52 protein-coding genes are annotated in these 57,671 nt (G+C 34.5%); 34 read left to right on the forward strand and 18 right to left on the reverse strand.

Annotation, left to right across the window (positions count from 1 at the left end):
- The first annotated feature begins 72 nt into the window (after positions 1 to 72).
- Positions 73 to 609 (forward strand): hypothetical protein, encoded by a 537-nt coding sequence (locus tag JF259_RS14050; RefSeq protein ID WP_199116127.1) that lies wholly within the window; start codon positions 73 to 75, stop codon positions 607 to 609.
- Positions 610 to 779: 170 nt separating this feature from the next.
- Here the strand turns inward: JF259_RS14050 and JF259_RS14055 are convergent, their stop codons facing one another.
- Positions 780 to 1,799: a formimidoylglutamase gene (locus JF259_RS14055; RefSeq protein ID WP_199116129.1), complete on the reverse strand. Its 1,020-nt coding sequence runs from the start codon at positions 1,797 to 1,799 to the stop codon at positions 780 to 782.
- Between the two features lie 119 nt (positions 1,800 to 1,918).
- Here JF259_RS14055 and JF259_RS14060 point away from each other — a divergent pair, with 119 nt between their 5' ends.
- The gene (locus JF259_RS14060; protein WP_199116131.1) at positions 1,919 to 2,803 is read left to right on the forward strand and encodes a chromosome partitioning protein ParA; all 885 of its coding nucleotides are present in this window, start codon (positions 1,919 to 1,921) and stop codon (positions 2,801 to 2,803) included.
- A 227-nt stretch (positions 2,804 to 3,030) separates the two neighbouring features.
- Here the strand turns inward: JF259_RS14060 and fumC are convergent, their stop codons facing one another.
- Positions 3,031 to 4,428, reverse strand: coding sequence for a class II fumarate hydratase (gene fumC / locus JF259_RS14065; RefSeq protein WP_199116133.1), 1,398 nt, complete (start codon positions 4,426 to 4,428; stop codon positions 3,031 to 3,033).
- Between the two features lie 194 nt (positions 4,429 to 4,622).
- Here fumC and JF259_RS14070 point away from each other — a divergent pair, with 194 nt between their 5' ends.
- From JF259_RS14070 to JF259_RS14090, 5 genes are all read left to right on the forward strand, one after another.
- Positions 4,623 to 5,264 (forward strand): peroxiredoxin, encoded by a 642-nt coding sequence (locus JF259_RS14070; protein ID WP_199116135.1) that lies wholly within the window; start codon positions 4,623 to 4,625, stop codon positions 5,262 to 5,264.
- A gap of 90 nt (positions 5,265 to 5,354) precedes the next feature.
- Entirely contained in the window at positions 5,355 to 5,528 is a 174-nt protein-coding gene (locus JF259_RS14075) for a hypothetical protein (protein ID WP_199116137.1), read from the forward strand.
- A gap of 102 nt (positions 5,529 to 5,630) precedes the next feature.
- Complete coding sequence (locus tag JF259_RS14080; RefSeq protein ID WP_199116139.1) at positions 5,631 to 6,209, forward strand: hypothetical protein; 579 nt, start codon at positions 5,631 to 5,633, stop codon at positions 6,207 to 6,209.
- Complete coding sequence (locus JF259_RS14085; protein ID WP_199116141.1) at positions 6,206 to 6,790, forward strand: Crp/Fnr family transcriptional regulator; 585 nt, start codon at positions 6,206 to 6,208, stop codon at positions 6,788 to 6,790. Before JF259_RS14080 ends, JF259_RS14085 begins: the two co-directional genes overlap by 4 nt.
- Before the next feature lie 467 nt (positions 6,791 to 7,257).
- Positions 7,258 to 7,830 carry a YceI family protein gene (locus JF259_RS14090; RefSeq protein WP_199116143.1) on the forward strand — a complete coding sequence of 191 codons (573 nt, stop codon included), beginning with the start codon at positions 7,258 to 7,260 and terminating at the stop codon, positions 7,828 to 7,830.
- 227 nt (positions 7,831 to 8,057) lie between these two features.
- Here the strand turns inward: JF259_RS14090 and JF259_RS14095 are convergent, their stop codons facing one another.
- From JF259_RS14095 to JF259_RS14115, 5 genes are all read right to left on the reverse strand, one after another.
- Positions 8,058 to 8,912 carry a substrate-binding domain-containing protein gene (locus JF259_RS14095; protein WP_199116145.1) on the reverse strand — a complete coding sequence of 285 codons (855 nt, stop codon included), beginning with the start codon at positions 8,910 to 8,912 and terminating at the stop codon, positions 8,058 to 8,060.
- A 157-nt stretch (positions 8,913 to 9,069) separates the two neighbouring features.
- On the reverse strand, positions 9,070 to 9,933 hold the full coding sequence (locus JF259_RS14100; RefSeq protein WP_199116147.1) for a nucleoside phosphorylase: 864 nt from the start codon (positions 9,931 to 9,933) through the stop codon (positions 9,070 to 9,072).
- Positions 9,923 to 10,864 carry a DUF1835 domain-containing protein gene (locus JF259_RS14105; RefSeq protein WP_199116148.1) on the reverse strand — a complete coding sequence of 314 codons (942 nt, stop codon included), beginning with the start codon at positions 10,862 to 10,864 and terminating at the stop codon, positions 9,923 to 9,925. Before JF259_RS14105 ends, JF259_RS14100 begins: the two co-directional genes overlap by 11 nt.
- 3 nt (positions 10,865 to 10,867) lie before the next feature.
- The gene (locus JF259_RS14110) at positions 10,868 to 11,197 is read right to left on the reverse strand and encodes a translation initiation factor (protein ID WP_199116150.1); all 330 of its coding nucleotides are present in this window, start codon (positions 11,195 to 11,197) and stop codon (positions 10,868 to 10,870) included.
- Positions 11,198 to 11,201: 4 nt separating this feature from the next.
- Complete coding sequence (locus tag JF259_RS14115) at positions 11,202 to 12,152, reverse strand: isopenicillin N synthase family dioxygenase (RefSeq protein ID WP_199116231.1); 951 nt, start codon at positions 12,150 to 12,152, stop codon at positions 11,202 to 11,204.
- A 161-nt stretch (positions 12,153 to 12,313) separates the two neighbouring features.
- Between JF259_RS14115 and JF259_RS14120 the strand changes: the two genes are divergently transcribed.
- A complete protein-coding gene (locus JF259_RS14120) occupies positions 12,314 to 14,290 on the forward strand; it encodes an alpha-ketoacid dehydrogenase subunit alpha/beta (protein ID WP_233164305.1) in 1,977 nt (658 codons plus the stop codon).
- On the opposite strand, the gene JF259_RS14125 is transcribed toward JF259_RS14120, so the two are convergent.
- Positions 14,287 to 14,856 carry an ExbD/TolR family protein gene (locus tag JF259_RS14125; protein ID WP_199116154.1) on the reverse strand — a complete coding sequence of 190 codons (570 nt, stop codon included), beginning with the start codon at positions 14,854 to 14,856 and terminating at the stop codon, positions 14,287 to 14,289. The two genes, JF259_RS14120 and JF259_RS14125, sit on opposite strands and share 4 nt — an antisense overlap.
- Before the next feature lie 67 nt (positions 14,857 to 14,923).
- On the reverse strand, positions 14,924 to 15,058 hold the full coding sequence (locus JF259_RS17715; RefSeq protein WP_262894916.1) for a hypothetical protein: 135 nt from the start codon (positions 15,056 to 15,058) through the stop codon (positions 14,924 to 14,926).
- Between the two features lie 391 nt (positions 15,059 to 15,449).
- On the opposite strand from JF259_RS17715, the gene JF259_RS14130 reads away from it, so the two are divergent.
- Complete coding sequence (locus JF259_RS14130) at positions 15,450 to 16,136, forward strand: hypothetical protein (RefSeq protein WP_199116156.1); 687 nt, start codon at positions 15,450 to 15,452, stop codon at positions 16,134 to 16,136.
- A gap of 9 nt (positions 16,137 to 16,145) precedes the next feature.
- Here JF259_RS14130 and mgrA read toward each other — a convergent pair whose 3' ends face one another.
- On the reverse strand, positions 16,146 to 17,162 hold the full coding sequence (gene mgrA / locus JF259_RS14135; protein ID WP_199116158.1) for an L-glyceraldehyde 3-phosphate reductase: 1,017 nt from the start codon (positions 17,160 to 17,162) through the stop codon (positions 16,146 to 16,148).
- A gap of 266 nt (positions 17,163 to 17,428) precedes the next feature.
- Here mgrA and JF259_RS14140 point away from each other — a divergent pair, with 266 nt between their 5' ends.
- From JF259_RS14140 to JF259_RS14170, 7 genes are all read left to right on the forward strand, one after another.
- The gene (locus JF259_RS14140; RefSeq protein ID WP_199116160.1) at positions 17,429 to 17,815 is read left to right on the forward strand and encodes a hypothetical protein; all 387 of its coding nucleotides are present in this window, start codon (positions 17,429 to 17,431) and stop codon (positions 17,813 to 17,815) included.
- 148 nt (positions 17,816 to 17,963) lie between these two features.
- Positions 17,964 to 22,304 (forward strand): CusA/CzcA family heavy metal efflux RND transporter, encoded by a 4,341-nt coding sequence (locus JF259_RS14145; protein WP_199116162.1) that lies wholly within the window; start codon positions 17,964 to 17,966, stop codon positions 22,302 to 22,304.
- 25 nt (positions 22,305 to 22,329) lie between these two features.
- A complete protein-coding gene (locus JF259_RS14150; protein WP_199116164.1) occupies positions 22,330 to 23,565 on the forward strand; it encodes an efflux RND transporter periplasmic adaptor subunit in 1,236 nt (411 codons plus the stop codon).
- Positions 23,566 to 23,744: 179 nt separating this feature from the next.
- On the forward strand, positions 23,745 to 25,298 hold the full coding sequence (locus JF259_RS14155; RefSeq protein WP_199116166.1) for a DEAD/DEAH box helicase: 1,554 nt from the start codon (positions 23,745 to 23,747) through the stop codon (positions 25,296 to 25,298).
- Between the two features lie 410 nt (positions 25,299 to 25,708).
- Positions 25,709 to 26,164: a cold-shock protein gene (locus JF259_RS14160; RefSeq protein WP_199116168.1), complete on the forward strand. Its 456-nt coding sequence runs from the start codon at positions 25,709 to 25,711 to the stop codon at positions 26,162 to 26,164.
- Between the two features lie 57 nt (positions 26,165 to 26,221).
- On the forward strand, positions 26,222 to 27,136 hold the full coding sequence (locus JF259_RS14165) for an EamA family transporter (protein WP_199116177.1): 915 nt from the start codon (positions 26,222 to 26,224) through the stop codon (positions 27,134 to 27,136).
- Between the two features lie 16 nt (positions 27,137 to 27,152).
- Positions 27,153 to 27,971: a DMT family transporter gene (locus JF259_RS14170; RefSeq protein WP_199116233.1), complete on the forward strand. Its 819-nt coding sequence runs from the start codon at positions 27,153 to 27,155 to the stop codon at positions 27,969 to 27,971.
- On the opposite strand, the gene JF259_RS14175 is transcribed toward JF259_RS14170, so the two are convergent.
- The 6 genes from JF259_RS14175 to JF259_RS14200 form a co-directional block, all read right to left on the reverse strand.
- Entirely contained in the window at positions 27,968 to 28,699 is a 732-nt protein-coding gene (locus JF259_RS14175) for a GIN domain-containing protein (protein WP_199116179.1), read from the reverse strand. The genes JF259_RS14170 and JF259_RS14175 overlap by 4 nt on opposite strands.
- Before the next feature lie 28 nt (positions 28,700 to 28,727).
- Positions 28,728 to 28,883 (reverse strand): hypothetical protein, encoded by a 156-nt coding sequence (locus JF259_RS14180; protein ID WP_199116181.1) that lies wholly within the window; start codon positions 28,881 to 28,883, stop codon positions 28,728 to 28,730.
- Positions 28,884 to 29,442: 559 nt separating this feature from the next.
- On the reverse strand, positions 29,443 to 30,099 hold the full coding sequence (locus JF259_RS14185) for a hypothetical protein (RefSeq protein WP_199116183.1): 657 nt from the start codon (positions 30,097 to 30,099) through the stop codon (positions 29,443 to 29,445).
- Positions 30,100 to 30,211: 112 nt separating this feature from the next.
- Positions 30,212 to 31,303, reverse strand: a complete 1,092-nt coding sequence (locus JF259_RS14190; protein WP_199116185.1) for a translocation/assembly module TamB domain-containing protein — start codon at positions 31,301 to 31,303, stop codon at positions 30,212 to 30,214.
- Positions 31,281 to 31,826 (reverse strand): hypothetical protein, encoded by a 546-nt coding sequence (locus JF259_RS14195; protein WP_199116187.1) that lies wholly within the window; start codon positions 31,824 to 31,826, stop codon positions 31,281 to 31,283. The genes JF259_RS14190 and JF259_RS14195 overlap by 23 nt, the downstream gene beginning before the upstream one ends.
- A complete protein-coding gene (locus tag JF259_RS14200; protein WP_233164294.1) occupies positions 31,826 to 32,371 on the reverse strand; it encodes an RNA polymerase sigma factor in 546 nt (181 codons plus the stop codon). Before JF259_RS14200 ends, JF259_RS14195 begins: the two co-directional genes overlap by 1 nt.
- Positions 32,372 to 32,660: 289 nt before the next feature.
- Between JF259_RS14200 and JF259_RS14205 the strand changes: the two genes are divergently transcribed.
- Entirely contained in the window at positions 32,661 to 33,665 is a 1,005-nt protein-coding gene (locus JF259_RS14205; protein ID WP_233164295.1) for a glycosyltransferase family 9 protein, read from the forward strand.
- Here JF259_RS14205 and JF259_RS14210 read toward each other — a convergent pair.
- Positions 33,662 to 34,396, reverse strand: a complete 735-nt coding sequence (locus tag JF259_RS14210; protein ID WP_233164297.1) for a slipin family protein — start codon at positions 34,394 to 34,396, stop codon at positions 33,662 to 33,664. The genes JF259_RS14205 and JF259_RS14210 overlap by 4 nt on opposite strands.
- 256 nt (positions 34,397 to 34,652) lie before the next feature.
- Between JF259_RS14210 and JF259_RS14215 the strand changes: the two genes are divergently transcribed.
- The 14 genes from JF259_RS14215 (at position 34,653) to JF259_RS14280 (ending at position 51,096) form a co-directional block, all read left to right on the forward strand.
- Positions 34,653 to 35,465 carry an AraC family transcriptional regulator gene (locus tag JF259_RS14215; RefSeq protein WP_199116199.1) on the forward strand — a complete coding sequence of 271 codons (813 nt, stop codon included), beginning with the start codon at positions 34,653 to 34,655 and terminating at the stop codon, positions 35,463 to 35,465.
- Between the two features lie 206 nt (positions 35,466 to 35,671).
- The gene (locus JF259_RS14220) at positions 35,672 to 38,200 is read left to right on the forward strand and encodes an outer membrane beta-barrel protein (protein WP_233164299.1); all 2,529 of its coding nucleotides are present in this window, start codon (positions 35,672 to 35,674) and stop codon (positions 38,198 to 38,200) included.
- A gap of 170 nt (positions 38,201 to 38,370) precedes the next feature.
- Entirely contained in the window at positions 38,371 to 38,982 is a 612-nt protein-coding gene (locus tag JF259_RS14225) for a Crp/Fnr family transcriptional regulator (protein ID WP_199116201.1), read from the forward strand.
- A 615-nt stretch (positions 38,983 to 39,597) separates the two neighbouring features.
- Positions 39,598 to 40,152: a DUF4251 domain-containing protein gene (locus JF259_RS14230; RefSeq protein ID WP_199116202.1), complete on the forward strand. Its 555-nt coding sequence runs from the start codon at positions 39,598 to 39,600 to the stop codon at positions 40,150 to 40,152.
- A gap of 67 nt (positions 40,153 to 40,219) precedes the next feature.
- Entirely contained in the window at positions 40,220 to 40,816 is a 597-nt protein-coding gene (locus tag JF259_RS14235) for a 2'-5' RNA ligase family protein (RefSeq protein ID WP_199116203.1), read from the forward strand.
- 130 nt (positions 40,817 to 40,946) lie between these two features.
- Entirely contained in the window at positions 40,947 to 42,005 is a 1,059-nt protein-coding gene (locus tag JF259_RS14240) for an NAD(P)-dependent alcohol dehydrogenase (RefSeq protein ID WP_199116204.1), read from the forward strand.
- A gap of 55 nt (positions 42,006 to 42,060) precedes the next feature.
- Positions 42,061 to 42,723, forward strand: a complete 663-nt coding sequence (locus JF259_RS14245) for a sterol desaturase family protein (RefSeq protein WP_199116209.1) — start codon at positions 42,061 to 42,063, stop codon at positions 42,721 to 42,723.
- Between the two features lie 332 nt (positions 42,724 to 43,055).
- A complete protein-coding gene (locus JF259_RS14250; RefSeq protein ID WP_199116210.1) occupies positions 43,056 to 43,463 on the forward strand; it encodes a hypothetical protein in 408 nt (135 codons plus the stop codon).
- 79 nt (positions 43,464 to 43,542) lie between these two features.
- Positions 43,543 to 44,967: a phenylacetate--CoA ligase family protein gene (locus JF259_RS14255; protein WP_199116211.1), complete on the forward strand. Its 1,425-nt coding sequence runs from the start codon at positions 43,543 to 43,545 to the stop codon at positions 44,965 to 44,967.
- Between the two features lie 58 nt (positions 44,968 to 45,025).
- Entirely contained in the window at positions 45,026 to 45,748 is a 723-nt protein-coding gene (locus JF259_RS14260) for a phosphoribosylaminoimidazolesuccinocarboxamide synthase (protein WP_199116212.1), read from the forward strand.
- On the forward strand, positions 45,748 to 46,440 hold the full coding sequence (locus JF259_RS14265; protein WP_199116213.1) for an SDR family NAD(P)-dependent oxidoreductase: 693 nt from the start codon (positions 45,748 to 45,750) through the stop codon (positions 46,438 to 46,440). The genes JF259_RS14260 and JF259_RS14265 overlap by 1 nt, the downstream gene beginning before the upstream one ends.
- Positions 46,433 to 47,293 (forward strand): HAD-IIB family hydrolase, encoded by an 861-nt coding sequence (locus JF259_RS14270; RefSeq protein ID WP_199116214.1) that lies wholly within the window; start codon positions 46,433 to 46,435, stop codon positions 47,291 to 47,293. The genes JF259_RS14265 and JF259_RS14270 overlap by 8 nt, the downstream gene beginning before the upstream one ends.
- 14 nt (positions 47,294 to 47,307) lie before the next feature.
- On the forward strand, positions 47,308 to 48,303 hold the full coding sequence (locus JF259_RS14275) for a hypothetical protein (RefSeq protein WP_199116215.1): 996 nt from the start codon (positions 47,308 to 47,310) through the stop codon (positions 48,301 to 48,303).
- Positions 48,304 to 48,501: 198 nt separating this feature from the next.
- Positions 48,502 to 51,096, forward strand: coding sequence for a c-type cytochrome (locus JF259_RS14280; protein WP_199116216.1), 2,595 nt, complete (start codon positions 48,502 to 48,504; stop codon positions 51,094 to 51,096).
- Between the two features lie 4 nt (positions 51,097 to 51,100).
- Here JF259_RS14280 and JF259_RS14285 read toward each other — a convergent pair whose 3' ends face one another.
- Positions 51,101 to 53,479, reverse strand: coding sequence for an outer membrane beta-barrel family protein (locus JF259_RS14285; RefSeq protein WP_199116217.1), 2,379 nt, complete (start codon positions 53,477 to 53,479; stop codon positions 51,101 to 51,103).
- Positions 53,480 to 53,962: 483 nt separating this feature from the next.
- Here JF259_RS14285 and JF259_RS14290 point away from each other — a divergent pair, with 483 nt between their 5' ends.
- From JF259_RS14290 to JF259_RS14300, 3 genes are all read left to right on the forward strand, one after another.
- Positions 53,963 to 55,072 (forward strand): fatty acid desaturase family protein, encoded by a 1,110-nt coding sequence (locus JF259_RS14290; protein ID WP_199116218.1) that lies wholly within the window; start codon positions 53,963 to 53,965, stop codon positions 55,070 to 55,072.
- 31 nt (positions 55,073 to 55,103) lie between these two features.
- Positions 55,104 to 55,349, forward strand: a complete 246-nt coding sequence (locus tag JF259_RS14295) for a cold-shock protein (protein ID WP_317192093.1) — start codon at positions 55,104 to 55,106, stop codon at positions 55,347 to 55,349.
- Between the two features lie 878 nt (positions 55,350 to 56,227).
- Positions 56,228 to 57,664 (forward strand): circularly permuted type 2 ATP-grasp protein, encoded by a 1,437-nt coding sequence (locus JF259_RS14300; RefSeq protein ID WP_199116219.1) that lies wholly within the window; start codon positions 56,228 to 56,230, stop codon positions 57,662 to 57,664.
- Positions 57,665 to 57,671 lie beyond the last annotated feature (7 nt).

The raw sequence follows: 57,671 nt of genomic DNA on the forward strand, positions 1-57,671 counted from the left end.
GAAAAACGCTCTTGAAATTCGAATAAGGATAGGCTTTTGAATCTTTGCTCCATAAGTTTATGTATTTATCCCTTGAATTTACTCATATTATTAATATTTACAAAACGCCTAAGTCGATTAAATTATTATAATAACCTCTTATGTGATGCAAAAAAAAACAATTTTGGTCTCATTATCTATATTCCATTTTCAACTGCCAGTTTAGCTATAGAAAAAAGCATTAATTTATGGATTACTAATATTCCTATAGATTGGAAAGAATCATTTAATATAAAAGACAATGATTTATCCACCTTGATTTCTTTGTTAATTTGTAAAAATTGGAAAGGGACTATCGAGGTACAAATTCTGAATAATAATAACCAAATTAAGTTTTCTGAGACTGATATAGAAGATTTACTTACGATGGTTAGATTCCCAAAGAATACTTCAGTAACCGTAAAACATGGAGATTTGCTTGATAATGTAACTAGGGAAAGAAATACTGATGTAAATATCTTTAGCATTGAGGAAGGAATGTCTGTTGAAGATATGGTTAAAATTGTAAATCAATCTCGAATTTCAGCAATCTTTTGTGCAGATTCTGATTTCGAAAATGTTTTAGTGTAAGAAACATTGAAACATTGCCCATGTAATCAAGAGTTATCTTCATAACAAATTGATTTACATGAGTTATTAATTGAAACATTAAGCATCCTTTGCTTTAGAAATCTTGCGTATTGCGATAAAATAAATCATTACTTAAAAACCACACCATAAAAACATATTGTGTAAGCAGCTTAACGATTGTGCGCCCTAATAAAATCGCTAATAAGGTAAGTAATTAGTTTACCTACCATAGTAGCTGTCTTTTTGGTTGGAGCTGCCTCACAGATGTGCAAGTAACTGGCATTGGTATGTGTTGCAAAATATGAAACAAACGCTCTGGCCTGGTTAACCGTAAATCCACTTGGTGTCATAGCACTACTAGGAATGTTCTCAATGGCATCGCAGTCTATTTCAATGCCAAATGGTTCTTCTTCAATATGTACTAAAGCACGTTTTAAAGCATCTTTATAATGAACATCATGTCGTATTTTTAAGGCTTCAAACGTATTATAATCGATCGCCTTTAATTTATCGATGGTCTTAAAAAGTATATCGGAAGTATAATTTTCATGTAAGCCAAACACAAAATAATTTTTTAAAAAGCCTTCGGCGAAAGCATATGAAAAACCATTGCCACTGTGCCTGCCTTCTTCCGCTCTAAAATCGGAATGTGCATCAAGGTTAATCGCGTTAATGGGTTTGTTGAGAGCTAGACTCGTCCCCTTTATATTTCCGTAGGCATTATTATGCCCACCTCCAACAACAATAGGAACTTTTCCTGCCGAAACAATTTGGTGAATGCAATAGGTAACATGCGTGTCAATTATTTCAACCAATTTTCGGGCTTTCATTAAACTTTTTTTCTTGGATTGGTCCAAACTTGAAAGTTCCATTAGTTCATTTGAAAAATCCAAATGCCCTAAGATGAGTGCTTTTTTTGCCTTGGTTAAAGCATTACTTTGTATATTTAAAAGTACATTTAAAGTGGCGTTCCAAGCACTTCGAGCACCTGTTTTTCCTTGGTTGGCATAAACACCAATATCCTCCGGCACACCAATTATAACATAGGTAACATCCAAATTTATAAGTTGTTCGTATATATTTGAAATGCTGGTAAGCACTTGAACATGTTCACCAAATTTGGATTCACCAGAACGTTTGTTTAATAATTTATTTCGTGTAATATTGTTAAATAATACAAGTTTATCCATTGGTAAGTAAATAATTTTAGATTAAAAATACATCATTATTTATTTTAAGCATTATAAAAAGCAAAGTATTAAAGTTTATAAGAAAATTAATTTTTTAAGTACATTAAAAACAAGTAATTATGGAAAACAACAAGAGTAATATCGGATTAAAAGTAGCCTTAGGGATTGCGTTGGTTTTGTTTTTAGGGACAGGATTTTACACCATGAGCCTTTACAATAAAAGTAAAGAAGAAAAGAAAGAGCTGGTAGAGCAAAAACAATTGGTTATGAACGACCTAAGCGCTATGGCCAAGCAGTATGATGAAGCTATAAGCGAAAATGACATTGCTAATCAGAATTTAATTGAAGCTAGAGCAAGGATACAGGGTTTAATAGACTCTTTAAAAATATCGGAAACCAATGTTAAGAGCTTATGGCGATACAAGCAAAAATATGCATCACTGCAAAAAGAAATGGATGTTTTATTGGCTCAAAATGATTCCTTGAAAGTCGCTAACTCATACTTAGCAACATCGTTGGATAGCACGAGAGTACGTTTAGAAGAGCGTACTTTATTTACAGATTCCTTATTGGTACAAAACACAGCGTTGGCTGAAGTCGTTGAAAATGCAGCAGTTTTATCGACTGTTGGCTTAAAGGGCTTTGGTGTCATAGAAAGGACTTCAGGGAAATTAATTCCAACAGAAAGAGCGAGTCGTACCGATAAAATTAGAGTTTGTTTTACAGTTGCAAAAAATGCATTAGTACAAGCCGGTGATCAAGAGCTTTATGTGCAAGTAATTGACCCTAAAAACAATACTTTAGGATTAAATGAACAAGTACAATTTGACGAAAAAACACTGAATTACAGTATTATTAGCAAATTTAATTACGAAAACGCTAACCTTAATATTTGCGAATTCGTAGCCTCTAAAGGAAACAGTAAATTTGAAAAAGGAAGATACGTTGTTAATATTTTTAACGAAAAAGACCTTGTGTCAACATCCGAGTTTACCTTGAAGTAATATTTAAATATAAGCATATATAACGAAATGCTGCAAGTGGTTACTTGCAGCATTTTTTTATGACAAAAAAATAGATATTTTTATTGTTAATAAATCGTTAAATTGTATATTGCACAGGTTTCTTTGAAAAATGAAAAGAAATTACAACGATTAATAGCTAACCAACCAACTAAAAAAACAGGTAATAATTATTACCTGTTTTTTTTATATCTTGGGTTTTACTATTACTATTTAAGGCTTCCCACCATATCTTCGGGCTTTACCCAAGCATCATAATCTTCGGCACTAACATAACCTAAATTAATTGCTTCCTCCTTAAGGGTCGTACCATTTTTGTGCGCTGTGTTGGCAATTTCGGCTGCTTTATAATAACCAATTTTAGTATTTAAAGCCGTTACCAACATTAAGGAATTATTTAAAAGTTTCGTTATCACCTCTTGGTTAGGCTCAATACCTATAGCACAATTTACATCAAAACTAACACAAGCATCACCGATTAATTGTGCAGATTGCAAAACATTAGCAGCCATCACCGGTTTAAATACATTTAGCTCGTAATGCCCTTGCATACCACCAACACTTACAGCAACATCATTACCCATAACCTGTGCGCACACCATGGTTAAGGCCTCACATTGCGTTGGATTTACTTTTCCTGGCATGATTGAACTTCCTGGTTCATTAGCTGGAATAATAATTTCACCTATTCCGCTACGAGGACCAGAAGCCATTAAACGGATATCGTTGGCTATCTTATTTAATGAAACCGCTAGTTGTTTTAAAGCACCATGTGTTTCTACCAAGGCATCATGGGCAGCCAAAGCTTCAAACTTATTTGGAGCAGTCACAAAAGGGAGTGCCGTAAATTTCGCTATATATTCAGCTACACGTTTACTGTAGCCTTTAGGGGTATTTAGCCCTGTACCTACTGCAGTACCGCCTAACGCTAACTCACTTAAATGCGGTAAAGTATTCTCAAGGGCATTTAAACCATGATCTAATTGAGCAACATATCCAGAAAGTTCTTGACCCAAGGTTAGGGGGGTAGCATCCATTAAATGGGTACGTCCAATCTTAACAACCTTATTAAAAGCTTCCGATTTTTTCTTTAATGTGTTTCGTAATTGTTTGACACCTGGAATGGTAGTCTCTACAATCTTTTTATAAGCAGCAATATGCATACCTGTAGGGAAGGTATCGTTAGACGATTGCGATTTGTTTACATCATCATTTGGTTGGATGGTTTTTTCGCCTTCTCCAATAACTTTACCAGCCAATTGGTGGGCTCTGTTAGCAATAACTTCATTAACATTCATATTGCTTTGTGTTCCCGAACCAGTTTGCCAAATAACCAATGGAAATTGATCGTCGTGTTTACCTTCTAAAATTTCATCACACACCTGAGCAATTAAATCACGCTTTTCAATAGGAAGGACGCCAAGCTCGCAATTGGTATATGCGGCAGCTTTTTTTAAATACGCAAAGCCATAAACAATTTCTAAAGGCATTGAAGCTGCAGGGCCTATTTTAAAATTATTTCTTGAGCGCTCGGTTTGTGCTCCCCAAAGCTTATCGGCAGGTACTTTTACCTCGCCCATAGTATCTTTTTCTATTCTGAAATCCATGATAATTATGATTTATTTTAAGTCACAAAGTTAACTGTTTTGTGTGTTTTTTATGAGGATTAAATAGAGATTTTAAAAGAAATTTCAACATTTGTATAAGACCCGAAATTGGAGTAACTTTGATACTAGTTAGAATCAGAATACTCTGATATAATAGTTAAAACAAAGTATAAATATTTAAAACTTAAATAATCATGGCAGCAATTAGATTAGGAGATGAAGCCCCAAACTTTACAGCAATGTCCACAGAAGGAGAAATTAACTTTCACGATTGGCTAGGCGATGGCTGGGGGGTGTTGTTTTCTCATCCAGCCGATTACACTCCGGTTTGTACAACCGAATTGGGAACGGTAGCAAAATACAAAGCAGAGTTCGATAAGCGCAATGTAAAAGTTGTTGCTTTAAGTGTTGATGGTTTAGAATCGCATCATGGTTGGGTTAACGATATTAACGAGACACAGAATACAACCGTTAATTTTCCAATTATAGCTGATGAGGACAAAAAGGTATCAGAGCTTTACGATATGATCCACCCAAATGCAGATAGCAATGCAACCGTAAGATCGGTTTTTGTTATTGGTGATGATAAAAAAGTGAAGCTAACAATTACTTATCCAGCATCCACTGGTAGAAACTTTGATGAATTATTAAGGGTTATCGATTCCTTACAACTAACAGCATACCATAAAGTGGCGACGCCTGCTAATTGGAATAATGGAGACGATTGTGTTGTGGTGCCAGCAGTTACAAATGAAGAAATTCCTGCACTTTTCCCGAAGGGTTTTAAAGAAGTTAAGCCTTATTTACGTATGACACCACAACCCAATTTAAATTAGAAAAACTGTTAATAAATCTTAATATGGTATTGTAAAACAAAATGCTTTGCATTATCTTTGCACAAGATTTTTTAAAAGACACTTACAATTATGTTCGAATTTGACCAGTACTTAGGATTTTTAGCTTTCTTAACCATTCTTACCATTGGTTTTTGGTTAATGATTTTTTTGTTAACATTTGTAATTCCTTATTGGATTGGAGGTTCTTTAATTGAAAGAATTAAAGAAATAAGAGCTGAAAAAAAGGCGAAGAGAGAAGCATAAGAACAATTACTGTTTATAATATAAATGAAGGAAGCTAAATAGCTTCCTTTTTTTGTTGTATTTTTTCTGCTTATTTAGCAAATCAAACTAACATATAATATTGTGCAACTAAACAAGCAACATATTTATAAGTACGCAAACGGACGCAACGTGTTGGTTTTGTTTGTTGTAACAAATATTGTTTATGCAATAATGTTATTGCTAACAATACCTCGCGTCATGCAATTCTCCAACGGGATGAAATTATTGGATATGATGCCTGGAGGCTATTCGCAAGAATATGTGAGCACACTCTTTTTAACTTTAGGTTATGAGGGTAGAAGATTATACTTATGGAACCAAATTCCAATCGACATGGTTTATCCTTTTTTATTTGGTATTTGTTATTCTTTACTATTGGTATATTTTTTAAAAAAGATTAATAGGGTAAATTCTAAATTGCTATATCTAACCTTACTTCCCATTGTTGCTGGCTTAGCCGATTATGCTGAGAATTTAGGCATCATTACAATGCTTAATGCTGCTCCAGAAATAGCACTTACAACAGCGCAATTAACAAATGTGTTTACACTTATAAAAAGCATTGCTTCAACTATTTATTTTGTTGTGTTATTGGCAACGATCATTGCTTTTTTAGTTAGCAAAACAAAAAACAAGTCACGCAATACCATTAACCAATGAGCATACAGCCTCTTTTAGAATATATAAGAAAACATATTGACCTATCAAGTCAAGAAGAAAGTATATTGGCTTCTAAAGTTGTTTTAAGAAAGTATCTTAAAGGGCAGTATATTGTGCAACAAGGCGATGTATGCCAATACGAGTGCTTTGTTTTATCCGGCTGTACAAAAACTTTTTATGTAGACGAAGAAGGACAAGAGCACATTGTTATGTTTTCGATAGAAGATTGGTGGACATCCGATATGGGAAGCTTCATTACCCAAACACCTGCCGATTTTAACATACAATGTTTGGAAAATACCGAACTTGTTTTGTTTCCTTACAATGAAATAGAATCACTATATAAAGAAATCCCAAAGTTAGAACGCTTTTTTAGACAAATAATAGAGCGGGCTTTTGTTACTTCACAAAAACGATTAGTTAGAAGTTTTAGCCTTTCGGCTAAAGAGCAGTACCTTCACTTTAGAGAACAATATCCTCAAATAGAACAGCGTATTCCTCAATATATGGTTGCGTCTTACCTGGGTATTACCAAAGAGTTTTTAAGTAAAATTAAAAACCAGCTTATTTATAAGCACTAATAATGTTAACCTCTTATGTATTATGATGAAATTCCATCAATTCGAGTAAATTTTACGATTGAAAATGGGTACAGTTTGTATCGAGAATAAGAATTCCATCTAGGGGGGGCTGTTAACACTAATCCCAAAAGTGGCTTTTGCGCCCTTTTTCCGCATTTCTTCGTCTATTTTTGACAACGTAGCCCGCTATGTTTTACAAAAATAGCCTCGAAATCCGAAAAAATCATCAAAAAATCCATGCATTACGTTTAGTGTTAACAGACCCTAGTTAGAAGATCCACGATGTGATTTTTCGTTTCTCAAGATCACTCTAACTGAAGAATTATTACTATTTTGATTCAAAAGGTACAATGGACAATGTTAATATAGTTTAACATTATTTTATAATCTAGTTTATTTTCTTCTCAAGAATTGTTCATGATATTTGTAATATAATTTTTATCAAGGAAAAATATAAATACAAACACATGAAAAACACAATTAAGAAATTAGTTATGGCAACAGTTGTTGCTTTTGTTACCTTCTCTTTCACTGATGGAGAAAAAAAAGAAATTAAGATTGAAAACAGTAAAGTGGTATGGAAAGGTTACAAAGTTACCGGTTCTCACGAAGGCACTATTGCTATAAAATCTGGGTTTTTAACTTTTGATAACGAAGCCCTAACTGGTGGCGAATTCGTTATTGATATGACGTCAATTAATACTACAGATATGGAAGGAGAGTATAAAGGAAAATTAGACGGCCATTTAAAATCGGATGACTTCTTTAGTGTAGCAAAGCACCCAACATCAAAATTAGTATTTACTAAGGTAATTGCTTCGGGTAAGAATGCTTACAATGTAACGGGCGACTTAACCATTAAAGGAAAAACACACCCTGTAACATTTACTATGTCTATTTACGGAAATAAAGCAACTGCTTCGATAAAAGTTGACAGAACAAAATATGGTATTGAATACAAATCTGCTAGTTTTTTTGATAGTTTAAAAGATAAAGCTATTTATGACGAATTCGATTTGGTATCAGATTTACAGTTTTAACTGTAGCAATATAACATAAAGAAGTAGCCTGTGGACTTAATTTCTACAGGCTATTTTTTATCATTACGTGAGTCTTGTTTAAGAGCAAGTATATATCTTCGAGTAAAATTCTGGAAGAATTCAGTGTTAAGTAGTCTATGAACCTATAAATTTTCTTGTTTTCGATACACCAAATCACAGATTTGACACTCTAACTGACGAAAATTTGTTATCCAAGACTAAGGTTGTTATAATTCATGAACGAGTGTCGAATACGGAACTATTTCCGAAATAATGTTTAAATCAAATAATTGTTGCTGTGTTCTATTTACGGTGGTTTCATCTATTAATTCTTGAGACCATTCGGTTAGGTTTAACCACTCCCTCACATCTTCCAACTGCTGACCATAATGCTTGGCTATGGTTTTATCTATGTTTAGAATCTCCTTAAATTTGCTTGTAGCACTATTAATGACCTTTAGTATGGTCTTTAAATATGCCGCATTATTTTCAATAATATCATTGCTTGCAGCTATTACAAAACAAGGCCAAGGTGATGGACAATTCCCTATCCGTCTAAAAATACCCGTATCGACCAAAGGTTTTGTCATGAATTTTTCCCATAAAAAATAGTCTGCGTTCCCTTGGGTAAGTGCGGTGACGGCTCCGTCCAGATCATTTATAACCTTAAATTTAAGGTCTTTTTTTAAATCCCAATTATAGTTTTTAGCATTTATATAACTCATTAAATGTGATCCCGAACCGTTCCGACTAATAGCGGCCTTGGTGCCTTTTAAATCGGAAATTGTTCTATATGGTGATGTGTTTGAAACATGAATACCCCAGTTAAGAGGCGTTTTAACATAAGTTTGAACAATTTTTGCAGGGTTACCCTCAATGATCGCTTTAATAATGCCTTCGGTAAGTATAACAGCAATGTCAATCTCGTTTTCTTCTAAAGCTTTGCACATAGCGCCTGTGCCTCCAGGAAAATCATGCCAGCATAAATCAATACCTTCTTTCTTATAGAGACCATCATTTAATGTTAAATGCCAGGCCAAATTAAAATGTTCTGGTACGCCTCCGATATTAATCTGTTTCATTCGTTTAAATTTTAGTAATTATTTTGACTATATGTTAATTATAAAATTAAAAACGAATGTAAGCTCTTGCTGCACTCGTTCTCACATTAAAAATTTTAAACATCACTTTTTGTGAAGAAATTTTTAAAATTTGTTAATGTTCGTTTCATCTGTTTACTTATAGTCTGTCCAATGTGTATGAAATAAGGCTTTCAATTACTGCTTCGGGTTGTTCACTAAACGTACCGTTGGTGCGATTTGCCAAAATTGCATTTAGGGAGATAGCTTGATGCCCTAATAATTTGGCCAATCCATAAATAGCAGATGTTTCCATTTCTAAATTTGTGATTCGAAGGCCGTTCAAAGTAAAAGTCTCAAATTTAGTGTTCAATTCCGGGTCTTGGAGAGCTAAGCGTAATACGCGTCCCTGGGGCCCATAAAAACCGCCTGAAGTAACCGTTATTCCTTTATGAATATTAGAACTGTCAAATTTATCTTTTAAAGCGTCATTTGCCTTTATAAATAGAGGGGTAGCTTTATTGTTTTTCCAGTTGGTAAATTGAACAAAAGCCTTTCCTAATGCAGTGTCGCATTCCCGAATAATATTGTATGCGTGTAACATACCTGTTATATCTAAACCATAAGTGCTTAAAAGAAAAGAGTTAACAGGAATCTCTTTTTGAATAGCTCCAGAAGTACCAATTCTTATAACATCTAAGCGTGTTAAATTCTTTTTAACAGTTCTAGTAGCAAAATCAATATTTACCAATGCGTCAAGCTCGTTTAAAACAATATCTATATTGTCCGCCCCAATTCCAGTAGAAATCACAGAAATTCGCTTGCCACGGTAAGTGCCCGTTTGCGTTTTAAACTCTCGTTTTTGAATTGTACACTCAATCTTATCAAAATGGTTTGTTATTTTTTCTACACGGTTTTGATCCCCTACAAGTAAAACAGTTGTAGCTAAATGCTCTGGTTTTAAATTTAAGTGGTATATGCTTCCATCAGAATTTAAAATGAGCTCGGACTCCTTAATTGGCATGGTAGGGCTGTTTTACAAGTTTATTAAGTGGTTTGCTAAACTGAAAATCTCTTTTCCTTACACCACCATACATCATATTATCTGCTATGTTCTCATAAAAATTAAGATGTCCAAGCAAGGCTTCATGTCCGGCTCTATTTAAACTTAACTGGTCATTGGTTTTTGTAAAGAAAAAACTTAAATTATCAATAATTCTAGCTAACTGAAGATCTCCAAAACCGTAATAGCCTTGATAGTTAATAGCATATCCTAATAAGTGGTGCTTAGATTTTATTGGATGGTCACGTACTAGTTTTAATATATTCTCTTCTATAGTAGTCAAACCACTTTTAGTATCTGGAAACCGTTTTAGGTGGGCCTTTAAACAGCTGCTTAAATATTTAAAAGATGATGTTTTAACAATATAAGGTTTAAGCAGGTTATGGTCTTTGCCGCAATAAATTCTCCAAATCGTTTTTGCCAGATCAATATCCTCTTTTTTAAGCTTTGTGCGTTCTTTATAATGAGTTGTTAATTGTTTAGGAGTAAGCTCGGACAAGCCTTTTAAATTCTTGCTTCCTTCAATTCTACCACTGCATATCAAATATATGGGATGATCTATCTTTTTTTCGTTTAGGAGATTTATAACAGCGATCATATTTATATGGCAAAACAAATCGTATTCAAACCAAAGGTTAATTTCGGTAAACATTTCTGGATGATTTAGCTTATCTATTTCCCGTATAATTTTTTTGTAATCCAGATCGATCTCGTAAAAGTCCTTAAAAAAAGAAGATCTTAGGGATAAAAAGCCTTTAGAATATATCGATTCCAATGTAGGGCCTTCACATAACATTTCTTCCCAAGTAAGCTTTTCTCCAACAATACCTAAATCGTTCAGGTAATTGGTTAAAACTGTCCCATTGGTAATATGCAATGCATGTGTATCCATAATTTAACCTCCAACACGTTTAACTTTAAAGCCTTTGTCTTTTAATATTTGCATAATTTTGTCACGATAATCACCTTGGATTATAATTTTATCATCCTTAAAGCTACCTCCAACACTTAACCGTGTTTTGATATCTTTAGCCAAAGCCTTAAAATCTCCAGTCGTTCCAGTATAACCTTCTAGTATGGTAATAGGTTTTCCCTTTCGCTTTTCATATTTACAGATTATGGGGTCGTCCTGTATCCATAAATTATCGGTTTCTTGCTGTTCTTTTTCCGGTTCATTAGATACATGATCCGGAAATAAATGCTTAAGTTGATCTTGTAAATCCATAATATTATTTTTTTACGAGTCCTAACTCCACAAGGCGTTCATTTAAAAATTCTCCAGCGGTAATGTCTTCAAACTGTTTCGGGTTATCTTTATCAATGCATACCCTTAAAACATCTAATTTCATACCGCTAATGGGATGCATAAAGAATGGAATGGAATAGCGTGACATACCCCATAATTCTTTTGGAGGGTTTACAACACGGTGAACAGTTGATTTTAATTTATTATTTGTATGTCTTGAAAGCATATCACCAACATTAATCATGAGTTCATCGGACTCAGCAATGGCATCTATCCATTCGCCTTGATGATTTTGAACTTGTAGACCTTTCCCTTGCGCTCCCATTAACAAGGTTATTAAATTAATATCGCCATGGGCTGCAGCCCTTACAGCACCTTCTGGTTCCTTTGTAATAGGCGGGTAGTGGATGGGCCGTAATATGGAATTACCGTTGTGTATATAGGCATCAAAATAAGTTTCTTCCAAGCCTAAATGCAGTGCCAAAGCACGTAAAACGAACTTAGCCGTTTTTTCAAGCATTTTATAGGCTTGTTTTCCCGTACTATTAAAATTAGGAAGTTCTTTAACAATTACATTATCGGGATATTCGGTAGCAAGTACGAGATCATCTTCAACATATTGCCCAAAGTGCCAAAATTCTTTTAAATCACCTTCTTTCTTTCCTTTAGCACTTTCTTTTCCAAAAGAAACATAACCACGTTGTCCTCCTATACCCGGTATTTCATACTTCTGTTTTATTTCTAAGGGGAGATCAAAAAACTGTTTAACTTCTTTATATAGGTTATTAACTAAATCTTGGTCTAAAAAATGGCCTTTTAAGGCAACAAAACCTATGGTTTCGTAAGCGTTTCCTATAGCGTCTACAAAGTTTTGCTTTCTAGTTGCATCATTAGAAATAAAATCATTTAAATCAACACTTGGTATGGTATGCATCGGGATAATTTTATGAAATAGTTGTATTACAAAGGTACGAAACATTGCATAGTTTAAGTGTGTCTATTTTGGGTAAATTTTATAGGCTTATAAGCTTTTTATGGTATATTTGGTTGAGACAAACATTAAAGTTTATGAGTCAGATATCCTCTTCAATTCACATGCAATATGATATTAAAAATATAGAACCTGCGACTTTGCTTAAGCTCTATAGGAACATGATCAAGTCTAGGCTAATAGAAGAAAAAATGCTAATTCTATTGCGTCAGGGAAAAATAAGCAAGTGGTTTTCCGGTATTGGGCAAGAGGCCATTGCCATTGGTGTAACAATGGCTTTAAACAAAGAAGAGTATATCTTACCGATGCATCGCAATTTAGGCGTTTTTACCAGCAGGGAGATCCCACTACATAAACTGTTTGCCCAATGGCAAGGAAAGGCATCGGGTTTTACTAAAGGTAGAGATCGCTCCTTTCATTTTGGAACGCAAGATTATAATATTATAGGTATGATTTCGCATTTAGGTCCTCAATTAGGAGTTGCAGATGGTATTGCATTGGCATCGAAGTTAAAAACGGAACAAAAAGTCACAGCTGTTTTCACGGGTGAAGGCGGCACAAGTGAAGGTGATTTTCATGAAGCACTTAATGTTGCTTCCGTATGGCGATTGCCTGTTCTTTTTTGTGTCGAGAATAATGGGTATGGGCTTTCAACACCAACAAACGAACAATATAATTGTAAGAACATAGCTGATCGCGGATTGGGATATGGAATGGAATCATATATTGTTGACGGCAATAACATAATGGAAGTATATAGCAAGGTTAAAGAATTAGCCGAAAGCATAAGGAAAGACCCAAGACCTGTATTGTTCGAATTTAAAACATTTAGAATGCGAGGACATGAGGAAGCAAGCGGCACTAAATACGTACCAAAGGATTTAATGGACTTATGGGCAAAGAAAGATCCTGTTGTTAATTTCGAGTTATTTTTAAAGGAAAGGGGTTTTTTAACCGATGAAGAGGAAAGCGGGATCAAACAAAATATTACAAACGAAATTAATACACATTTAACACTAGCCTTTGAAGAAGAAGATATCACACCTGATGAAATCATAGAGTTAAATGATGTTTATAAACATTTTGAATATGAATCAATTACATCTTTAAAAGAATCTAAAAACATTCGTTTTATAGATGCTATTTCTGAAGGTTTAAAGCAGAGTATGGAGCGTCATGCCGCCTTAGTAATTATGGGGCAAGATATTGCCGAATATGGTGGTGTGTTCAAGATAACGGAGGGTTTTGTTGAGCAATTTGGAAAAGAGCGTATACGCAACACTCCAATATGCGAATCAGCCATAGTAGAAGTAGGTATGGGATTGGCAATAGCAGGGATAAAAAGTGTTGTAGAAATGCAATTTGCCGATTTTGTAAGTTCTGGTTTTAACCCAGTAGTCAATTATTTGGCAAAATCACACTACAGGTGGGGGCAATCTGCTGATGTTGTTTTAAGGATGCCTTGTGGAGGCGGTGTAGCGGCAGGGCCGTTTCATTCGCAAACTAATGAAGCTTGGTTTACCAAAACCCCTGGCCTAAAAGTGGTCTATCCGGCATTCCCTTACGATGCTAAAGGGTTACTCGCTACAGCTATTAACGACCCCAATCCAGTACTTTTCTTTGAGCATAAAGGATTGTACAGAAGTATTCGACAAGAAGTACCTAGCGATTATTACACATTGCCCTTTGGTAAAGCATCGCTTATAAAAACAGGAGCAGAAGTGACAATTATAAGTTATGGTGCGGGAGTGCATTGGGCTATGGAAGTTTTAGAAAAAAACACATCCATTCAAGCCGACCTTATCGATTTGAGAACGCTACAGCCATTAGATACACAAACCATCTATGATTCCGTAAAAAAGACGGGGAAAGCCATTATTTTACAAGAGGATTCTCTTTTTGGGGGTATAGCAAGTGATATTTCGGCTTTGATTGTGGAACATTGTTTTGAGCATTTAGATGCCCCTGTTAAACGTGTAGCAAGTATGGAAACTCCCATTCCATTTGCAAAACAATTAGAAGCTCAATACTTGGCTAAAGATAGATTTGAAGCAGCTTTATTGGCTCTTATTGCATACTAATTATGTGGGTTATTTATTTCAGCTTCAGATAAAATAAAGGGGTAAGCAGCTTTAACTTTTTCTAATTCCAATTTTGATAGTTTATCAGGAGATTTTTTAAGTACATCTTTACAGAATGTATTTCTGAGTTCTAAATAAGCTTTTGTTAATTCGTCTTGTACAGCAATAAATTTTTGATAAGTGCTCTGCCTGCTACTTTGTAAAGAAATCACTGCCTTTCTAGGATTAGATGAGTTTTCTGGATATCTTTCCCCATTACAGTATTCACAACTTCCATCACCATTATTATCTACGAATATTTTTGTGATTTCTTTTAATTCCGAAATGTTAACCAGCTTATCTTCGACCATAATATCATCGTTGTCATTAATTAGGATACGTAAAATATCACGTTCCTTTATTGGCGTTTCGCAAACTGTACCAGGCGGACACTCCTTTGGCAGTTTTCTGTTAATACCTGCATCTTTAGAAATGGTAGCAGTTACCAGAAAGAAAATAAGTAATAAAAATGCAATATCGGCCATTGAGCCTGTATTTACTTCGGGCATTAATTTTGTACGCTTCATTTGTGATGTGTTTATACGTTAATGTAGTCTATCTATCACAAAAACAATACCATGTCTCTTTTATAAATCAATGCGCATACCGCTTACTGCCTTTCCAAACAACATCACTCATAGACTTAAAAGATATGGTACGTCTGTTAAATAAATCGTTTCCTTGTGTAATATTATCTAAATGCTTGTATATTCTGTTAATTGTTTTCATCTCTTGGGTAATTTATATTCCTTAATTAGAGAAGACGCTATATTATCTATAGCGTCGTTTGTTGTTCCAATTGTAACTCTTAGTGTTACTTAAAGTGCTTGTAATTTGATTGTTGTCTAATGTTCTCATGACTTTAATATTTAATTTGTTATATCTAATTGACGACGAGGGAGTCATTTTGTTACAGTACTATGCATTGCATAGTAATAAATTAACATATTTTAACTATTTTTAAGGAGCGGAGGGAGTAATTCAACTGAATTTTTGACTAGATTGAATGTTAGGAATAGTTTTTGTAATAGACCAATTGAGTTAGATAAAACTATATTTGTATTTTAATTACCCCTCAGTTAGAATGAGTATAGTACAACGTGAACACAATTAAAATGAAATGAAACTGACAAAATTTTATTTTCTATTTATTTGTTTCTTGATTTTTTCATTGTCAGCTTTTTCACAAATTGATAATCAAAAAAAATCAATAAGTATTCCTGCAGTAAAAAGCAAGAAAGATTCTGCCAATATTACAGCACTAAGACCAATAACTCCATTAGATAATAAAAGTCAAGCTAACGGGCTGAATACACCTAGATTATCTACAAACCTAGAAGTGCCCAACAAGGAGTTTTCCATGTTTGGAGAGAAATTTGGTAATCCAGGAGAGCTATATGTAAAACAAGTAAATAAAAACCTGGCAAACGTAAAGTTGTCCCCGGAAGAGGTAGAACAATTGAATGGTAGCAAAACAGACCAATATTTTGGTGATTTTAAAAGTAACGCAAAATATGTAAAAGTAGTTTATCGAGACCACGGTTATGTAGACGGTGATATTATACAGGTGTTAGTGAACGATGATGTTATTCATGCGCGTGTTTTTCTGTCCGGTGGGTTTAAAGGCTTTAAACTTGATTTACAACCTGGTTTTAATAAAATTGACTTCCTCGCTTTAAACCAAGGAGAATCTGGCCCCAATACTGCTGAATTTAGAGTGGTTGACGATACTGGCTACGTTGTTTCCTCAAACCGATGGAACTTGGCTACTGGTGTTAAAGCGACTATAATTATTGTAAAGGAGTAGTTCTTTACGCTAATTCAGCACAATTTCATCTATTAATTTTAAGGTTGCTTCAGAAAAGTTTAAATTATTTAAGGCCTCTACATTTTCTTTTAACTGCTTGGTTGAACTCGCTCCAATAAGCACTGATGCAACTTGTGGTTGTCTTAAAATCCAGGCAATGGCCATTTGTGATAATTTTTGTCCGCGTTCCTGAGCTATTGCTGCTAAAAGTTGTACCTTTTCAATATTACTTTTTACAGTTTCAATATTTAAATGTGTTAAATCCTTGGCCGCTCTCGAATTTTCGGGGATCCCTTTTAAATATTTGTCGGTAAGCATGCCTTGTGCTAAAGGAGAGAAAGCAATACATCCTGTACCTGATTTTTTTAAGGTTTCCAACAATCCGTTCTCTACCCACCGATCAAACATAGAGTAGCGGGCCTGATGCAAAATAAAAGGCACTTTTAATTCCTTTAATAGCCTCGCCGCTATTTTGGTTTCTTCAGGTTGGTAATTGGATATCCCGACGTACAGCGCTTTTCCTTGCCTAACAATATCGGATAGTGCTACCATGGTTTCTTCCAGTGGTGTATTAGGGTCTGGTCTGTGATGGTAAAAAATATCAACATACTCCAAATTCATACGTTTTAAGCTTTGGTCAATACTTGCTGTCAAGTACTTTCTAGATCCCCAATTGCCATAAGGCCCTGGCCACATATCGTAACCTGCTTTACTGGCTATGAACAATTCATCCCTGTAAGGTTTGAAATCTTTATTAAATATGGTACCAAAATTTTCTTCAGCCGAACCGTACGGAGGGCCATAATTATTAGCCAGATCAAAATGTGTGATTCCTAAATCGAACGCACAACGCAATATGTCCCTACCATTTTGGATGCTATCAACAAAACCAAAGTTATGCCATAATCCCAAAGAAATTGCCGGTAAGAGTACCCCGCTATTGCCCGATCGGTTGTAGCGCATTTGCTGATAACGGTTTTCTGATGCCTGGTAATTTTTTATTTGAGATTTATCGTTAATATCCATAAATGTATACGTAAGTAAAATTGAAAGGTAAAAATATAAATTAGTTTTTAAACTAGTAGGCAAACCCATTAGAATATATGCTATTGACTCGATAATCGAGATTTTAATGCCCCGAGGTAATTTGTTATTTAGAACCTGATTTCTATTTTAATGTATTGAAAATAAGTTTGTACCCATATACCAACTCGACTACTGTAATGGGCTATTTGCTAAAATTAACTTAAACTATTTATGGTTTTTAAAATAATAGTTAAATTAGCTCTTGAATGACAAAGCTAACATCCATATTATGTTCCTGCTTAATACTCGTACAGAGTCTTAACATTAGTTTAGAAGACTTTTCCAAACTGGATGTACTATTGGAATTAGCGACATTTCATGCGGAAAATTATGGATGTACCTTTTTAGATTTTCTAGAAGAAAATTATGGTGATGAAAAATGCTCACATACAGACAATCACCATGAGCATGATGACTTACCCTTTAAGCATGACCATAAATCCTGTCATCATATAGCAATTAGTTTTACAATTAATTCTGCCAATTTTGATATTAGCTATGCGGAATTCGTAGAAATTCCCTGTAACTTTTTTTATAAAGATTCCTATTCGTTATTCGAACGCCCATCTATTTTTCAGCCTCCCCGGGTTTAATTCAATTTAAAGGAATTACTTTCTTTTCAGGTAAGTTAAGAGAGTAGTTATACACATTCTAAATTTTAGAATTAAGTAATTAGAGAAATTTAAATGTGTAATGGTATAAAAAAGACATCCATTTTAATTGAATTAAATACTTAAATTAATGATTAATAAACTTATCGAGTTTTCAATCAATAACAAGTTTGTTATTGCATTGTTCACTTTAGCACTGGTAATTGGTGGTATTTATAGTGTCAAACAAGTTCCTATTGACGCGGTACCCGACATAACCAATAATCAAGTGCAAATTATAACACAAGCTCCTAATTTAGGAACTGAAGATATTGAGCAATTTGTAACATACCCTATAGAGGTAGCCGTTGCAAATTTACCCGAAGTTACCGAAATCCGTTCTGTTTCACGTTTTGGACTTTCGGTTGTTACCATCGTTTTTAGCGATGAGTTGGATACGTATTTACCTAGACAGTTAGTATCTGAAAAACTAAGTGAAATTAAAGCCAATATCCCCGAAGGCTTTGGAGAACCTTTTATGGGACCAATTTCAACCGGCTTAGGAGAAATATATCAATACACCTTAGAAGTAGCCCCCGAGTTTAAAGACCAATATAGCACTACGGATTTACGTACCGTACAAGATTGGATTATTCGTAGACAAATGGCAATGGTTCCAGGAGTGGTAGAAGTTAATGCTTTTGGTGGGACCATAAAACAGTATGAGGTAACTATTGATCCGAATGAATTAAAAGCAATTGATTTATCTATTAGTGACGTGTACCAAGCACTTGAAAATAACAATCAAAATACTGGTGGTGCCTATATTGAAAAAAACCATCAGGCAAATTTTATTAGGGGAGAAGGTTTAGCACGTACCATAGAAGACATTAAGGATATTGTAGTTACCAATAAAGGCGGTATCCCAATTCGTATTAAGGATATAGGAAATGTAAAATTTGGTAGCGCTATAAGGTATGGCGCTTTGACCAAAAACGGAGAAGGAGAAGCCGTAGGAGGGATGATTCTAATGCTGAAAGGCGCCAGTTCCAATGATGTTATTGCGTCTGTGAGGATACGCATCGATGAGATTCAAAAATCACTCCCAGATGGCGTGAGTATTAAGCCCTTTTTGGATAGAAGCAACTTAATATCCAATACAACAAAAACAGTAACGAACAATTTACTAGAAGGCGCCTTAATCGTTATTTTTATTTTGGTCTTTTTCTTAGGAAATTGGAGGGGAGGTCTTATAGTAGCATCTACTATTCCGCTGTCTCTTCTATTTGCATTCATTTTAATGCATGCATTTGATGTTTGGGCAAATTTAATGAGCTTAGGTGCCATTGACTTTGGTATTATAGTAGACGGTGCTGTAATTATTGTTGAGAGTACCGTTTTTTTCCTTTTCCAAAAAATGAAAAAAACAGGAAGTATTTCTCAAGAGGAGAGAGATAAGACAACCTATACGGCAGCTTCAAAAATGATGAATACCGCTTTTTTTGGGCAATTTATCATTCTTATTGTGTTTTTACCTATTCTAGCTTTAGAAGGTATAGAGGGTAAAATGTTTATCCCTATGGCATTAACCTTTAGTTTTGCCATGATTGGAGCCATGATTCTGTGTCTCACCTATGTACCAATGGTTACTTCGGTATTTTTAAAAGTTCCCATGAAGGAGAAACAATATTGGGGGGATACAATAGTACATTGGTTGGAAAACGTGTATGAGAAGATCTTAAGAAGGGTGCTAAAACGTTCTAAAATAGTGGTCGTTTCAGCTATAGTTTTGTTTGCTATTACGATTTTTGCCTTCACTAAAATGGGTGGTGAATTTATACCGCAATTGGACGAGGGTGATATAGCATTCCATGCAATTTTAAAACCCGGAAGCTCCTTATCTGAAACCATTGAAACTACAACAAAGATTGAGAAAATCATAAAGGATAATTTTCCAGAAGCCATAGATGTTATAAGTAGAATAGGCGTGGCCGATGTACCAACAGATCCAATGCCAATGGATATTGCCGATGTGTTTATTATTCTAAAACCAATATCGGAATGGGAAAGCGCCGTTTCAAAAGAAGCACTTATCACAAAGATTAAGGCAGAAGTGGAACAGGTGCCGGGTATTAATTATGAATTCACCCAGCCTATTGAAATGCGATTTAATGAGCTTATCACAGGAGTCCGAGAAGATATTGCCGTAAAATTATATGGTGACGATTTAACTGTTTTAGCCCAAAAAGCAGAGGAAATTGGCAAACTCATTGCTAATGTAGATGGCGTTGCCGATATGAAAGTTGAAGCTACTTCGGGGCAACCACAAATAACCATTCAGTATGATAGAAAAAAACTAGCGCAATATGGTCTACAGATAAACAATTTGAACAACTTAATTCAAACCGCATTTGCTGGAGGTGTAGCAGGAACCATATTTGAAGGAGAGAAGCGCTTCGATTTGGTTGTACGATTAAAAGAAGAGCTTCGTCAAGATTTAAGTAGCGTTAAAAATTTATTTGTAAGCTTACCTAATGGGACGCAAATTCCGCTAAAAGAAGTTGCGACCATTAGCTATAAGCCAGGTCCTATGCAAATAAGTCGGGACAATACCAATCGACGAACTTATGTTGGGATTAATGTACGCGGACGCGATATAAAATCTTTAGTAGCAGAGATAAAACAGAAAATAGAAACCAATATAGATTTACCAGCAGGCTACTACGTTCGTTATGGAGGGGCTTTTGAGAATTTAGAACGGGCAACGGCTAAGTTGGAAACCGTAGTGCCAATTGCTCTGGGACTCATTTTTGTACTCATCTTTTTTGCCCTAAAATCCATCAAGCAAACAGTTATGATTTATATGGCCATTCCATTGGCCACCATTGGCGGTGTGTTTTCGTTAATGTTACGAGATATGCCGTTTAGTATTTCTGCTGGCGTAGGATTTATTGTGCTCTTTGGAGTAGCGGTTTTAAATGGCTTGGTGCTTATTAGTGGATTTAATGAATTAAAAGAAGAAGGGGTTGCTAATATTAACGAGCGTATTCGAATAGGGACACGCAGACGTATACGCCCGATACTCTTAACGGCATTAACCGACATGCTAGGGTTCTTACCAATGGCTTTATCGACAACTTCAGGAGCTGAGGTGCAACGTCCTTTGGCTACTGTAGTGATAGGGGGCTTGTTAACGTCAACATTATTAACCTTGTTCATTATCCCTATTCTATATAGATGGATTGAACAGCAAGAACATAAACAAATGAAGTTTATAAAACCAAATACTACTGTTATCACTGTATTATTATTTTGTTTTGTCTATGCCTCCCAAGCACAACAGCAAACACTTTCTATGGAAGAGGCAACTGCTTTAGCCATTGAAAATTATCCATCTTTAAAAGTTTCTAAATTTAAACTTGAAAAAGAAAAAGCGCTAAAAGCTACTGCTTGGGACTTTGGTAACACCAATATTTTTACCTCAGGAGAAGAAATAGGCCCAGAAGACGATGCTGCTTATACCACTATTGGTATAGGTCAAAACAATATTAATGTTTTTGGAATAGCTTCAAAAAATAAATTAGCTAAAGAGCATATTAAATTGGCCTCTCTAAATGTAATACTAAGTACATTAGAACTAAAGCGTAATGTTAAAATAGCTTGGACACAGGCATTCACAGCAAAGAAAGCATATGAGTCTTATAAAGAGATTGATTCTGTGTTTTCAGGATTAAAAAAAGCAGTTGATCTCCGATATAAAACAGAAGCCATTTCAAAGCTGGAATACAATGCCACCGTTAACCAAGGGCGCTTAATTCAAATTCAAAAAGAGCAAGCTTATGTAGAATACCAAATGGCACTTCAGGAGTTAAATCAGTGGTTTGCTACAGATCAAGTGATTTACGGTGTAACAACAACTAATTTAGATGCTTTTGGTGGTAGCGCCCTAATTCCAGAAGCTATTTTACAAAACCACCCTCTAGTTGGATACTGGCAAGGTGAATTGCGAGCCGCTAAGGCTAAGCATAAAGTTGTTAATTCACAATTTTTGCCAAAGTTTTCGGGGCAATATGGATTTCAGAAAATAGGCGGACAGTCTGGTTTTAATAGTTATCAAGTAGGTATTCAAATCCCCATTATTTTTGGCAAGACTAAAGGTGAGAGTAAAGCAGCTAAACTAGATATTGATATTATAGATCAAAACAATAAGCAAAAAGAACTGCAATTAAAAAATGCGTTTAACTCCAAAAGCTTACAGTTTGAACAATCCTTGAGAAACTGGAGGTACTACAAGGATGAGGGCTTACCCTTAGCTACGGAGCAACGCAATGGGGTCGTTTTATCCTATAGAGAAGGAGCCATAGATTATGTTACGTTTTTGCAAAACATAAAGAATGCCATACAATTAGAATTAGATGCTTGGAAGGCTCTTCAAAACTATTTAGAAAGCAAAATGCAATTAGAATATTTCTTAGCTTCAAATGAAAACTAAAAAAATCATATTAAAATCCGAACAGATGACTAAAACAAATTTATATAGTTTAGTAGTATTAACATTAATCGTTATGTTGGTTGCTTGCAAAAAAGGAGATCATAAGCATGATGCCAGTGGTAACCATATTGAAACTACTAGTGAAACATCAAGCCAGCACGAAGACCATGGTGAAGCCGATAATCATGAGCATGGGCACGAAGAATCATTAAAGTTTACTCAAGCTCAAATAGATGCCCTCAACATAAAAATAGATACGGTTTCTAAGCGTAATATGAGTGGCGAAATTCAGGTAAATGGAGAACTAGGGGTGCCCCCTCAAAATGAGGCCATAGTGACTACTACAATGGGTGCCAATATCCATAGCATCACAGTTGTTGAAGGTGATAAGGTGAAAAAAGGAGAAATACTGGCCTATATAAGTCACCCCGATATCATTACCTTACAAACGGATTATTTGCAAGCTAAAAACAAACTCATTTTTTTGGAACAGGACTATTTACGGCAAAAAAAGTTGTACGATGCAAATGTAGGGTCGGGACGTGATTATCAGCAAGCTAAATCCGCATTTTTAAGCACTGAAGGCCTTGTAAAAGGTTATGAAAGCAAGTTAAGGCTTTTAGGATTAAGCCCTAAACAAATAATAGCAGGGAACATTTCGCAAACAGCTCCGGTAATAAGTGCAATTGATGGCTTTATAGAAAAGGTTAAGGTAAAAACAGGACAATATGTCCAACCACAAACGGCATTGTTTGAAGTTGTTAATACAGAGCACATCCATTTGGACCTAATGGTATTTGAAAAAGATATCAGTAAAGTGAAGAACGGACAACTTGTTCGGTTTAGGGTAGAGGCTCTGGGAGATAAGGAAATGACAGCTAAAATTTATGCGGTTGGAAAATCTTTTGAGGCTGGTCCCAAAGCCTTACATATCCATGCTGAAATAGAAAACAAGGATAAGAATTTAATTCCCGGTATGTATGTTAATGCCCAAATTCTTACCGAAACTAAATTGGAACAAGCTTTACCCGATAAGGCCATATTTCAAGAAGGTGATAAGCACTATGTGTTTACGGCTAAAAAAGATGGAAATGTAGGATGGCACTTTAGCCCTCAAGAGGTCATAGTAAATTACTCAAGTAATGGTTATACAGTATTTAGTTTTAAAAACCCCATTCAAGATACTGCCTTGGTAGCACAAAGTGGAGCGTATTATTTAATGGCAGAAATGAAGAAGAGCGAGGCCGAGCATTCTCATTAAAACAATAATCGTGTTTATTACAATATAGGTTAAAAGAAGTCCCATTGAATTGACTCAATAGGACTTCTTTCGTTTTATATTTTTCCCAATAAAATATCAGGTTCAGCAATATTTTTTTGGAAAACATTCGTTATAAACCCCTCAAAGGTGTTATTTTTGCACGCTACAAAATGAGTTGCATGCTTATATCAAAGACAGAGTTAGAAGAAAGGAAAGCCGGTAAAGATTTATATAGTTATCAAAAGGGAGCTATTAGCAAAATTTTTAAAAGTTTTGAAGAGTCGCCAGATGATTATCATTTGTTATACCAGTTGCCGACAGGGGGAGGGAAGACGGTTATCTTTTCTGAGATAGTAAGACAATATTTAAAACATCATAAAAAAAAGGTGCTTATTATGACGCACCGTATTGAACTTTGTAAACAAACATCTAACATGCTTACAGAGTTTAATGTAGTTAATAAAGTTATTGATAGTAAAGCCGATTTAAGCGATCAGGCTAATTACAGTTGTTTTGTGGCGATGGTGGAAACCTTAAACAACAGGCTTAATGATGATAAATTAGATATTTCGGATGTTGGTTTGGTAATTATTGATGAGGCGCATTACAATTCATTTACTAAATTATTTAAATTTTTAAGTCAGTCATTTATTTTAGGGGTTACTGCAACGCCGCTAAGTTCGAGTATGGAATTACCAATGACCGATAACTATGATGAATTAATTGTAGGGGAAAGCATTGAATCATTGATTCAAAATGGCTTCTTAGCGAGGGCTGAAATGTTTTCATATAATGTGGGGCTTACATCGCTTGTTGTAGGTGCTAACGGTGATTATACAGTTAAATCTTCTGAAGACCTATACACCGACACCGATATGCTTAGCAAATTATTGCATGCTTACGAAGAACGCAGTAAAGGGAAAAAAACACTGATATTCAATAATGGAATCAATACCTCACTGCATGTATACGATACCTTTAGGAGAGCTGGTTATCCTGTTGCCCATTTAGATAATACGAATACCAAAAAAGAGCGCGCTCAAATATTAAAATGGTTTAGAAAAACACCAGATGCGGTACTTACTTCGGTAAGTATACTAACCACCGGATTTGATGAGCCAACTGTAGAAAGCATCATTCTAAACCGAGCAACAAAGTCTTTAACACTCTATTACCAAATGATTGGTCGTGGTTCTCGTGTATTAAAAAACAAAAAGAACTTTACCGTTATAGATTTAGGTAATAACTTTCACCGTTTTGGCCCTTGGGGCGAAGATTTAGATTGGCAACGTATTTTTAGGTCTCCCAATTATTACTTGGATTCATTGTTAAGTGATGAAGATATTGAAGGCAATTTTAGATATGAAATGCCCGAAGAAGTGCGCGCCGAATTTGCAAATTCTAAAACGGTCTATTTTGATATTCAAAAAACCTATGTTGACTCCGTAAGAAATGGAGAGTCTTCGAAAGTTGTTTTAGAGCGTTCTATTGAGCAGCATGCCAGAATATGTATAGAAAATAGCGAAGATGTTTACGATGCCTTATTATTGGCCAAATTATTAGGCGACGATATTGATTATAGGATTAAGCGATATACTAAATGCATTAGTAAGAGTACTTTTAATTTTGTAGAATGGCTTAAAGGGGATTACCGAAAAAAATTAAATGCCTATTTACGTTCAAACTTCGAGGAGGTTTTCGAGGATGTTCACGGATATGCCCCAAAAGAATAGATAAAGCGCTTTAATTTTGCTGCGATATAACAATAAGCAACAAAATATGATGTACCTTTACACTTTTGTTAAAGTGTTATATGTCATATTTGTAGACTTAATGGTGCAAAAGTGTCATTTCTAATAAAGCATGCATACTAATACCTATTCAATTTTTAAATTTTCTAAAAAGAAAATGATGGATTTTTGTACTAAACAAAAAAAGAAAAATCAAGCATAGCTACCTTTTATTTTTGTGATAGTATTATAGTGCAAAAAGACGTATATTATGTATTTAAATTTAAAGTTGAAATGGTATAAAACCTTCAGCATTAACATAAACATTCTATAATAGGGATAGAATGTAAATGCAAAGCATTGAAAAAGCCTTGCAATTAATCATTAATAATTAACCCTCTCCTAAGTAAACCATGGCAAAATCGCAAGTGACATTTAACAAGATTGAAAAAGAAAAAAAGCGCTTAAAAAAACGCGAAGAAAAACAAAAGAAGAAAGAAGCTCGTAAGGCAGAAGCAAAGGCGAGTGGACAAAAAGGTATTCAATTTGCTTATGTTGACCATAACGGAAATTTAACCGATACACCACCAGATCCTACTATGAAGGTAAAGGTAGAAGCTGAAAACATAGAATTGGGTATTCCTAAAAAAGAAGATAGAGAAGAGGAGGCTCCTGTCGATAAGCAAGGTAAAGTTTCCTTCTTTGATCATTCAAAAGGGTTTGGTTTTATAATCGATAGTATAAACCAAGAAAAATATTTTGTTCACGTTAGTGGCCTATTAGAGCCTATAGAAGAAAATGATACCGTTACTTACGAATTAGAACGCGGACAAAGAGGCATGAATGCTGTACGAGTTAAAAAAATATAGTTTAGTATATTACAACTACTTACGCTTTTTGTAGATGCTTTATTAAAAACAATTGGTATGGCTCTTTCTCGAAAAACAATCCTTATCCTATTATCTTTTTTTGCTATTTATGTTATTTGGGGATCAACTTACCTTCTTAATAAGATCGCTGTTACAGAAATAGCACCGCTTTATTTGTCTGGCATCCGATTTATTATAGCAGGTAGTATTATTTTTATCATAGCCAAATTTATGAAACTAAGCCTAGCTGTTTCTAAAAATCAGTTGGTAAATGCCTGTATTGCAGGTTTGTTGTTTCTTGGAATAGGAAATGGCCTGTTTGTATGGGCATTAAGATATGTAGATAGTGGCTTTGCGGCTTTAGAAGCCTCTACACAGCCTATCATGATTTTGGTTCTTATGCGGTTGTTTGATGGCAAAAAAATAAAAACACGCTCGATTATAGGTGTTCTGTTTGGTATTTTGGGGATTTACTTGTTAGTTAGCCAAAAAGGCTTCACAAGTAATGAAAACAGCATCATAGGTATTTGCATGATTTTTGTATGTATTATTAGTTGGAGTTCTGCAAGTATATTTGTCTCAAAGGCAGCATTACCTAAAAACTTTTTTATTAACGCAGGGTATCAAATGATTACCGGCGGTTTTATATTGTTTATTGGTAGCATTGCTGTAGGCGAACCATGGCTTTCGCCAGTAGCATGGAGTAAACCAACATTACTATCCATGGTATTATTGATTATTTTTGGAAGCATTGTCGCTTTTACTTCGTTTAATTATTTATTAAGAAATGTCTCTCCCGAAAAGGTATCTACAAATGCTTATGTAAATCCTATTATAGCTTTGCTTTTAGGATGGTATGTTTTGGACGAGCATATTAGCTTGCAGTCTATTATTGCGGCTGTTGTTTTACTTATGGGGGTGTACTTCATTAATTCAAAACGAATTGTCAGGCCAAGAATAAGTGGACGTTAAGACCGCCATAAAATACATGCTTATTAGCACTTTGGCCTTTGCCTGCATGAACAGTATAGTAAAGTACTTGATTCACATTAGTGCTTATCAAATAGTATTTTTTAGATCGATAAGTTCTTTGGTTTTTACCTTTGGCTTTCTTTTAAAACACAAAATCCCATTATTGGGAAATAATAAAAAGTTATTAATACTTAGAGGTTTAGTTGGTGTTACCTCCATGACATTCTTTTTTTCGTCCGTAAAATATTTACCCATTGGCACAGCTGTTTCGCTGCGCTATATGGCTCCCATATTTGCTGCTGTTTTTGCTATATTTTTATTAAACGAGCGTATAAGAAAAATACAATGGTTGTTTTTCTCTATGGCGTTCGCAGGTGTAGTAATTATAAAGGGACTGGATACACAAATTGATAGTTATGGCCTTCTTTTAGCTTTTATTTCGGCTGTCTTTAGCGGGTTGGTTTATGTTGTAATAAGTAAAATAGGAAAAGGAGACCATCCGGTAGTTATTGTTAATTACTTTATGGTCATCGCAGCATTAGTAGGGGGTAGCTTATCTATAGCAAAATGGACCACCCCTGTTGGGATTGAATGGCTTTTATTATTTAGCCTTGGTGTGTTTGGCTTCTTTGGACAGGTTTACATGACCAAAGCTTTTCAAATAGCATCAAATACCCAGGTAGCACCGTTAAAATACATGGAGGTTATTTTTACAGTACTGTTGGGTATTTCATTATTTGGGGAAATCTATACGTTTTGGAGCCTGCTAGGAATAGGCATGATCATTACTGGTTTAATTTTAAATGTGATTTACAAAGCAAAACAAAATAATTAATCTATTTTAATAAGCTTTGAATTGATCGATAAATCTTTATTTAGTATTGTGGCGTTTCCTTTATAATAGAGGGTGCAGTCGACCGTTGCATCAATAGAAATTGAACTGTTAACAGTAATATTGGCCATACAGTCGGCAAACATTTTTAGCTTTAAGTGCTCAACCTGTAAATCATAATTTAGAAGTGTTGTATTTACTGCAAGATCGGCCTCTAAAATATGTGCATTGCCAAACAGGTTAACTGTGGCGTCGCCAGAAGCTTCTATTTGTAATTTATTGTTAATAGCTACTTCTCCAAGAAATTGACAATTCCCCAAAAGATTAACCTTAGCATTATCTTCAATTAAAAGATTTTGCAAATGCATGTTAGAATTACCTACTGCTGTAAAATCGGTAATAGACTTGGTTGTAATGTATACGTTTAAGGTACTATTACCATCAATGAAGATATTATCCTTTAAACGAATATATAGTTTATTGTTTTCTACTGTAGTAATAATGTACTTATGTAAATTGCTATTGGCTTCAATCTCTAAAGAGGTTTCGGTATCTGAGAATTTTACATAAACATTAAAATTTCCATTGACCTCTAAATCGGAAAAATTGGAAGCATTTATACTTTTAGTAGTTATAATATTACTACCAGAAACATTTATAGAGTCTATGCTACAAGCATTTATTATAGCGATTGTGAAGCATAGTATGATGTATTTACTGTTCGATGTCATTTTGATTGATTTTTATATGTGATTTAGGTTATTGATTCATATATTCATTAAGTTTAAAAACTGGAATCCACTGAAAGTTAATAGGGTACCACTCGTTAGCTGTACCATCAATGTTTATAGAAACTTGATTGTTTTTTGTAAACACGTAATGAGTTTTAATTTTGTTTGATTTGTTATTTTTCATCCGTTTAAAATTTTATAGTTTTCTGAAAATGAAGAAACTAAAAATTTCTGCACATTCAGGAATTCGCATAAAAAAATTAATCATGTTGGTGGGTATGCAATGATGAAATTTGTTTATGCTCATTTCACAAGTTTAAATTTTAGTTAATTACATGATTATATGTTAATTAAAAAATTGAGAACGTGTGCAACCGCTTCGCTCTCACATTAAAAATTTTAAACATTGCCTTTTGTGAAAAAATGCTTAAAATTTGTTAATACTCGTTTCATCTGTTTATTTTATTTGTTTTTAATCAAAAAGAATTCTTCGACGCTCTGCGTTGGGGTTTTCGTTGAAATATAAGATTCATGAATACAAAAATTTGAAAATATTGTATATGAATAAAACGGGAATCTAAATACAGAATTTCGGTTTTTGCCCTGTGAGATCAAAATAAAACGAGCGAAATACTCCTATAGCTCTGCCTCGGGGATAGTTCATTTCAAGAAATTCTTTATTTAGTCAGATGCAATTCGCCTTTAATCATCTCGGGTGGTATCAAGAGTTGTTATGGCTCATTTCATAAGTTTTTATTTTGCTTATATCTATTACGTCCCATATTGAAAACGCCCACTTTTAAACCAATTCCTGTTGTAAATCCATTAACTCTGGTAACTGCATGCTCGGGTTGAAAATTTACTCTACTGGTAAATCTGTGTTTTATACCAGCTTCAAGCTGAATATATCTTGAAATATTATATAGGACGCTTATTCCTGGCTCTACAACAAAAACGGCCTTCCAGTCGGTATCATCGATATAGGTGTTGTTGAAATTTTCTCTTAACAATCCAATCGCACCGCCTCCCACAAGCAGCGGAAATGACAGGTTAAACTTAGACTTACCAAATAGAATAGGTTCAAGGTGAAGTCCTCCGTAAATACCTACTAAGTCTCTGTCATTTTCAGATAGTCCCTGTGTGTTCTGATCGGAATAGAAGCTCACAGCTTCAAATCCTACTTCAAACTGTTGGTTTGCTACGTAAGCTATTTTAAAGTCAATGGTATAGGTGTCGGCCTTTTTTATTGTACCGTAGCCTAATCCTATCCCAAGGTAAACACCATGAACTGTGTTTTTACGATCATTAAATTCAATGTAATTATTATTTTGCTCTTGCGCATGTAAACAGCCATAAAAACAAATAAGTAGTATGGTAACTTTTGTGGTAATGTGTTTCATTTTTTTCTTGATTTATTGATAATGTTATTTTAAGAGACAACCCGAATTGCTTAAGGTTGCATATAAAGATTAATTTGTTTATGTTTTTTGAAAGATTTATTAGAAAAGTGTACTATTCCTTTAAAGTAATGATACCCTTTTTACCATTAATGGTAAAAATACCCGTAGTTCCAGATTTGCCGTAAATAGCTTTAACATGCCTTATGCGCTTACTTTTATCCAATATGTTGGTCTCAATGTTTGCAAAAGATTTTGGCAGCCGTAAAAGGCCTTCTTCCAATTGTGCGTTAAATTGAAATGATAACCCAGAAATATTAACACTTATATTGGACGACTCTTGGTTTATGTCGACTTGCGCATCCTGATCTTTAATGTTTAAAACCCGTAGTTCGGTTACTTTCATAGAAAGGTTTATTTCACGATCAACACTATCAATTTGTACATTGGAAAATTGAAGTTCCCCGTAAAGACAACCTATATGTTCTAGCACAACGTCATCTTTACTGGATTGTAGCTCTAATGATGTTACTTTTGCAATTTTAATGATACTACCAGCTGTTTTTAAAGTTAGGTCTTTAGAAGTATTAACATACATTTCGCCATTTTTAAGATTAATGTTCCCATAGATAATGGAGTTGCATTTTAATTTCCCAAACTTCATATCCACGATAGCATTGGTAATGGTTTCATTTATCCAAAGATCACCATGTTGAAGGTTCACTTTTAATTTGCCTTTCCAACTATCTATAATAACATCTCCAAATTTGTTTGTTAGATTAATCTCTGCTTGCTTAGGTAGGTAAACAGTATAGTTAATTTCGACATTGCCTTTATCTATTTCAAATGGATTTACTTTGTTAAAGTATTTCGATAAAAAGCCAGTGTTTCTTTCAGATATTTCAGAAGTTACACTAATAAAATCACGCGAAGCCTTAATGTTTGGCTGTATTCTATCTAAAAGGTTAAGTGCATTGTCTTTTTTCCTATTCGAAACCTTAATATCTATGCTAATGGCTATTCTATTTTCATCCCATCCATTAATTGTTATGGTACCATATTTATTATCTAAGTGCAGCACTCCCGAATTGGTCATTTTGAATGTTTTCTCAATGCTATTGGTTACAAGCTCTTGGGAGAATGTCATTAGACTAGTCAAAACGAAAGTGACAGTTATTAATTCTTTATAATATGTAAACATCTTCATTTTCTATGTTTTTTGACCTGTTAATCTGTTTCAACAATTTTTCTATTAATTCTATGCGCTTTCTATAATTTATAATTATGGCCTCTAAAATGCGTTCGGAATCAATGTTTTTATGGAACTCTATTTTTAGTGTTTGGTATTCTTTATCTAATTCATCCATAAACGCAAGAAATGTTTCTTTTTCGCCTTTAGTTAGTGTTGCATTTTTATTAATTAACATGACTTGTTGCGCAACCAATCCTTTGTAGTGCTTGTCTATATCTTGAAGTTCATGTGCAACGATCGTTTCACTACCTATGGCAAATTTGCTATAAAATGTATCCACAAGTAAAAACATCCCTAAAAGAACAACAACTGAAGCAGCTACCTTTATTAGTGGATGTTTCCAAACTATAAAGTGCTTTGTTTTTTTACCGGGTGTATTTAGTCTTGGCTCAATATTAGCCCATAGTTTGGTTTTATCTGCTTTAAATTCATCAAATAAATCCTTGTTTTCTTTTATTATTTTTTCAAAATGATCCATTAAAGTGATTTTATAATGTCTATTAGCTTCTTTTTGGCCCTGTGGTATTGTGATTTGGAAGTAGATTGTGAAATTCCTAATATTTCACCAATTTCAACATGGTCGTATCCTTCAATCAAGTATAAGTTTAAGATTTGCTGATAACCAGATGGTAACAATCTTATGCCCTTATTGACTTTTTCTATTTCTACAGTAATTTCCTCATCTTTACAGGGAATATCTGTTGCAAGGTGAAATGATTCATTGTTAAAAGGTATTACTGCTATCTTTCTTTTTTTTAAAAAATTAATACTTCTATTAATTACTATTCGTTTTAGCCAACTACCAAAACTACTTTGGTACCTGTAAGTATCTAGGTTGTTAAAAGCTTCAACAAAACTATCTTGAACAATATCTTCTGCATCTTCTTTAATATGTACCATACGCATACTAACATTGTACATTGCGTCTACATATAGTTCAAATAACCTGTATTGGGAGCTTCTATCTCCCCGTTTACTATTTTCTACAAGATCACTATGGATATATAATGTATTGGCTTCCAATTAATTTTTGCTAGATGTAATGTGTCTAAAAATAGTTTTATTCTTTTAGTTACTCCTATAGACAATAAAAAAATAAAAGGGTTGCATTGTTGTCAAAAAAATATTGATAAAATCATTCTTAACTTTTCTATATTACTTAAAAGTATTTATAACTTACACTCCTTTATTATTTTTTTAAGCTTTTTAATGTTTGGCAAGCTCTTGTCTAATTTGTAATTTGCGCCGATTTATAATTAGCGCCCTTAAAATGTCATTCAAAATATTCATAAATAATATCCGAAGAAAAATTATGCATAGAATTACCAAACGTATTGGTAAGTCTTATTCGGAGCCCAAAAAAGGAAGTCTTAAAGAAGCGGATATAAAAAAAGTTTTAATTGTCAGACCTAATCATAGACTTGGGAATCAATTATTATTAACGCCTATTGTTCAAGAAGTCATCAATAGATTTCCTAATTGTGAAATCGATTTATTTGTTAAAGGTGGTGTTGCCCATCCTGTATTTAAAAACTACAAACAAATTAATAAAATCATCCAATTGCCAAGAAAGCCTTTTAGTAATTTATTTAAATATGCAAAGGGATGGATATCAATAAAAAGTAAAGCATATGATTTGGTAATTAACGGTGATAAAAATTCGTCTTCTGGTAGATTGTTAACACAAATTTCGAAAGCAAATTTTAAGGTTTTTGGAGATGTACATGAAGAAATTCAATTAAAATATAAAGATTACAAGCATATATCTAAATACCCTATCTATAATTTAAGACGGTATTTAACTAAATTGGGTGTTTCAATAAGTGAAGAGGCATTACCTGTTTTAGATATAAAACTGGATGTTAATGAAGTATCAAAGGGAAAAGAAATTTTGAATGACATTGTTAAAAACGACAAGAAGACCATTTGTATATATACCAATGCTACTGGTGATAAATGTTATTCTGAAGATTGGTGGGAAACGTTTTATGCCCGTTTGCAACAGGAATATCTAGAGTATAACATTATTGAAATGCTGCCAATTGAAAACATATCTAAAATAAATTTTAAAGCCCCTAATTTTTACAGTAAGGATATTCGGGAAATGGGAGGCATCATTAACAATGTAGCTGTATTTATTGCAGCCGATAATGGTGTGATGCACTTGGCAAGCGCTTCCTTAACGCCCACAGTTGGGTTCTTTTCTGTTACAAACCCCGATGTTTATGAGCCGTATGGTAATGGTAGTATCGCTTTAAATACTAATACTAGTAATATTGACGATTGGATTACGGCAATAAATAAAATTCTCAATTAACTATCTTTCTTGGGGTTGTTTGGTAATACTTCCTCAGGGAATGGGAATAAAATAGTCGAATTCTTTTCAGCCGCAATATTCGATAGTGTTTGATACAGTCTTAATTTAATGGCCGATGGGGATTGATCGATTAATTTACCTGCTTCTAATAACTTCCCAGCTGCCTGTTCTTCGGCTAATGCCAATATTATACGGGCCCTTCGCGAACGTTCCGCTTCAGCTTGGTTAGCCATCATACGACGCATGTTTTCAGGTAATTGTATGTCCTTAATCTTTACATCATTAATATCGATGCCCCATTCCTTCGTTTCTATTTCAACAATGTGCTTGATGTTTTTACCCATTTCTTCGCGCTTGGATAAAATGGTATCTAATTCTACTTTACCACACACATCCCGTAAAGCAGCCTGTGATAATTGGGTAATGGCAAACTTATATTCTTCAACTTCTAGAACAGCCTTTTCCGGATCATTAATTTTAAAAAAAACCACACCATCGATACTACAGGGAACATTATCTTCGGTCATGACTTCCTGAGAAACAATATTAATAGTAATAACCCTAATATCAACAATCTGAATAGTCTCTACTATAGGGATGATCCATCTAAAACCGGGTTGTAGTGTTTTTATGTATTTACCAAATCTAAATTTTAAGGCACGCTTATATTCATACACAATACGGATTCCAGATAGAAAAAATAGGATGAGTATAATACTAAAAACAGACATTGGATTCATGGTTAAAGCTATTTCAATTTTAATTATAATTATAGAATGATGCCGCGCGGCGTGTTGTAAATTCCTTAACCTGAAAAGAATTAATTCGGTTATAAATGTCCATAATAAGTTACAAAAAATATAGGACACTAGAAAATAATTGTTAAATAGACAGTCTATTAAATTTAAAATGTTAAGCATTTAACAAGAAGACTCAACATTCCATTTTATTTGTTTACTTGCATACATAATAGAATGTCTATAGGATTTGGATACAGCCATCGCTACATACAATAAAATTACTTCACTAGAAAACATTAAGGTTGCCCGTTTTGATGTTAGTAAGCGCTACACGAAACCTCACAGACATAACAAGTATCTAGAATTGGTTTTTTTTAGCAAGGGTTCAGGATTTCATTATATGGATTTAAAAAGCTATGCTATTAAACCACCCGTAGTGTTTTTAATAAAAAAAGGGGAAGTACACCATTGGGAAATAGATAGCAAGCCAAAAGGGTATGTAATTATAATAAAAGAAGCTTTTTTAGAAAAAACACTTGATAAACATATTAATACGTTGTTATTTAAGCTAGATAGCAAGCAGAAAATAAACATTCCAGAGAAAGACTTAACCATACGTAAGTTATTTAAGATTTTATGCCAAGAAGCCAATCAAGAAAATGCCCAACAAGATATTGTAGAAGGGCTTCTAAAAGCTTTAATATCGAAAATAGCAAGCTATTCTAGTTTGGATGGTATAAAAATGAATACTGTAGATACCGCTACCCGCTTTTTAGATATTTTAAGCAAAACCCTTAAAAACAATGTGGGTTTTTATGCAGAGCTCTTAAATGTCACACCTCAAAACCTCAACCAAATTTGTCAAAAAAGCTATAATAAGACAGCTTCCCTAGTTATTGCCGATTTTCTTATTAAAGAAGCAAAGCGTTTATTGGTTTACACAAGCAAATCGGTAAGTGAAATTGCTTTCCATTTTGACTTTAAAGATGTTTCCCATTTTATTAAATACTTTAAGAGACATACAGGGCATACACCCTTACAATTTAAAAACAATCATTAATAACGTCTTCAACTTAATTTGGTATTGACCTTAACTTTTACAAATAAACCATTTAAACGTGTTTTGATAACCTATATTTGCACCTTTAAAATTGTAAACTCAATTCTTTTAATGTGAAATGAACCACAACTAAAGGAAGTATTTAATGGCGAATTACACATGTCTGCCGACAGCTAAGGCAACCTAAAAACGATAAAATTTATTAGATGAAACTATTAAAGATGAACCCTATTCAAAACCTTTTGACCGTAACAATATTTGTGTTTTTTACTAATGGCCTATATGCTCAAATCTCAGGTAAGATTCTTGATAGCAACGATTTGTCACCACTAGAATATGCCACGGCTGCACTGTATAAACAACACGATGGAAGTTTGGTAACAGGTGTCGTAACCAACATTTTAGGAGAGTTTTCCTTAAAGGGAATTAATGCAGGGACCTATTACCTTGAAGCTTCATTTATGGGGTATGCTTCTAATAGAATAGCAAAAATAAAAGTGAACAAAAAGAATGAACAGATACAATTGGGGACTATAAAACTTAGCCTTGGAAGCCAGCTTGACGAGGTTTTGGTTAAAGCTGAGCGATCTACTGTAATTCATAAAATAGACAGACAAGTATTCGATACCAAAAAATACCAAAGCAGTCAGGGAGGCAATGCAGTTGATGTTATTAAAAACCTTCCTTCCGTTACCGTTGATGGCCAAGGAGCTATTAGTGTACGAGGCAGTAAAGGCTTTGCAGTCCTTGTAAACGGTAAGCCAACACAAGGTGATGCTGCCTCTATATTGGCGCAATTACCGGCCAATGCTTTGGAGACTGTTGAATTAATTACGGCACCATCAGCAAAATACGACCCCGAGGGCAAAGGAGGTATTTTAAATATTATAACAAAAAATGGTGCTGTAAATGGCACTTACACACAAATTAATGTTCGTGCTGGGTTTCCTTCCATAGAACCATACGATACTAAACAAGCAGCACAACGGTATGGTATGGACGCTACTTTTAATTCACAATCAGACAAATGGAATGTTTCACTAGGAGCGAGCTACCAACGTAACGATAAAACTGGTAGAAGAGAAGGCGAGCTGTTCATTGTAAATGAAGCAGAAGATAAAACAACCTTTTTACCATCAGATGGCGAGCGTAGCTTTGATGAGATAAGTTATAATGGAAGGTTTAACGTAGACTTTACTCCCGATAAAGCCAATACATTTTCTTTAGGCTTTTTTGCAGGAAAGCATACCAAAGATCGTTTGGCCGATATTGTATATTACGACAATCATGCCGTGTCTCCAATAGGAAGTGATAATCGCTTGTATACAATTGCCTATTACAATCATAATCTGCGTATTCGTAAAGGTGATTTTGCTTTGGGTAGTTTCGATTACGCTCACAAGTTTAACAACGCCTCAAAGTTATCTGCTTCATTTTTATATGAGTATAGCTTTTTAGGAGGCCCAACCGAAAATGATAATTTAGGGCATCCTGATAATAGCATCGTATACCAGCAAGAATATAACACTAATGATAATCCGTTGTATGGTAAACGCTTTAATTTGGATTACCAATGGAAACCATATTCATTTGGGACAATAGAAACGGGATACCAATTCAGGCATTTGAATCATACCGGTGAGTTTGTTTATGAGCGTGATGGTAATTTAGTTCCAGAATTTTCTAGTGACATAAAGTTAAAACGTACCATTCATTCTGGGTATTTACAATTAACAGGAGCACAAAACAAATGGGACTATGCGGCTGGAGTTCGATTGGAATATATGGATAGAAGTTATACCGAATCCTTAAAAAGTATGTTGACTCCCAATACCTATACGTACGACTTTGTTAAATTATTTCCATCGGCTTCACTACAATATGAAGTTAACAGCAAAACCAAGCTAAAGTTAGCCTATAGTAAACGCATAGATAGAACAACGACTTTTAAAATGAACAGTTTTGCCGAACGGGAACATTCTGAAGTATTTGAGCAAGGCGATAATACCCTATTGCCAGAATTTATTGATTTGGTAGAACTTGGCATCACCAAAAACCTCAAAGGGGGGAACTCTGTATATGCAACATCATATTACCGTCATGTTAATAATGTTATAAATCGGGTTAATACTTTGGCATATGAATCTGGAGGTGCCGTAATTGATAGCATTTTAAATCGGGTTTATTCCAATGTTGGCAAGAGCAATGCTCTAGGCGTAGAAGTGGGGGCTACCGTTAAGCCTACAAAGAACTGGACAACCTTTATAGGAGCTAATATTTATGATTATACAATTGATGGATCTCTTTTGTTTAAACATAGAGATGGAATTGAAAGAGCTTATAATGTAGATAGTAAGTCCACAATTTACTCTTTCAATATAAATTCTACGTACTCATTTTGGGAAAATGCCAGCGTGCAATTCTCTTTTAACTACTTATCTGATAGAAATACAGCAATGGGGGAAGACTCTAGGTTTTATTCCCCAAATTTAACAATAAAAAAATGCTTTTTAGATAATCGTTTAGCAGTAACTTTACAATGGCAAAATATAGATATGGGGCTGTTAAACACCAATGAGCAACGTATCACAACCTCAAGGCCCAATGCTTTTTATACTACAACCAATTATGTGTACGAAGTGGATATGGTATCCTTAAACCTATCGTATACCTTTAATAAAACCAAAAATAAAGCTAAGTTTATTGAAAGTGAGTTTGGTAAACGGGAATTTTGATAAAAAAACAGAATAAGCGAATTAACCGCAGCACCATTGCATTTAATTGTATTTTATATTTTATTTAAATCCTGCCAATAATGGTAGGATTTTTTTTATATTAGCATGGTATTTTTCTATAAAAAAATCTTAAATTTTTACTTTAGGAATTTCTAAAAACGCCCTCAAATATGCCCGATAAAAAAATTTCATTTTCGCTTTATTTTTTAGAAAAAATTAATCCATTATCCCATGATTTTAAATTGTTTTATCAAAATTGTGTAAAACATGCTTACTATAAAAAAGGTGAATTTTTAAATACAAGTGGTGACAGATGCAATAAGCTTTATTATATAAAAAAAGGTATAATAAGAGGCTTTCACATTATAGAGAAGAAAGAAATCACGACTTGGTTAAGCAGTGATAATGAATTGGTAACATCAATTACTGGTTTTTTTAAAAATACACGTGCAAAGGAAAGCATGCAAGTGATTGAAGATACTTATGTTGAATATCTTGAGTATAATGATTTCCAAAAGGCACTTAATATGTTTCCAGAAATGACCAAATTATTCACTTCCTTGCTTATTGAATATTATATCCATGCAGAGAATAGGACACTTATGTCTCGTATTCCTTCGGCTAAAGGACGATTCGATCATTTTTTGGAAGCTGGTAATGCCTTTTTGCTTGATAGAGCACCTCATAAGTATTTAGCATCCCTGTTAAGTATGCGCCCCGAGACCTTTAGCCGCCTACTTAGCACCTACCAAATTGATCAAACAGCAAAAATGCAATCTTGATATATATCAAGAAAAGAAGTCTTTTATAACGTTATACTTTTGTTTATCTCAATTAGATTATAAATTTACATCAAAAGAAAAAGCCTTTAAAGCTTTGTCTTTTAAGTTTACCCCCAATCTAACCAATTAACTTTATAAATGTTATAATATATGTTCTCTCTTGTAATAGCCTCTACTACTATTTTAATAGTCACCTTTGGACTTGGTATCGGATTAGGATATCACCTAGGTCAAAAAAGAAAAAAATCTTTGAAATTTTAATTAACTCTCTAAAATTGCGTGTTGATACGTTTATTAATAGGTGTCTCGAAATTTATTTTGGGGCTCCTAATTTTTTGTGCAAACTCATTATAGCAGCCGAAAAAAGCGTCCTTATTTTTTTTGGAAATGAAAAACATATGTTTACATGAATTAGAGACTGTTTAAATTCCACCTTTTGGTTTTGTTATGCCCCTTTTTTTACCACTTTTCGTTATGAAAATCCCCATTTAGCGCTGCTAAACTCCGGTTTTAAAGCCTTAATTTGCAAAAAAATGACCTATAACAACTTTCAAAAACGAATTTTAAACAGTCTCTAATATTTTTGGTATCTTAGAGTTATCTAAACATTAATTAATGAAAGCGCGCGTTTTTTTTCTTATTATATTGTTTATCGGTCTATGGACTTGTGGGCCAGGAAAAGCTATTACCCCAGATCAGAGAGCTACACTAGATAAAACAGTATCTCAAAGAAATTTTACCATTGAAGTCAATGCTGTGTATCCGCAAACAACAAGTAGTATGCAGCAATTATTTAATGCTGGACTTTTTCCTAGAGGAAGTAACCCTTCCCGTATTGATGTTAATTCGGGTGGGTATTATTTAAAAATGCTAAAGGATAGTGTTGATGTTTTTTTGCCGTTTTATGGTGAACGCCATTTTGGAGGAGGTTATAACCCTACCAATACCGGTATTCAATTTAGGTCAGCAATAAAAAATCTAAGTGTAAGTAAAACTAAAAAATCACATGGATATACGCTAAGATTCGATACGTCAAAATCAACAGAAGCGTACCAGATACAAATAAACTTGAATACAGGTAAAACAGCCAATATTTTAGTGAACAGTATGTCCAGGACCGGAATTATGTATACAGGAAATATCGTTTCTAAAAGCACCACTTCCGAATAAAGACTTTGTCCGTGCTTTTTTAGAATGTGAACTCATTTAAACTTTTTCAATTGGCTAAAAAGTTTAAATGAGTTTAATGTTAATTGTGCAAGCACGACAAGATATCTTTATGTTAACTAGACCAAAGATATATAATTTACGAATTGTACCTCCGGAACCCGTGTATACAGATGTTACGGATTTCAAGAAAGTGTTTATAGAACACTATGGAAAGCAACCCCTATCGGCTTCAAAGCCACATATTACCTTAGCGGTTTTCCAAATGCTTCCATATTGTCAGGATACACTTGTAAAAACGTTTGATTCCTTATCCGAAGTACCAGAATTTAGATTAGAAGTGAAGAGTTTTGGGGTGTTCGATGGATCGGCAAAAGTATTGCTACTTAAGATTCCGATGTCCGAAACTATGGGGCAATTACATATGCAAATTAGAATTTTATGGGAACGGGACTTACATCGAAAAAAAAACACTTTAATTGTACCCAGCATACCTCATATGACCATTTCGAAAGTTAAGGATGCAGCCATTTTATATAAAGCTCTGGAACGGTTTCAAAATACACCGTACTACGCTAGTTTTCTTGTTGATCATTTGGTGTTAACAGCTAGACCACCTAGTAAAACATGGGATTGGAGCCATAAGATAAGTTTGAAGTCCGAGTAAACACATTACAAATACACAACTGCATATCAGTTGGTTACGAATTAAAAAAGTTGTTGATTATAAATTTTATGACTAAATTTATTGAATTAGCTGCTCCTAAAAACTTCGAAAAATTTAAAACTAAAATAAAATGAATGTAAAGGACATTAAGGCATTTGGTACAGAATCAGCTGATGCCGATTTGGAGCAGTTAACGATTAATAGAAGAGAAATTACACCTAAAGATGTAGAAATAGACATTTATTACTGTGGTGTATGTCATTCCGATTTGCATTTTGCCCGAAACGATTGGGGCTTTTCTGTTTACCCCGTAGTCCCAGGTCATGAAATAGTGGGTAAGGTTATTAAAACAGGAGAGGAAGTAACCAAACATAAGGTCGGTGACTTGGTAGCTGTTGGGTGTTTGGTAGATTCCTGTAGAACTTGCAACAATTGCAAAAATGATCTTGAGCAATATTGTCCGGAATGGGTAGGTACATATGGTGGTCATGATAAACATTTAAACATGCAAACTTTTGGGGGCTATTCTGAAAGCATTGTGGTCGATGAAGATTTTGTGCTTGTGGTTCCAGATAATCTTGACCCTGCAGGTGTAGCACCCGTACTTTGTGCAGGTATCACTACTTGGTCGCCCTTAAGGCACTGGAAAATTGGAAGTAACAGTAAAGTAGCGGTTATTGGGCTAGGAGGTTTAGGTCATATGGCTATAAAATTGGCTGATGCACTTGGAGCAGATGTAACGCTACTATCAAGGTCGCCCAATAAAACTCAGGATGCTCTGGACTTAGGAGCAGACCGAGTCGTTATATCAACCGATGAGAATCAAATGGCAGAAATACAAGGCCATTTCGACCTTATTATAGATACGGTACCTTATGTACATGATATCAATCCCTATGTGGGTACTTTGGCCACTAATGGGACTTTGGTTTTGGTAGGTTATTTAGGTCCCTTAGATCCTATGTTAAATTCAGTACCCATGATAATGGGACGAAAAACCGTAGCCGGTTCTTTGATTGGTGGTATAGCAGAAACGCAGGAATTATTGGATTTTTGCGGAAAACACGGTATTACTTCAGAAATTGAGATGATTCGCATTCAAGATATTAATAAGGCTTATGAGCGTATGCTAAAGAGTGATGTACATTATCGTTTTGTGATAGATATGGCTTCATTAAAAAATAGTTAACAACGAAATCATTTTTAAGATTGGGTAATTTCGATAGTTTTAAAACGAGCATATTATGAGTATGACTAAACTAAAACGCCCCAAACACAAGGGAAGTGGTAGGGTCTTTAAAAATGCGCTTTTAGAAAAGCTAACCAAAACACATATTGCAATTCCCTTAACCATGTTTACTACTATCGCCTGTTGCTTGATTTATTATGGTATTGTAGAAAAGGGGTTTACTACGCCGGTAATAATCTTATTGTTTGTTGCAGGGGTATTTGTATTTACCTTAGTAGAATATTTGTTTCACAGGTATATTTACCATATTAAACCGCATACACATACTCTAGAAGATATAAGCTATAAAATGCATGGCATACATCATGACTATCCTAAAGACAAACAACGTTTAGCCATGCCTCCCATTTTAGCACTAATAATAGCTTCATTTTTTTTTATTTTATACAGAGCCATCATGGGTGATTTTGTATTTGGGTTTTTAGCAGGTTTTTTAATGGGATATACCTTGTGTTTAAGTATTCATTTTAGCATTCACATTTTTAAAGTTCCCAATAATTTTCTAAAAGCACTTTGGTACCACCATGCAATACATCATTATAGGCAACCCAACAAGGCTTTTGGTGTATCTTCTCCATTTTGGGATTATGTTTTTGGAACCATGCCAGAACTCCGAAAGACAGCAACAAAATCCGGTGTGTTTATTGATAAAGATTAAGAAGTATTTAAGCTTACATCCTTACAAAAGCCTGAAGTTCTAATCATCTGATAACTAACACTTCTAAATATAATCATCAATGAAAGCTTATAAATATTTTTATTGAATTAAAAGTTTAAAACGAGGTAAGTGTGCTTTACCTAAATTATTAATTGATCAGAACTACAAGTGTTGTAGGTTAATTTTATATACAAAAAAGATATTTTGACATATTATGTTGAAAATTATTACATTAATGTTGTTTTTGAGTTTATATTTTTTTAGTTTTGGCTCACCAAGGCCATAAGGCTTTTCTCTCGCAAAAAATATTAGTAACCTAAAATTATTAAATTATGGAAAAGTCTAAAAAATCCATTCCTTTTGAATCACTAGCCCAGGAGGCAAGATCGGTGAATAAGTTTCTTGTCAATGAAAACTCTATCATGTCTGAAATAGCCGCTGCAGAACCCACTGTAATAAGTGAAATATTATCAGCCGAACCGGCCATGATTGAAAATATTTTATCTACCGAGCCAGCAATGTTATCGGAAATTGCTTCCTCAGAGCCAGTTATCTTGGGGGAGATGATGGTTGCCGAACCAACTCTATTTGCAGAAGTAGCCGCAGCAGAGCCAGCTATGATTGGTGAAATAGCTGCAGCAGAACCCGCTGTTTTTTCAAAGCTAGCTACTGCAGAGCCTGTTGCTTTTGGACAAGCTATATCTGGTATAATTTCAGAAATAGCAACCTCAAAAAAGTAGCCCATAGCACCCTAATCTATTTTAAAAGATTTAGTCATTCGAGTCTAGATTCAATAAACTTTACAATAATTTCTCGATTATGACGCCAGAAATTTTTTTGTCAAAAATTAAGGAGTTGCCAGAAGAGTGGGAACCAAACCATGTAGGATCAAACGTACTTGCACCTCTGTTTTCATATATCCTCACAGAACCTGTTGTATACAATCAAGGACGTGAGATACTAACAAATAAATTATTAAGCCTTACTTTAAGTATGGCCAGAAAGCATGCGCCATATTATTCGGAGTTAATACCAGATAAAAATGATTGGCAAGTTGATCAATTGGACGCATTGCCGATGATCGACAAATCCGAACTCTATACGCATCATTCCAATATACTTTCTGATGTTACAACATTTGGTTTTGTAACATTTACAACCGGAACAACCAACCAAGCCCCTTTGTTAATTGAGCGTTCGCAAGAAGAACAATTATACTTACAGAACTTTTTTTCTATTTTACAATCGGATGCACTGAAATCTAAAAAGCTAAAACCTTTAGGTATTGTTGAAGGTTCTATGAACCACGGAGCTGTTTTGCGGTTACCTGGTATAGGCTATAATTTCATGATTGAACTAACTAAGGACTATGGCGTCATTAGAACAGCTTGGTTATTACAAAATAAATTTAACTTCAACGGAATTGAAAACAAGGTAAGCCATATGAATACGACTGTTATGGGCTTGAGTTATTTACATCAGTACCTTACAGAAAATAACATAGAAATCCCATCAGGTCAACTTAAATCCATTACAATTTTTGGATGGCCGGTACCTAAGAGCCGACGTAAAGCATTTGAAGCTTATTTTAAGGTGCCTATTCATGATAATTACTCAATGTCCGAAATGTTTGGAGGTGCGAAATATTGTCAGGAGTGCGATGGTTATCATTTCGACCCGTTTGTTGTTCCCGAGCTTATAGATTTGGAAACCAATAAACAAATTAAAACCGGAACGGGCGAACTTGTTTTAACACCTCTATTTCCCTTTACACAACGTTTTGTTTTAATCCGTTACCGTACAGGGGATCTCATTGATGTCAATAAAGCAACTTGTAACAAAGGAATATTAGTCTACCGTTTTAGAGGCCGCTTAAAACGCTGTGTAAAAGTAGCCCCTTATATCTATTTTGGAGAAGCTGAAGTTGCCAAATCTATCGATGCAATTACCGAATTGAACAGAGCCCCCTCTGGATTTCACATTTTTAAGGACAACGATAAAAATAATTGGGCCTTATTTAAAATGATTAAGTCGGGCGATACAATTGAAATTCAGGCCGAACTCAAATCCAACCCCATAGAAACACCTACCACTGCATTAAATGTAGAAAAACAAATCTACAATCACATTCTTAATGAGTTACCCGAATCTACTACACATTGGATAAAATCCAACCCACAAAAGTTTAAAATTACTTTAAAACCGCCTTTTAGTGTTAAGGAAAGAGATTATTGGAATTTATAAATCATAACTCTAAATATAATAACAAAAGGAATTCAGATTCTGAATTAAAACATTTAACATGGAAACACAAACAACAATTAGTGACATTCTAAAAGAAACTCCTGTTGTAAAAGGGAGGAGTAAATACTTGTACGACTATGATGCCAACCATTATGTAGCGAAATTAATCCCATCACTATCCAGTTTTACCTATAACCGTCATGAAATGGTTGATAAAACGCAAAATTTGCGTTTGGATTTTTATGAAATGGCTGTTGCATTACTAAATAAGCATAATATCCCAACAGCTTATGTAAAGCGGTTGGATACAGATGTTTATTTAACACAGAAATGTACAAGTCCGCCATTTGAAGTGATTGTAAAAAATTACGCCGTTGGTTCTACCCAACGAAAATATCCGGGACTCTTTGACGACAATTACAAATTTTCCAATCCTATAGTTAAATTTGATTATAGAATAGATCCTGAAGATTTACCAATAAGTGCAGATTATTTAAGAGAATATGGTGAAGACCCAGAATTACTTAAGAGCTTAGCTTTAAAGACGAATGATATCTTAAGCGAATGGCTCTACCCAAGAGTGTTAGTAGATTTTTGCCTTATTTTCGGTACTAACAAAGCAGGAGAGGTATGTATCACATCAGAGATTTCTCCAGATTGTATGCGGCTTAAATCTGAAGCAGGAGCCTCATTGGATAAGGATCTGTTTCGTAGTGGTAAAAACCATCATGAAATTGTTGCCGTATGGACAGATTTAATAACAGATTTAAAATCGAAATAATGCACAACAAAACGTTATTGATTACAGGCTCTAACCGTGGTACGGGCTATGGTATAGCTGAGTATTTTTACAATAAAGGATATACCATTATATCGCTCAACAGAACACTAAAAAAAGAAGCCTGGTTAGGAGAAATTGAGTGCGATCTTCGTTATCCTGATCGAATTATTGATATATGTGAAGTCCTCGTTGAAAATGATGTATCCATTGATGTATGTATCTTAAACGCCGCTATTAGAAAACTGTCGTTCATGGAAGAGATGGCGTATGAAGATTGGAGGGATTCAGTCGCAATTAATTATACTGCAGTTTTTTATCTGTTAAAATCCTTATTGCCTATATTTAAGGTATCCAAAACCTATGTAACGGTTATGGGAAGCCATGCTGCTAGCCATTATTTTGAGGGAGGTATGGCTTATTGCAGTACTAAGGCAGCATTAAAAGCAATGGTTGAAGTATTTATACAAGAAACGCGAACCTATGATATACGAACTACTTTGATAAATGCTGGAGCTATTAATAATAGGCCCAAGGGAAATGCAGACAAAAAAATACAACCCGAAAGTATTGCCCAGTGTATTTACTCCATTGTTAATTCCAACGCCGATATGCTGTTAGGGGAATTGGAAATACGCCCATCTCAACCATTACAATCAAAAGATATGGGAATAATGAAATTACAGTATGTATAAAGAGCAGAATTTATCAAATACTATCTTTTATTCAGATCTAGACGGCACTTTATTAAATAATAATGCCGAATTATCTCTAGAATGCTCTCAAGGTCTTAAAGGGCTGATAGATAAAGGGTTGTTGTTTGGTGTTGCCAGTGCTCGAAACCTAACCACAATTGCACGAATGTTACATGGTATATCATTGAGTTTACCTGTAATTAACCTTAACGGGGCATACATTTCAGATATCAACAAAATGCAACATATTCAAATTAACGGAATTGATCAAGTTATAAAAGAGGATATTCTTGAATCTATTAAAAAGCATAACCGTGGAGTGTTTATTTCTAATCATAAAGATAATAAAGATGGTATCGTACATTATGGCTTGAAGAATTTTGGCGAAGAGTGGTATCTTAAAGACAGGAAAAGCTGCAAGGGACAATTGTTAATTTCGGACGATACATTGTCCAACGTGGCTTCAAGCGAAATCACCTGCTTTACATTTATAGACAATAAAGAACCTCTGGAGGCCTTAAAGGCTACTATTCTTGATAAATACTCCTACGGTGTTGAAGTCCATTTGTTTGAAAATCAATACTCCAAAGGATGGTACTGGTTAACGGTACACAGCCACTTGGCTAATAAGTCAAAAGCCATTAAGTTTATTATGGAACAATATAACTATACAGACAAGCTACTAACGGTTTTTGGCGACAGCATGAACGATTTGGAAATGTTTAATATGGCCGATACGGCCATTGCTGTTAATAATGCCATTCCCTGCATTAAAGAAAAATCGACTTTTGTTATTGGTAATAATAATACTGGTAGTGTTGTTAACTATCTAAGCACCCTAAAGCATTATTGAATGTTTAAAGACGAATGGACATCCAACAAATAATAAGCTTATGTCATTCCCCTGTTCTTACAGAAGTTTATGGTTATGAGGAGCGTATTGAAACACATAGTGCCTGGATATTATTATGCAATGCCTATGTTTTTAAAATAAAAAAGCCTGTTAAGTTCAGGTTCTTGGATTATTCAGAACTATCAAAACGAAAATTTTACTGTGAGGAAGAGCTTAGGTTAAACAGTCGGTTTGCTCCTAAAGTATATATAAAAGTATTACCAATTACCGTCCACAATAACAGCTACCATATAGGAGATGATAACAAGCGTATTATAGACTATGCAGTTATGATGAGGCGCCTAAAAGACAGTTGTTTTCTATCAAATATTTATAAATGTGGTTTATCTATTAAGACAAGTGAACTCCAACTACTAGCAGCGCAAATAGGGAGCATTCATAAAGCTTCGGATATTTGTTCACAGTTTGATTACAATAAACTAGCACATCGATTAAATCAGGTCTTGGAATTAGAAGACGATATTTATAAGGTGTTTGGTGTCTCAGGAACAAATTTAATTGAAGCGGTAACACATACTTCCAACCGTTTTTTAAGTACTCATAAGGCCGTGTTTTCGGAACGGCTCGCTAGGCATTTCATTAGGGGTGTTCATGGTGATCTACATACCGGGAATATTCATATGAGCAATAGGCATATCTCAATTATTGATTGCATTGAGTTTAATGCAAATTATAGAAACATCGATCTATTGGATGATATTGCGGCAATTTTGGTTGATTTTGATCTATTCAGTAGGGTAGATGACGCCAATACATTCCTTACTTCGTACAACAAACAACTTAACGCCCCCCACTTTTTTAACCAGAGATTATTAAACTATTACAAAATGCAGCGGGCCGTTACCAGGTTTAGTGTTTGCTTACTCGACAAAACCAATAGTAAGAATACTGAATGCGCCTATGGCTACTATACATTAATCAAAAATTACTTAAAGCTTCTACATATATAACAAAAGTATCTTTTGTTTACTTTTCACTTTCTACATGTTTACACATTAAACATTAATTATCGGCAGGATACCATAAAAGTAAAATTTAGCTTATATTGGTAATATTAAGTAATTTACAAATAAGTTAAACCGTTTTATACTGTGATCCGAAATTCGATAAGGCTTTTGTATCGAGTAACCAACCTTACGTTAATATCTATGAGAAGAGCATTCTTGTTATCGCTTGGTATTATTGCTATATTAAGCTGTACTTCTTGTGAAGACCTTGATAACGAAACACCTATAATTGAGCGAATTACAATAGACAACATTACACTTCCAGAAGGGTTTACCATTACAAAACTATACCAGCCAATGGCTAACAATCAAGGTTCTTGGGTTAGTATTACAAAAGACGATCAAGGATGTTTTTATACATCAGATCAATATGGAAGTATTTACAAATCTACTCTTATTAACAGTCCGGATAAACCAGATAGCTTAAGTGTTGAAAAACTAGATGTAAGTATTGGTCGTGCTCAAGGATTACTATGGCATAAAAAGGTTTTATACGCCTTGGTCAATTCTATTGACAAAACCATAGAAAGTGGATTATATAAAGTTTACGATTCCACTGGTGGGAGGGATTTAAATGCAGTAAAACAATTAAAAGCGATTCATGGTGAAGGAGAACATGGACCCCATAATATTGTGTTATCACCAGATGAAACCTCTCTATTTCTGGTTTTTGGCAATCATACAGACATCCCATCTGATGTTAGGGGAGCCGTTCCAGATGTTTGGCACGAAGATAATTTACTTCCCGTTATTAAAGACCCTAGCGGACATGCTAACGACAGAATGGCACCAGGAGGCTGGGTTGCCAGGACTGACTTGGAAGGTGAACACTGGACGCTTATTAATGTAGGAACAAGAAACACGTATGATTTGGCTTTTAATAGAGATGGTGAATTGTTTGGTTTTGATTCTGATATGGAATATGACATGGGAATGCCTTGGTACAGACCTATCCGTTTAAACCATATGACTACTGGTGCCGATTACGGTTGGCGTACGGGTACGGGTAAGTTCAAGGATTTTTATCCAGATAACCTTCCCGGCATTGCCAATCTCGGACAAGGCTCGCCAACTGGCGTAGTAAGCGGTAGTGGTCTTAAATTTCCGGCATATTACCAAAAGGGGCTTTTTCTATTTGATTGGAGTTACGGAACTATATACCATGCCAAGCTAAGCCCACAGGGTAGCACATATGAAGCCCAAATTACCGAATTCTTATCCGGGATACCATTACCACTTACTAATGGTATAGTAGGGAGTGATGGTGCCTTGTATTTTTTAACGGGTGGCAGACGCCTAGAATCGGGATTTTACAGGGTAAAATATGAAGGCACATTGCATTCGGAAATACTAAATCTAAAGGAACGTTCCAAAGGCAAAAAGCAAAGACGTTTACGACAACAACTGGAAGCATTGCATTTAAAACCCTCAGAGACTAAGCTGCCTTTTATATTGAAATACTTAGACCACGAAGAGCGGTTTATTCGCTTTGCTGCTCGTATTGCTTTGGAACACTTAGATTATGAACTTTGGAAAGATAAAATACAGCAGAAGTATTCCATAACTAAAACTATCGCTTTAGCCATAGCAATTGCCAGACATGGGAATGACATCGACCGTTTAAAAGCTATGGACATAATATTGGCGATAGATTGGAGTACATTAAAGCCTACAGAAAAAACAGACTTTATAAGAGGGCTCGATTTGTTGTTGGTACGAATGCAACGGCCATTACCAAATCACCAATCTGAAAGAATAAAAGAGACCTTACTACCAAGTTATTTAACAGAAACCAATGCAATTAATGAAGAGGTATGTAAAATTTTAAGTTACATCCAAGCCAGCGAGATTATAGCGCCGACATTAGATGTTATGGAAACAGATTCGGATACAGAAAGCATGAAAGCCTTGTACTTATCTGGAGATATTACACAACGGAGTGAACAGTACGGAAAGGATGTAGAACAGATGCTACATAACATGCCAAATGCACAACACATAAGTTATGCTAAAAGTTTAAGTTATCTCGGCAAAGGATGGACACCCGATTTAAGGGAACGTTATTTTATATGGTACGGCAAAGCGCTTCAAAAAGCCGGCGGAAAGATGTATACAAAGTTTATAAAGGCGATTCGAGAACAAGCACTATCGTATGTTCCCGAAGATAGCAAAGCCTACCTTTTGTCATTGTCTGAAATTAAGACACCTGAAAACTTAAATGAAATAGACACTGTTAAACAACCAGTTGGTCCGGGGCTAAATTGGACGGTAGAACTGCTTATGTCTGCCTACGAGGCAAATAAGACAAAAGCCGATATAGCGCATGGTAAAAAAATGTTTAGAGCCACTTTGTGCGTGGCATGCCATAGTATTAAAGGGGAAGGCGGAAGTTCAGGTCCTGAGTTGACCAAAATTGGCTCTAGGTTTTCCGTAGGTGATATTGGAGAGGCCATTGTAAATCCTTCGGGAACAATTGGCGACCGCTATCGCTATTCTAACTACTACATGAAAGATGGTTCTGTTGTAACGGGAATTATCATCAATAAAGATGAAACTACGTTAGAATTGAGCACCAATGCCTTTTCTTTAGATAGTACTATTGAAATTAAAAACGACAGTATAGTAAAAGTCGAGCCTTCTCCCATATCGCCTATGCCACCTGGGTTGATTAATAGCATGAATGCTCAGGAGCTCACCGATTTAATAGCCTATATGCTGTCCGCAGCGGGAAAATAAAACACTATCGTCGTTGTCCAGAGAACTCCATAGCTTCGCCCTTACCAAAGCCATAGCTAATGCCAAAGGTTACAAAGCGTCCGCGTTTTCTACTATTAAAGGCGTAGAAGTTTGCTTGGGAAGAAGTATATTTATCAATGCGTGATGCAAAAACATCACGTATGCTCAGGTTTAAAATGGTTTTCCCTTTCAATATCTTTTTACGTATACCCATGTCGACATATAAACGATCGGATTCCTCGCCTTGAACAGTTGTAAATTTAGATTCATAATTTCCCGAAAGTTCCAAGTCAAATTCTGAAGGTAGCTTGAATTTGGAGGTCATATTGGATGACCAACGGTTTCCTTTAAAATCAAAAGTTTGTATATTAAATACACCTGTTCTTTTAAAGAAATTGATATTAAAATCACTTGACAAAGTAAACCATTTAATAGGGGTATATTTTCCGTTGCATTCAAATCCTGTTGTATTACTTGTTCCTATATTTTCGGGTTGTGACGTACTAATATTGTTTTCAAAAGAGATAATGTTTTCTATAACATCGGTAGTATATCGGTGGTAAAGGCTAAAATTAAGGGACAGGTCTTCCATTTTATGGACAGTAGTAAGTTCATAGGAATCGGTATACTCTGGTTGTAAATCGGGGTTACCTCTGTAGATATTAAAGGTGTTTCTAATGTTGTTAAACGGATTTAGCTGTCGTAACCTTGGTCTGTTTATTCGTTTGGAAAAACCTGCTTGTAATGAAAAGCCTTCCGAAAGCTTATATGAGGTATGGAAACTAGGGAAAAAGTTTGCGTAGGTATTGTTGTTGGCTTCCCCTGTTGTTCGCAATAGCGTAGCAATATCGGTATGTTCAAGTCTTAACCCAAGTTTTACTCCCCAAATAGCACCTTCGTATGCCAACGTTCCGTATAGGGCCAATACACTTTGGTCAAAATCAAACTGATTGGTTAAATCGGGATTACTTACCCAATCATCATTTATAAGATCGCGTACCACATAATCGTTGGAAACATTATTAATAACGTATTGTCCGCCTGTTTCAAACGTATATTTTTCTAAAAAAGGATGTGTATAATCCAATTTAAAAGTGTAATCTTCCAATTTATAATCGGTACGGGTATCTTGTTGAGTTTCGGAAGTTGTTCCAGTAATCGGGCTATTGGTAAATACAGAAGATTGGTCTTTTCCAAAAGAACTTCCTAAGGCACTAAATAGCAAGTCTTGGTCTTTATGGCGTTTAAAATCCTTCTTGTATTGCAACTCATAGCGTAATTTAGGATTGGTAGCTTCTGTCGTTTCGGATCTTAACCAACTATCGACCATAGTATTGTCTCCATGGATCTTATTGAAGTTAGCATCAAAAAACTGGTCTTCTACCTCATAAGCGTATGATCCGGAAAGCGTCACGACATTGTAATGGTTTATGTGGTAATCGGTTCCTAGTAGGATATTGGCAAACTTTTCATCAAAATCACCAGATCCTACACTTGTAATGGTGGTATCATTACTGATGTCCCTGTTTATGGACTTCGTTTTATTTGGAAACGTACGTTTCCCAATTCCCATTTGGGTAAACAGATTAAACTTCTCGGTACGCTTATTAAGGCTTAAGCCCACACTATTACTGGTTGGTGTCCCTATATTCAAGGTTGCCGATCCATTTAAACCACGCTTTTCAGATTTTTTAATGACGATGTTTATAATACCGGCCGTACCTTCGGCATCATACTTTGCTGAAGGATTGGTAATTACCTCAATCTTTTCAATCATATCGGCAGTAATCGTTCCCAAAGCGTTGCCTTCGGCTGATGCCAAGACAGAAGGTTTGCCATTAATTAGTATTTGTACACCTTGACTACCGCGTAAACTAATCACGCCTTCTATACTTACATTTACAGAGGGTACGTTGTTTAATACTTCGAGTGCACTGGCTCCAGTAGAACTTATGTCTGCTCCTACATGGAACACGCGCTTATCCAACTTAAATTCTGTCTGTGATTTTTCGGCGCGTACTACAACTTCACCTAAAGCTTCCAAGTTTTCAGTTAGCATTAAATTATTTAAATCGATTGTTTTTGTAACGACATCAAACGTTTTAATAGCTAGAGTGTTATAGCCCATAAAGCTAACTTCAATATAAAAATTGGAAGCACGGGTGGTCAAAGTAAAGTCTCCTTCACTACTGGAAACTGTTCCCGTTATTGGGCTATCGGTTGTCCTATCTAATATTGAAATGGTAGCGTACTCTATAGGTTGTTGACTTTCTGCATCTATAACACGTCCAATGATTTTTAGCGCCTGATTTTGGGCAAAAGCTATAGTCCCTGAAAGGATTAAAAGGCAAAGTGTTAAAAATTGAAAGTTGTTAAAGCGCATAAACCTTATTTCTTTGTGTATTTATAGCAAAGATAATTGTCCAGACATACATAGTAGGGAAGCCTATGTGTTAAAATTTATATAAAGTTAAGAGATATCACTTATACATATTTATGTAATGTAAGGGCGTTTTTTTATGGGTTTGTGTTACATGCAACAAATCTATTTCCATTAATTTAAGATATTTTTAAAAGAATTCGCCTTAATTTAACCTATCTTTGTATTTTAGTTATTTAGACAGCGTTTCTTTTTTTAATTTTACTTCAATTTTAATCAATCCTTTGCTTTCTTCAATACTTTAATAGTTGCGTAGCGTATCATGCATTTAGATTATGAAGCCCGTTGGATTCGATTATAAAAATAGTTTTCCTTCATATTTTATTCTTATTTAATTCCTAAATACCTACCTAACTTCAAAGTAGTTTAAAATTTTATAGACTTTAAACTATATGATTTTTGAGATGTTATATAATATTAAATGAGATGAGTACCAGTATAAAAAAACCAACATTTTCAAGAGCCATTAATTCTGATTTTCCACGAACGTTAAGAAACCGCGTTAATACGTATTTCAAAACCAATAATAAGAGTAAAAAAGGTAATGCAACTATGGTTGTTAAGACTATTATTATGCTTTCTCTGTTTTTAGCACCTCTAATACTATTGTCCACAGGCATAATATCTTCTGTATGGCTACTTTTTTTGTTGTATATTATAAGTGGATTTGGCATGGCGGGAATAGGCATGGGAGTAATGCACGATGCTATTCACGGATCGTACTCAAAAAACAAGAAAATAAATTCGCTTTTAGGCCATACCTTTAATCTTATTGGTGCAAATGCGACCGTATGGAAAATACAACACAATGTACTGCACCATACCTATACCAATATTGAGCACGCCGATGATGATCTTAATGCGCCCTTTTTCCTTCGTTTCTCACCACATGCCAAGCACTATTGGATACACCAGTTTCAACATATTTATATATGGTTTTTCTATGGCATATCTACCATATCCTGGATAACTACAAAAGATTTTATTCGCCTAAAACGCTATAGGAATATGGGGTTTTTAGACAAAAAATACGAATATAAAAAGGCGCTCACATATATGACCGCATGGAAACTCTTCTATTATAGTTATGCGCTGTTATTACCGCTGCTTATAGTGCCACAGGCGTGGTGGATAATAGTACTGGCATTTTTAAGTATGCATTTTGTAACTGGGCTTTTAGTAAGCATTGTTTTTCAAATAGCACATATTATGCCCTCTACCGAGTTTCCGCTTCCCGACAAGGAAGGAATGATACATGCAAGTTGGTACAGCCATCAGTTTGAGACTACAAGTAATTTTTCACCAAAAAACAAACTTTTGTTCTGGCTAATAGGTGGGTTAAATTATCAAATCGAACATCATTTACTGCCAGATGTATGTCATATACACTATAAGGAATTAACTAAAATTGTCTCGGAAACAGCTCAAGAATTTGGGTTGCCATATCATGTTAAAAAAAATATATTTCATGCCATTTCCGACCACATAAAAATGCTGAAACACTTAGGAAAAAAACAAATGGTAAGCATGGTTTAAAAGCTACCACTAATTTTAATTAAAAGAAAAAATGATGATAAAAACATTTATAAGTAAATTAATGAATACCAATAAAGCAATAATTATGAAAGAAGGTACAGTAAAATTTTTCAATAACGCCAAAGGATTTGGCTTTATTACCATTAAAGATTCTGAAGAAGAAATTTTTGTTCACACATCTAATCTTATCGATGACATAAAAGAAAACGATACCGTAAAGTTTGATGTTGAAAAAAGTGAAAAAGGTCTAAGTGCCATAAAGGTGAGCTTAGCATAATAAACATTGTTAAAAGGAAGCCATCTTAACGGATGGTTTCTTAACTATAATGAACCACACGAGGCAGCGCCTCGAAGAATTCTTTTCGATTAAAACAGCAGATATTCTAATTAATTTCTCAAAATAAAAGCGAAATTTAAATCGGCTTTGGGCATTTAGAACATACTTCTCTGGGTCTTTATGTTATTGCTCTCGTTATGTAACTTTGCTTTAGCAAAAGCGAAGTTTAAACTACTTCATTTCCTTTTTTTGTTCTCAAAACATTCTCTATGATGTTAATTGTAACACGCTTTTTACGAAACGACGATAGGAGCGTAGTGGAAATCGAAGCATGAGATTTGCGATTTCTCCTTAATTGTCTTCATAGTTAATTTTGTGAATTCATCATTAATAAAAAATTCTCAACACATAGAGACTGTTTCAAATTCGTTTTTGAAATTTGTTATAGGTCATTTTTTTGCCAATTAAGGCTTTAAAACCGGAGTTTAGCAGCGCTAAATGAGGATTTTCATAACGAAAAGTGGTGAAAAAAGGGGCATAACAAAACCAAAAGGTGGAATTTAAATAGTCTCATAATACTGTGATTAATTTCCCTCAGTTAGATGTGCATGTCAAGAAAGTATAGGAAGTAAACGATTAATATTAAAGACCGCTAAGAAGTGTAAAACAACATCATAAATCCTCGATATAACAATTATAAATCCAACATAAATAGTATGCCAATTTTATTTGTTGTAACTTTAAATACTTGTAAATAGTAATTTATCACCGTGGTTTTATACTATCAATCCTAATTTTAATTCGCAATTTGTCTTTCAAGCTGTCAGAGCAGTTATGTAAACAATGCATTTAAAATAGAAATTAACTCAATACTTTACATGTCAAAATTAGATTTCTCAGCTTACGATTCAAAAGGGTTTTACGACGAAATGTTTGATCAAAACAATACCGTTAGGCCTAATTATAAACTGTTTTTAGAACGGCTCCAAAAAATGAGTCAGAGGAAATTAAACAATCTGCAATACGCTACAGATAGGGCGCAATTATCATTAGGGATGACTTTTAACGTTTATAGCGATAATGCAGGCATTGAGCGAATTCTACCTTTAGATATTATTCCAAGAATTATTGATAACACAGAATGGACACATCTAGAAAAAGGATTACAACAACGTATCAAAGCACTCAATTTATTTATTCAAGATATTTATAATGACCAAAAGGTACTAAAAGATAAAATTATTCCTAAGGAAATGATTTTTTCAAGTGTATCGTATTTAAAGGAATTGGAAGGCTTTAAACCACCAAAAGATATTTGGTGCCATATTACAGGATCTGATTTAATAAAAGGTGGAGATGGTCAATATTACGTGCTCGAAGATAATTTAAGGTGCCCTTCTGGTGTATCATATATGCTAGAAAACAGAGAAATTCTAAAGCGCACATTTCCTGAGTTATTTGAAACACTAGGAGTAAAGCCTGTTTATAATTATACGCATATTTTAAGAGATACTTTGGAGTATCTTTCAGATGATGAAAAACCGACAGTTGTAGTATTAACACCAGGTATTTACAATTCGGCTTATTTTGAACATTCGTATTTAGCTCAACAAATGGGAGCAGAGCTGGTAGAAGGACGCGATTTAATTGTAAAAGACGATGTCGTTTATATGATTACTACCAATGGATTGAAACGTGTAGATGTTATTTACCGTCGTGTAGATGATGAGTTTATAGACCCGCAAGTATTCAATAAGAATTCGTTACTAGGTACTCCAGGTTTATTCAAAGCTTACTTAAAAGGAAATGTAACATTGGTTAATGCTCCTGGAACAGGAGTTGTAGATGATAAAGCGGTTTATGCCTATATTCCACGAATTATAAAATACTATTTAGGTGAAGACATGATTTTACCAAATGTAAAAACGTATATCTGTGATGAGGAGCAAGATCGTAAATATGTGATTGAAAACATCCATAATCTAGTAATAAAACAAACAGATGCTTCTGGAGGTTATGGTATGCTTATTGGTCCGAAATCGACTAAAAATGAACAGGAAGAATTCATTGCAAAAATTAAGCATAATCCTAGAAATTATATTGCACAACCGATGATTAACTTATCGCGAGTGCCAACCATAAAGGACGATACAATTGAAGGTTGTCATGTAGATTTAAGACCGTATGCTTTGTATGGCGAGGATATAAAAATTATTCCAGGTGCGTTAACGCGTGTTGCATTAAAAAAAGGTTCCATCGTTGTTAATTCTTCTCAAGGTGGCGGAAGTAAGGATACGTGGGTATTAAACAGTTAAAATAAAA

It is taken from the genome of Snuella sedimenti (assembly GCF_016428595.1).
Classification (GTDB): domain Bacteria; phylum Bacteroidota; class Bacteroidia; order Flavobacteriales; family Flavobacteriaceae; genus Snuella; species Snuella sedimenti.

Excerpts from the sequence above, each read along its gene's own strand:
- JF259_RS14250 (WP_199116210.1), top strand. The coding sequence starts at position 43,056 with ATGGAAAAGTCTAAAAAATCCATTCCTTTTGAATCACTAGCCCAGGAG.
- JF259_RS14175 (WP_199116179.1), bottom strand. The coding sequence starts at position 28,699 with ATGACATCGAACAGTAAATACATCATACTATGCTTCACAATCGCTATA.
- JF259_RS14185 (WP_199116183.1), bottom strand. The coding sequence starts at position 30,099 with ATGAAACACATTACCACAAAAGTTACCATACTACTTATTTGTTTTTAT.
- JF259_RS14095 (WP_199116145.1), bottom strand. The coding sequence starts at position 8,912 with ATGAAACAGATTAATATCGGAGGCGTACCAGAACATTTTAATTTGGCC.
- JF259_RS14100 (WP_199116147.1), bottom strand. The coding sequence starts at position 9,933 with ATGCCAATTAAGGAGTCCGAGCTCATTTTAAATTCTGATGGAAGCATA.
- JF259_RS14055 (WP_199116129.1), bottom strand. The coding sequence starts at position 1,799 with ATGGATAAACTTGTATTATTTAACAATATTACACGAAATAAATTATTA.
- JF259_RS14085 (WP_199116141.1), top strand. The coding sequence starts at position 6,206 with ATGAGCATACAGCCTCTTTTAGAATATATAAGAAAACATATTGACCTA.
- JF259_RS14295 (WP_317192093.1), top strand. The coding sequence starts at position 55,104 with ATGATGATAAAAACATTTATAAGTAAATTAATGAATACCAATAAAGCA.
- JF259_RS14255 (WP_199116211.1), top strand. The coding sequence starts at position 43,543 with ATGACGCCAGAAATTTTTTTGTCAAAAATTAAGGAGTTGCCAGAAGAG.
- JF259_RS14170 (WP_199116233.1), top strand. The coding sequence starts at position 27,153 with ATGCTTATTAGCACTTTGGCCTTTGCCTGCATGAACAGTATAGTAAAG.
- JF259_RS14190 (WP_199116185.1), bottom strand. The coding sequence starts at position 31,303 with ATGAAGATGTTTACATATTATAAAGAATTAATAACTGTCACTTTCGTT.
- JF259_RS14150 (WP_199116164.1), top strand. The coding sequence starts at position 22,330 with ATGACTAAAACAAATTTATATAGTTTAGTAGTATTAACATTAATCGTT.
- JF259_RS14070 (WP_199116135.1), top strand. The coding sequence starts at position 4,623 with ATGGCAGCAATTAGATTAGGAGATGAAGCCCCAAACTTTACAGCAATG.
- JF259_RS14230 (WP_199116202.1), top strand. The coding sequence starts at position 39,598 with ATGAAAGCGCGCGTTTTTTTTCTTATTATATTGTTTATCGGTCTATGG.
- JF259_RS14105 (WP_199116148.1), bottom strand. The coding sequence starts at position 10,864 with ATGGATACACATGCATTGCATATTACCAATGGGACAGTTTTAACCAAT.
- JF259_RS14120 (WP_233164305.1), top strand. The coding sequence starts at position 12,314 with ATGCAATATGATATTAAAAATATAGAACCTGCGACTTTGCTTAAGCTC.
- JF259_RS14140 (WP_199116160.1), top strand. The coding sequence starts at position 17,429 with ATGACAAAGCTAACATCCATATTATGTTCCTGCTTAATACTCGTACAG.
- JF259_RS14260 (WP_199116212.1), top strand. The coding sequence starts at position 45,026 with ATGGAAACACAAACAACAATTAGTGACATTCTAAAAGAAACTCCTGTT.
- JF259_RS14165 (WP_199116177.1), top strand. The coding sequence starts at position 26,222 with ATGGCTCTTTCTCGAAAAACAATCCTTATCCTATTATCTTTTTTTGCT.
- JF259_RS14180 (WP_199116181.1), bottom strand. The coding sequence starts at position 28,883 with ATGAAAAATAACAAATCAAACAAAATTAAAACTCATTACGTGTTTACA.
- JF259_RS14145 (WP_199116162.1), top strand. The coding sequence starts at position 17,964 with ATGATTAATAAACTTATCGAGTTTTCAATCAATAACAAGTTTGTTATT.
- JF259_RS14160 (WP_199116168.1), top strand. The coding sequence starts at position 25,709 with ATGGCAAAATCGCAAGTGACATTTAACAAGATTGAAAAAGAAAAAAAG.
- JF259_RS14235 (WP_199116203.1), top strand. The coding sequence starts at position 40,220 with ATGAGTTTAATGTTAATTGTGCAAGCACGACAAGATATCTTTATGTTA.
- JF259_RS14110 (WP_199116150.1), bottom strand. The coding sequence starts at position 11,197 with ATGGATTTACAAGATCAACTTAAGCATTTATTTCCGGATCATGTATCT.
- JF259_RS14265 (WP_199116213.1), top strand. The coding sequence starts at position 45,748 with ATGCACAACAAAACGTTATTGATTACAGGCTCTAACCGTGGTACGGGC.
- JF259_RS14195 (WP_199116187.1), bottom strand. The coding sequence starts at position 31,826 with ATGGATCATTTTGAAAAAATAATAAAAGAAAACAAGGATTTATTTGAT.
- JF259_RS14300 (WP_199116219.1), top strand. The coding sequence starts at position 56,228 with ATGTCAAAATTAGATTTCTCAGCTTACGATTCAAAAGGGTTTTACGAC.
- JF259_RS14075 (WP_199116137.1), top strand. The coding sequence starts at position 5,355 with ATGTTCGAATTTGACCAGTACTTAGGATTTTTAGCTTTCTTAACCATT.
- JF259_RS14060 (WP_199116131.1), top strand. The coding sequence starts at position 1,919 with ATGGAAAACAACAAGAGTAATATCGGATTAAAAGTAGCCTTAGGGATT.
- JF259_RS14280 (WP_199116216.1), top strand. The coding sequence starts at position 48,502 with ATGAGAAGAGCATTCTTGTTATCGCTTGGTATTATTGCTATATTAAGC.
- JF259_RS14240 (WP_199116204.1), top strand. The coding sequence starts at position 40,947 with ATGAATGTAAAGGACATTAAGGCATTTGGTACAGAATCAGCTGATGCC.
- mgrA (WP_199116158.1), bottom strand. The coding sequence starts at position 17,162 with ATGGATATTAACGATAAATCTCAAATAAAAAATTACCAGGCATCAGAA.
- JF259_RS14245 (WP_199116209.1), top strand. The coding sequence starts at position 42,061 with ATGAGTATGACTAAACTAAAACGCCCCAAACACAAGGGAAGTGGTAGG.
- JF259_RS14155 (WP_199116166.1), top strand. The coding sequence starts at position 23,745 with ATGCTTATATCAAAGACAGAGTTAGAAGAAAGGAAAGCCGGTAAAGAT.
- JF259_RS14205 (WP_233164295.1), top strand. The coding sequence starts at position 32,661 with ATGCATAGAATTACCAAACGTATTGGTAAGTCTTATTCGGAGCCCAAA.
- JF259_RS14290 (WP_199116218.1), top strand. The coding sequence starts at position 53,963 with ATGAGTACCAGTATAAAAAAACCAACATTTTCAAGAGCCATTAATTCT.
- JF259_RS14130 (WP_199116156.1), top strand. The coding sequence starts at position 15,450 with ATGAAACTGACAAAATTTTATTTTCTATTTATTTGTTTCTTGATTTTT.
- JF259_RS14285 (WP_199116217.1), bottom strand. The coding sequence starts at position 53,479 with ATGCGCTTTAACAACTTTCAATTTTTAACACTTTGCCTTTTAATCCTT.
- JF259_RS14270 (WP_199116214.1), top strand. The coding sequence starts at position 46,433 with ATGTATAAAGAGCAGAATTTATCAAATACTATCTTTTATTCAGATCTA.
- JF259_RS14125 (WP_199116154.1), bottom strand. The coding sequence starts at position 14,856 with ATGAAGCGTACAAAATTAATGCCCGAAGTAAATACAGGCTCAATGGCC.
- JF259_RS14220 (WP_233164299.1), top strand. The coding sequence starts at position 35,672 with ATGAAACTATTAAAGATGAACCCTATTCAAAACCTTTTGACCGTAACA.
- JF259_RS14225 (WP_199116201.1), top strand. The coding sequence starts at position 38,371 with ATGCCCGATAAAAAAATTTCATTTTCGCTTTATTTTTTAGAAAAAATT.
- fumC (WP_199116133.1), bottom strand. The coding sequence starts at position 4,428 with ATGGATTTCAGAATAGAAAAAGATACTATGGGCGAGGTAAAAGTACCT.
- JF259_RS14275 (WP_199116215.1), top strand. The coding sequence starts at position 47,308 with ATGGACATCCAACAAATAATAAGCTTATGTCATTCCCCTGTTCTTACA.
- JF259_RS14090 (WP_199116143.1), top strand. The coding sequence starts at position 7,258 with ATGAAAAACACAATTAAGAAATTAGTTATGGCAACAGTTGTTGCTTTT.
- JF259_RS14115 (WP_199116231.1), bottom strand. The coding sequence starts at position 12,152 with ATGCATACCATACCAAGTGTTGATTTAAATGATTTTATTTCTAATGAT.
- JF259_RS17715 (WP_262894916.1), bottom strand. The coding sequence starts at position 15,058 with ATGAAAACAATTAACAGAATATACAAGCATTTAGATAATATTACACAA.
- JF259_RS14210 (WP_233164297.1), bottom strand. The coding sequence starts at position 34,396 with ATGTCTGTTTTTAGTATTATACTCATCCTATTTTTTCTATCTGGAATC.